We start from the raw sequence: 53,614 nt of genomic DNA, 5'->3' as shown, positions 1-53,614 counted from the left end.
GATCCCGTCTTCCATCGTGTGGAAGCCCGCATCAACCGCGCCGTACCAGCCGTTCGGATCCGCAGACGCCGCCGTCGCGGTCATCAGGCCGGCGATCGCGACGCCCGCCAAAAGGTTCAGCTTCATGTTGTCCTCTTTTCTCAACTGCACAGACCAGTGTACGGGAGCGAACGCCCTCCGCCCTGACCTGCCGAACGGCGCTGGGCCACACGAGTTCCCTTATCTCGCCTTGATTGGCTTAGCTGTGGCGCCTTTTCAACACTCCACGGCGCAGTTAGATGCCGCGACCAGGCAATGGGAGACACGGCATGAGGTTCGACGGACGGGTGGCCATCGTGACGGGCGCAGGCGGCGGACTGGGCCGCGAGCATGCGCTGGGGCTGGCGCGCCGGGGGGCCAGGGTGGTCGTCAACGACCTGGGCGGCGCCCGCGACGGCTCCGGCGGCTCGGCCACCGCGGCGGAGGGAGTCGTGGCCGAGATCGAGGCGCTGGGCGGCGAGGCCATCGCTAACCCCGCTTCCGTGACGGATTTCGACGCCGTTCAGGCCATGGTGGAGGCCGCCATGTCCAAGTGGGGCCGCGTCGACATCCTGGTGAACAACGCCGGCGTGCTGCGCGACAAGACCTTCGCCAAGATGGATCTGGAGGACTTCCGCTTCGTGGTCGACGTGCACCTGATGGGGGCCGTGAACTGCACCAAGGCGGTGTGGGAGATCATGCGGGCTCAGAACTATGGCCGCATCGCCATGACCACCTCGTCGTCCGGGCTCTATGGCAACTTCGGCCAGTCCAACTACGGCGCGGCCAAGATGGCGCTGGTGGGGCTGATGCAGACCCTGTCGATCGAGGGGGCCAAGAACGACATCCGCGTGAACTGCCTGGCGCCCACCGCCCACACCCGCATGACCGAGGACCTGGGCGCGGCCCTGCCGCTGGACCAGCTGGGGCCGGAGCTGGTGACGCCCGGCCTGCTCTATCTGGTCAGCGAGGACGCGCCGTCGCGCATGATCCTGGCGGCCGGCGCCGGGGGCTTCGAGCGGGCCTATGTCACCCTGACGCAAGGGACGCGCATCGTCGGCGAGGACGCGGCGGAACAGGTGGCGGCGAGGATCGCCGAGATCAGCGACCGGGCCGGCGAGATCGTGCCCGAGATGGGCGCGGCCCAGGGCATGATCGAGCTGCAGAAGGCCCAGGCGGCGCTGAGGGGCTGAACCGCCTAGGTTCATCACGGAGAGCACGGAGAAGGCGCGGAGGGCACGGAGGGTCGGCGCGCCTCCGGCGTTCTCGGTGAATCCTCGGTGATCTCCGTGATGACCCCTCCCAGCCGCTTGGCTGACGCGACGGCAAAGCCTTACATGCCGTCCAAAACTGGGAGAGCCCGCCATGCGTGACGCCGTCATCGTCTCAACCGCCCGCACGCCGATCGGGCGCGCCTATCGCGGCGCCTTCAACGACACCCAGGCGCAGGCGCTGGGCGCCCACGCGGTGCGGCACGCGGTGGAGCGCGCGGGCGTCGATCCGGCCGAGATCGAGGACGTGGTCATGGGCGCGGCCCTGCAGCAGGGCTCGACCGGCACCAACGTCGCGCGCCAGATCGCGCTGGCGGCGGGACTGCCGTCGACGGTGGCGGGCATGACGCTGGATCGCCAGTGCGCCTCGGGCCTGATGGCCATCGCCACCGCCGCCAAGCAGGTGATCCACGACGGCCAGCAGGTCGCGGTGGGCGGCGGGCTGGAGTCGATCTCGCTGGTGCAGAACCAGCACATGAACCTGTATCGCATGAAGGACGAGGCGCTGCTGAAGCTGTCGCCCCACATCTATATGTCGATGCTGGAGACCGCCGAGGTCGTGGCGCGTCGCTACGACATCAGCCGCGACCGCCAGGACGAGTACGCGCTTCAATCCCAGCAACGCACGGCCCAGGCCCAGGCCGAGGGGCGTCTGAACGCCGAGATCGTGCCGATGACCACAACCATGCAGGCGGTCGACAAGGCGACGGGCCAGACCTCCCTGAAGGAGGTCACGCTCTCGAAGGATGAGGGCAACCGGCCGGACACGACGCTGGAAGGCCTGCAGTCGCTGAAGCCCGTGTTCGGCGGCGGCGAGGAGATCGAGCAAGGGCGGTTCATCACCGCCGGCAACGCGTCTCAGCTGTCGGACGGCGCCTCGGCCAGCGTCATCATGGAGGCGAAGGAGGCCGAGAAGCGCGGGCTGAAGCCGCTGGGCCGCTATGTCGGCATGGCGGTGGCGGGCTGCGAGCCGGACGAGATGGGCATCGGCCCGGTGTTCGCCGTGCCGAAGCTTCTGAAGCAGCACGGCCTGACGGTCGACGACATCGGCCTGTGGGAGCTGAATGAGGCGTTCGCGGTGCAGGTGATCTACTGCCGCGACCGGCTGGGCATCCCCGACGAGCGGCTGAACGTGTCCGGCGGCGCCATCTCGATCGGCCACCCCTACGGCATGTCGGGCGCGCGCATGACCGGCCATGTCCTGATCGAGGGCAAGCGGCGCGGGGCCAGGTACGGCGTCGTCACCATGTGCGTCGGCGGCGGGATGGGGGCCGCCGGGCTGTTCGAGATCTACTGATCTAGGCCTTGCTCCGCTCCACGAGACGCGTGGTGGAGTGTCCGTCGCGCAGCGGGACGCGGACGATGCGGCCGCCCGCGGCCTTCACGACGTCCCCGCCGACGATCTGCTCCTCGGTGTAGTCGGCGCCCTTGATGAGCACGTCCGGCACGAGCGCCTGGATCAGCTCCAGCGGCGTCGGCTCGCCGAACAGGACCACCGCGTCCACGCCCCGGATCGCGCCGACGACCTCGGCCCGGGCCGTCTCGGCCTGGACCGGGCGGGTCGGCCCCTTGAGGCGGGAGACGGACTCGTCGGTGTTCAGCGCCACGATCAGGCGATCGCAGGCCGCCGCCGCCTCGCGCAGGATGGCCACGTGCCCGGGGTGGAGCAGGTCGAAGCAGCCGTTGGTGAGACCGACGGTCAGGCCCTGACGTCGCCACCCGTCGCGCAGGCGGGCCGCCTCGTCCCACGACAGCAGCCGCCCGGCCGCTTCGGGCCGGTGGTCCAGCGGCTCCATCGCCGCCTCGAGTTCGTCCAGGGTGACGACCGCCGTGCCCGCCTTGGACACCACGACGCCGGCCGCCGCGTTCGCCAGCCGCATGGCCTGGGCCGCGGGCAGACCGCCGGCGACCGCCAGCGCATAGGCCGCCAGCACCGTGTCGCCGGCCCCCGACACGTCGAACACTTCGGCCGCCTGGGTCGGCGCGGTCAGAGCCTCGCCATTCCTGGGATAGTAGGCGATGCCCTGTTCGGAACGGGTCAGCAGGATGTCGGCGCCGGTCGCCGCGCCGGCGCGCCGCGCGGCGACCTCGGCCTCGGCGTCCGTGCCGCAGGGCAGGCCCGTGGCGGCGGACAACTCGCCCCGGTTGGGCTTGATCACGTCGGCGCCCGCATAGGCGGAGAAGTCCGCCCGCTTGGGGTCGATGAGGATCGGCACGGCCAGCGCCTTGGCCGCGGCGAGGACCTCGGCCAGCACCCGGTCGCTCAGCACGCCCTTGGCGTAGTCGGAAACGGCCAGGGCCCGGGCGCCCCTCAGGCCCGCGACCGCCCGGGCGATCAGCCGATCCTCGACCTCGGGCGACAGCGGAGACAGCACCTCGCGATCGATGCGGATCATCTGGTGGGCGCCGGCCATGACGCGGGTCTTGGCGATGGTGGGACGCCCGGCGTCCGTCACGAGGTCGCAGACGACGCCCGCCGTCGAGGCGATCCGGGCCAGCCGCCGGCCTTCGGCGTCGTCGCCGACCAGCCCGACCAGGGTCGCCTTCCCGCCCAGGCTGACGATGTTCAGCGCCACGTTCGCCGCGCCGCCGGCGGACTCGCGGTCCTGGCTGTGGCGCAGCACCGGCACGGGGGCTTCGGGCGAGATCCGGCGCACGTCGCCGATGACGTAGCCGTCCAGCATGACGTCGCCGAGCACCAGGATCGGCGCGTCGATGAAGGGGAAACGGCCGGCCCAATGACACGTAAGATGATCAGACATGGGGATCGTCCCCGTCCAGCACCTCGACATAGCGCGCGACGCCGGTCGCCACATCCATGAAGGGGCGGTCGTAGCCGGCGGCGCGCAGGCGCTCCATCCTCGCCTCGGTGAAGTACTGGTAGCGATCCCTGAGGTGTTCCGGCATCGGCACGTAGCGGATGCGCGCCGGCTGGCCGGCCGCGGCGAACAGGGCCTCGGTGAGCTCAGCGAAGGACTGGGCCCGGCCCGTGCCGACGTTCAGCACCGTGTGGGCGGGACCGTTCTCCAGGCACCACAGGGCGACCGCGACCACGTCGTCCACATGGATGAAGTCCCGCAGCTGGCCGCCGTCCTCGAAGCCCGCGCGGTGGCTCTTGAACAGCTCCACGGTCCCGCCGTTCCTGGCGATCGCGTGGTTCTTGCCCACCACGGAGGTCATGGCGCCCTTGTGGGCCTCGTTCGGCCCGTAGACGTTGAAGAACTTCAGCCCGACGCAGCGCGGCGGCAGGGGCAGCCCCTTCTCCACCCGCTCGGCCAGGACCAGATCGATCTGGTGCTTGCTCCAGCCGTAGAGGTTGAGCGGGCGCAGGCGCTTGAGCGCGGCCAGGCTGAACTCGTCGTCGAAGCCGTTCGCCCCGTCGCCGTAGGTCGCCGCGGACGAGGCGTAGACCAGCGGCACGCCGGCCCGGCCGCACCAGTCCATGAGCCGCAGCGTGAACTGGAAGTTGGTCTTCATCACCCAGTCGCCGTCGGTGGCGGTGGTGGAGGAGTCCGCCCCCATGTGCAGCACGGCGGTGATCCCCAGGTCGTCGATCCGCTCGAACAGCTGCTCGGGGAAGACGAAGTCGCGGAACATCCGTTTCCTGAGGTTCATCCAGCGGCCGTCAGACCCCAGCCAGTCGCACAGCACGAGGTCGTCGCGCCCGCGCGCGTTCAGCGCCGCCGCCAGGTTCGAGCCGATGAAGCCGGCCGCGCCGGTGATCAGGATCATGAGGGTCTCGTCGTTGCGCGTCCGCCCCGCATAATCCGCCCGCGCGCCGCTGTCGAACGCGCCTCAGCGGCGGATCGCGGGCATGCCCGTCGCGGCGAAGGCCTGGGCGTGCGGAAACAGGGCCTCGGCGATGACGAAGTCGTAGAGGGTGTCGATGTCCCAGCCCCGCTCCGGCGGCATGACGAGCACCCGCGTTTCCTCGGTCAGGAAGGTGCGGTCGGCGAACAGTCGTTCGGGGCGCCCCACATAGACCGCCCCGTTCAGCACCACCGCCTCCCCCGCCCGCGGCGGGTCGAGCGTGAGGCGGCCGTCGTCGCCCAGCACCCCGTGGAAGCGCGCGGGCTTGAGCGTCGGGGACACGGTCAGCACGGCGGGCGCGCCGGTCTCGTCGCACAGCCGGATCGCCGCGTCGATGTCGGCGGCGGTGCGCAGCGGCGACGTGGGCTGAAGCAGGACGACATAGTCGGGGCCTTCGTCGGCGGCGCCGAGCGCGTGGGCGATCGCATCGATCACCGAAGCCTGGGATCCCGAGAGCTCGGCCGGGCGGTCGATGATCTCCGCAGGCGGGGTCACCCGCTCGGCCACGCGAGGATCATCGGTAGAGACCAGCACCCGGTCGATCAGCTGCGAGGCGGCCGCGGCGTCCAGCGTCCAGTCGATCATAGGCCGGCCGGCGAGTGGCCGAACGTTCTTGCCGGGAAGCCCCTCTGAGCCCGCCCGCGCCGGAACGATCGCGATGACCCGCCTGTCGCCGATCACGGCGGCCTCCCGACTCAAGGATGGGGCAGCATGGTCGCGGTCCGGGCCGCTGGTAAAGTGGCAGCAAAGTGATTCGTCCGGCCGTCGTGCCCTGGGGAGCCGCGCGAGATGAGCGACCGATCCGCCGATCCGACCCCCCTCGCGGGCCGCAAGGTGCTGGTGACCGGCGCGGGCGGCTTCATCGGCAGCCATGTGGTCGAGCGGCTGGTTGAGCTGGGCGCGAGCGTCCGGGCGTTCGTCCGCTACACCTCCCACGGCGGGGCCGGCTGGCTGGACCGCAGCCCGGTGCGAGGCGAGATCGAGGTGGTGCGCGGCGATCTGGCGGATCGCGACAGCGTCGACGCCGCGGTCGAGGGCTGCGACGTCGCCCTGCACCTGGGGGCCCTGATCGCCATCCCCTATTCGTACCAGGCGCCCGAGAGCTATGTCCGGACGAACATCGTCGGCACGCTCAACGTGTTGCAGGCGGCGCGCCGGCATGGGCTGAGCCGGGTCGTGCACGTCTCGACCAGCGAGGTCTACGGCACCGCCCAGGTCGCGCCGATGACCGAGGCCCACCCTCTGGTCGGCCAGTCCCCCTACTCCGCCAGCAAGATCGGCGCGGACAAGCTGGCGGAGAGCTTCCACCTCAGCTTCCAGACGCCGGTCGTGACGCTGCGCCCCTTCAACACCTTCGGCCCGCGCCAGAGCGCGCGGGCGGTGATCCCGGCCCTGATCACCCAGGCCCTTGCGGGGCGGACGGTGCGGCTGGGCGACCTGCGCCCCACCCGCGACTTCGTTTTCGTGGCCGATACGGTCGAGGGCTTCGTGCGGGCGGCCACGGCCCCCGGGGTGGAAGGACGTACGATCCACCTCGGCACGGGCGTCGAGACCTCCATCGCCGAGCTGATCGACAAGGTCCGCGCGGTCACGGGCTCTGACTTCGAGGTGGTCGAGGAGGCCCAGCGCCTGCGCCCGTCGGGCAGCGAGGTGATGCGCCTGATCGCCGACGCCGCCAACGCCCGAGACCAGCTGGGCTGGTCGCCGAGCGTCCCACTGGAGGAAGGCCTTCGGCGCACGGTCGCGTTCATCCGCGAGAACGCGGACCTGTACCGTCCCGAGGAGTATGCGGTGTGAGCCGGCCCGGCTTCGGTCTGGAGGCCAATCTCGCGGCGCCCGACGCGCCGCTGGTGGAGGTCATCGCCCGGCTGGACGCGGCGCGGCACAAGCTGATCGTGCTGGTGGACGCCGAGGGGCGGCTGGTCGGCACCGTCAGCGACGGCGACGTGCGCAGGGGACTGCTGCGCGGCGTGCGGCTGGAGGATCCGGCCCGTGCGGTGGCCAACCTTTCGCCCCTGACCGTTCCCGCGTCGGGCGAGGCGGCCGCCGTCAGCCGGCGGCGACTGGAGGAGCGGGGCGTCGCCTTCGCGCCGGTCGTGGCGGCGGACGGCCGGGTCGTGGGCCTGTTCCCCGAGGCGCCGGCGGCGCACGGGCCGCGCGACAACCTGGTGGTCATCATGGCGGGCGGGCGCGGCGTGCGGCTGGCGCCGCTGACCCACACCTGTCCCAAGCCGATGCTGAAGGTGGGCGGGCGGCCCCTGCTCGAGACCATCATCGAGCGGCTGCGCGCCCAGGGGTTCGGCCGCTTCCGCCTGGCGGTGAACTATCTGGCCGAGGTGATCACCGACCACTTCGGGGACGGCGCCGCGTTCGGGGTGGAGATCGGCTATCTGAGGGAGGATCAGCCGCTGGGCACGGCGGGCGCTCTGTCGCTGCTGGACGAGCCGATCGATCAGCCGTTGCTGGTCATGAACGGCGATCTGCTGACCCGCGTCGATTTCGGCGGGCTGCTGGATTTCCACGGCGACCACGGGGGCGCGGCCACCCTGTGCGTCCGCCGCGAGCGGATGCAGGCGGCGTTCGGCGTGGTGGAGACCGACGGCGATCGCTTCATGACCGGCCTCGTCGAGAAGCCGACCTATGAGTGGCTGGTGAACTGCGGGATCTACGCGCTTTCCCCGGCGGCGCTCACGATCCTGCCGCCCGGCGAGCGGTTCGACATGACCGACGCGCTGAAGCGCCTGGCCGACGACGGCCGGGGCGTCGGCGTGTTCCCGCTTCATGAGGACTGGCTGGACGTCGGCCGCCCGGCCGATCTGGAGGCGGCGCGGCGGGGCGGTCGCTGACGCTTGTGGCGACCCGCTCAACGTCGTATGCGCCACGGGGGCCGACGGACCGACCTTCAGAACTCGCCAAAGCGGGACTTTTGAAACCATGAGCATCAGGGCCCTACGCGACCAGTCCGTGATCATCGGGACCCTGATGCTGCGCGAGATCATCACGCGTTATGGTCGCCGAGGGCTGGGCTTCCTGTGGCTGGTCGCCGAGCCCCTGATCTTTACTTTCGGCGTCTTGTTCATATGGTCGATCATTCGCCCCCCGTACTCCCACGGCGTGGCCCTGGCCCCGTTCGTTCTGACGGGATACATGGGCTTGCTGTTTTTTCGACACCTCATAACTTACAGCATGGGGGCGATCACCGGAAACGCCGGACTACTCTACCACCAGACCATCAAGCTGCTGCATCTGTATTCGGCGCGATATGTACTTGAGTTTCTGGGCAGCACCTTCGCGTTCGCCATCGGCTACGCCATTCTCGTGTGGTTCGGGCAGATGGAGTTGCCGCATGACATCCTGCTGATCTACTGGGGCTGGTTCTGTCTCTTCGTGTTCGGGGTGGGCCTCGCGCTGGTGCTCAGCGCCCTCGCCCTTGAGTTCGAGGTCCTTCAGCGCCTCATCCCCGTCATGATCTATGCGATACTGCCGTTCTCCGGCGTATTCATCATGGCTGAATGGGTGCCGGAGAGCTATCGCGACATCTACCTCGCCATACCCATGCCCCACACCATCGAGATGGTGCGCGCCGGCGTGCTGGGAGAGTTCGTGGCCACGCACTACGACCCTCTGTACCCCTTCTTCTGGGGCGGCGTTCTGATAGCGTTCGGCCTGGTCCTGCTGGCTCGGGCGAAAAGCCACATCGACGCCGAATGAGACGGTTGGTCACGTCGCCCGAGTTCCTCTAGACAGAACGCACCATGTCCGACGCCCGCATCACCTACCTGGGTCCCACCGGGACCGCCCAAGACCCGGCCCCGGCCAGAAGCCGGAAGCGTTTCGGGGGCCTCGGCGGGGCGCGCCTGGCCTTCGTGCTCGTCGTCGTGGTCCCGACCCTGATCACGGCGTTCTATTATCTGGTGGTGGCCGCGCCCCGGTATGTCTCCGAAGCCCGGTTCGTCGTCAGGGCGGCGGAGCAGCCGCAGACGAACGGTCTCGGGATCGCCTTGCAGGGCGTCGGCCTGACGCAATCGCCGACCGACGCCTTCGCCCTGCACGAGTACATCACGTCGCGCGACGCGGTCGCGGACCTCGAACGGCAGATGGATCTTCGGGCCATGCTCAGCAGGCCCGGCGTGGACCCCCTGTCACGCCATCCCAGGTTCTGGGAGGGCGACAGCGCCGAAGGTCTCTACAGCGGGCTGCAACGTTTCATCACCGTGGGCTACCACACGCCGACCGGCATCAGCACCCTGCGGGTCGAAGCCTTCACGCCCGAGGACGCCCAGCGCATGGCGCAAACGCTGCTGAACGGCGGCGAGGCGCTGGTCAATCGCCTTAACGAGCGAGCGGCCGCGCGCAACGTGGCCGACGCCGAGCGAACGGTGGTCGAGGCGGAGCGCCGGCTCTCCGACATCCAGCAGCGCCTGACGGCCTTTCGAAACCGGGAAGGCATCGTGGACCCGACCGTGTCGGTGACCGAGGGGTCGGCGTTGACCGCGGAACTGGCCGGCACCATCGCATCCTTGCGCGCTGAACGTTCGCAACTTCAGTCCCAGGCCCCGCAAAGCCCCCAGCTCGCCATCATCGACGCGCGGATCGCGGCCTACGAGCGCCAGCTCGCGGCCGAGCGGGCGAAGATCACGGGCAATCAGTCCTCTCTGGCCTCCAAGATCGGCGTCTACGAAAGCCTGATGCTGGAGCGCGAACTCGCGGATCGGTCGCTCGCCACGGCCAGCACCGCCCTCGACACGGCCCGCGAGGACTCGCGCCGACAGCAGTTGTATCTGGAGCGGGTGGTGAACCCCGGATTGCCGGACAAGGCCACCGAACCGAAACGGCTGCGCGCCATACTGGCGGTGTTCCTGTCGACGTCCCTGATTTTCGCGATCGGATGGCTGGTGTGGGCCGGACTGCGAGAGCACAGACAGATCGGATGACGGATCTCAGCCCCGACGTCGGCCTGAGCGTGGTGAACCTGACCAAGTCCTACAGCCGCCACGCCAAACCGCTTTTTCAGGACCTGAGCTTCGACCTGGCGCGCAACGGCCGACTCGCTGTGCTCGGGCGGAACGGCCAGGGCAAGTCCACCTTGATCAAGATCCTCGGCGGCGCGCTCGCGCCGACCAGCGGGGACGTGAACTGGCGGATGACCGCCTCCTGGCCGATCGGCTTCGGCGGAGGATTCCAAGGCACCCTGAGCGGACTGGACAACATCCGCTTTCTCGCCCGGCTCTACAACCGGGACTTCAAGGACGTGCGGGCCCGCGTGGACGATTTCGCGGAGCTGGGAAAGAAGCTCTATCTGCCGGTCAAGCACTACTCCTCCGGCATGCGGGCCAGGCTGGCCTTCGGGCTGTCGCTCGCGATCGAGTTCGACTGCTATCTCATCGACGAACTGGTCGCCGTCGGCGACGCCCGGTTTCAGCAGAAGTGCCGCGACGAACTGTTCGGGCGACGCGCGGATCGGGCCTTCATCATGGCCTCACACGACATGTCCATGGTGACGCGCACCTGCGACCGTGCGCTGATCATCGAGAGCGGCAAGGTCAAGAGCTTCGACGAGATCCACGAGGCCGTGGACATCTACAACTGGTTGCGGGCCGCATGACGCAGACACCCAAGATCGGGGTGGTGATCATGCCGACGATCTTCGCGAGCGCCTGGCTCTCGGCCCTCGCGCACGCGGCCAAGGACGTGGGGTGGCGGGCGTTCAAGGCCGCAGCGCCCCAGCCCGCCGGCGACGCCCCCGCGATCGTCATCTTCCGGGACCTCAGCGAGATCGCGCTCCACCCGACCATCGACCGCTGGATCGTCATCGGCTCGAGCGACCTGGAGCCCCTTCTGGCCGGCGCCCTCGTCCGCAATCCGGATGCGGGACGCGCGACCCGGTCGGCGACGGCCGCCCTGGCCCTCTACGAGGTCATCGCCCCCGTCGCGGAACGCGTCATCGAGGCGGATGCGGCGTGTCTTACCGTGCCGGGGCTCGGCGACGTCCGGCGCGACCCGGAAGCCGGAGTCGAACCGCGACCGCAGATTCCGGAGGCCGCCCGCCGGGCCGTGGCCATGCTGGAACGGCCTCTGGGGAGCCGCGTCGGGGTTTGGGGCCCCGAGGTCATGAGCTTCACGCGCGGCCAGGACCCGGAGGGCGGTAGCGCGGACATCGATCTCACCGGGCGGACCCGCATCCTCGCGCACGGACCTCATCTGACCCTGCCGGCGGGAGCGTGGGAATGCGTGGTGCGTCTCGCCGTCATGCCCGACGATGAAGCGAAGTTGATGTTCGAATGGGGATCGGGCGAGGACGTGCACCGGGCGCACACCGTCATGATCCGTCCTGGCGAGTACGAGGTCGCCCTTGAGCACAGCTGGTCCAAGCCCCAGGCGGTCGAGATCCGCATCTGGGCGGAGCGGGGCCATTTTTCCGGATCGGTTCGCTTTCACGAGGCGACGGTTCGTTGGCTGGCGCAGGCGCCGGGCCAGGTTCCGACGCCCTGACGTCGTCCGTCTCGGGTCCGACCCGAGCACGCCGTCACCCTTGGGCTTGTCCCGAGGGCCTATGGCTAGGCCGGTCTGAACGGTTCTCGGGTCGAACTTGGGGGCTTCGAACGCCTCACCGTCATGCCGGAGGCCGCAATGGATCCTCGGGACAGGCCCGAGGAGACGGGTTTACAGGTACAGAACCTAGGCCAGATACAGAATCCGGTCCTCGGCGTTGTCCCGGTTGAGCAGATCCCCGCGACCGACCGGCGTCGCCTCGGAGTCGAAGCCGACGACGCGGATTTCGCCATAGATGCTCTCGAGCGCGTCCAGAAGGGCCGCCGGGTCGACGCAGCGTCCGGGATTGAACTCCAGCAGCAGGTTCGGACGGTGACGACGCAACGTCGTCATCAGACCGCGGATCGCGGCCTCCTCGGCGCCTTCGACGTCGATCTTGATGAAATCGACCCTGTCCCACGCCGAAAGCCGGTCGTCGAGGCGTTCGCACGACACTGAAAAGCGCTCTTCGCTCTCGCCCTTGTCCGTCTCGACGATGTGAGCGTTCTTGGGTTCGCCGGCCGGGGCGTAGAGCATGACGCGACGCGCATCGCCGTCGCCGGCGGCGATCTGGGCGACGTCGCTCCAACCGGAGAACCCGTTCACCGCGAGCGATCGGCTCAGAAGCTCGGTGAGACGCGGATTGGGCTCGACCGCGAGCACCCGCCCATCCGGACCGGCGAGATCGGCGAAAAGCACTGTGTAATAGCCGTGGTTGGCGCCGACATCGACCACCCGCATGCCCGGCTTGATCCGACGGGCCATGAAAACGGTCAGCCAACTTTCCCAAAGTCCGTCCAGCGCGACATGCGCGCCGAAGCCGACGTCGTCCGAGCGGACGTAGAACTTGTAGCGTCCCATCACGCGGCACAGGATGACGCGATCCCCGACGTAGACGGGCGCGGCGAGGGCGCGGGCCCGTTCCTCGAGCTCCCAGCGGTCCATCTCGACCAGGACATTACGGCCGATCAGGGGGCTCGAGCCCGCGGACAATCGGCCCAAGGCTCGGCGGGTGTTGCGCGCGATGCCGCTCACGGGCGTTGAATGGTCCGCAGGTAGGCGCCGTACCCGCTCTTGCCCAGCTGGTCGATGAGACGATTCAGGCCCGCCTCGTCGATGAATCCCTTCTGGAACGCGATCTCCTCGGGGCAGGCGATCTTGAAGCCCTGGCGCTTCTCCAGGGTGCGGACGAACTCGGCGGCCTCGATCAGGCTGTCCGGCGTGCCTGTGTCCAGCCAGGCGTAGCCCCGGCCCATGACCTCGACCGACAGCTTGCCCCGCTCCAGATAAACCCGGTTGACGTCGGTGATCTCCAGTTCTCCGCGCGCCGAGGGCTTCAGATTGGCGGCGATGTCCACCACATCGGCGTCGTAGAAGTAGAGGCCCGTGACGGCCCAGTTCGACTTCGGCTGCGCGGGCTTCTCCTCGATCGACATCGCGCGCATGTCGGCGTCGAACTCCACGACCCCGTACCGCTCGGGGTCGGCCACGTGGTAGGCGAACACGCTGGCGCCCTGCTCCCGGGCCATCGCGCTGATGAACAGGTCGGTGATGCCGTGGCCGTAGAAAATGTTGTCGCCGAGGATCAGCGCCGACGGACCGCCCGCCACGAAATCGGCCCCGATGTGATAGGCTTGGGCCAGGCCGTCGGGGCTGGGCTGGACCGCATACCGGATGTCCAGACCCCACTGGGATCCGTCGCCGAGCAGATCCTGGAATGAGGGGACGTCCCGCGGAGTTGAGATCAGCAGGATCTCCCGAATGCCCGCGAGCATCAGCGTCGACAGCGGATAGTAGATCATCGGTTTGTCGTAGATCGGCATCAGCTGCTTGGACGTCACCCGCGTCATGGGGTGAAGCCGCGTGCCCGATCCGCCGGCCAGGATGATGCCCTTCATCGTGTCTCGCCTTCCTTCAGCACGTCCCTCAGCACCTCGGCGGTGATCTCGGCCGTCGCCGCGCGCCAGTCTCGGGGCTCTATCCCATAGGCGTGGAGGATGCGACCGCAGTCCAGCCGCGAGTTGGCCGGCCGTCTGGCGGGGGTGGGATACTCCGCCGTCGTGATCGGCCGGACCTCGGCGCTCGGCCCCCCCTGCTCCGCGCTCGCGGCGAAGATGGCCTCGGCGAACTCCGCCCAGGTGGTTTCGCCCGCCCCGGCGAAATGAAACACGCCCGAGGGGGCCTCCGGCTCCGCGATCATCCGCAGCGTCACGGTCCGCAGCGCGGCCGCGATGTCCGCGGCGGCGGTCGGGCAACCCCTCTGATCGGCGACGACGTTCAGCGTGTCCCGGGTCTCTGCGAGCCGCAGCATGGTCTTGAGGAAGTTCGAGCGATCAGGGCCGACGACCCAGGCGGTGCGGAGGATGACCGAGCGAGGCTGAATCGAGCGCACCGCCAATTCGCCCGCCAGCTTGGAGGCCCCATAAACCCCGAGCGGGCCGACAGCATCCTCCTCGCGATAGGGACGATCCGCAGCGCCGTCGAACACATAGTCGGTTGAGACATGAACCAGCGGGACATCCGCAGCGCGGCACGCTTCGGCCAGGAGCGCCGGGGCGGTGGCGTTGACGGCGAAGGCCTGGGCCGGCTCGCTCTCGGCCTTGTCCACGGCCGTGTAGGCCGCCGGATTGATGACCGCGGCGAAGGCCCGACCCTCAAGGAACCGCCGGACCCCGGAGGCGTCGGAGAGGTCCAGCTCGGCGCGCGTCGGCGCGACCAGTCGGAAGGGCTCGGGCCACGCCAGCCGGGTCAGGGCCAGTCCGACCTGCCCCGCGGCCCCGGTGACGAGGATGTCGCGGGACTCAGCCACCGGCGGCCACGCCCAGCCGCTGCGTGGCGTAGCGCTTGTCCAGGATGTCCTGCCACCAGCCGGCGTTGTCGAGGTACCAATCGACGGTCCGGGCGATGCCTTCCTCGAAGGTGACGGACGGAGCCCAGCCGAGCTCGCGCTTCAGCTTGGACGCGTCGATGGCGTAGCGATGGTCATGGCCCGGACGATCGGTCACGAAGGTGATCTGTTCGGCGTAGGGGCGGCCGTCGGGGCGAGGGCGCCGTTGATCCAGCAGACCACAGATGGTGCGCACCACGTCGAGATTCTTTCGCTCCGCATCGCCGCCGACATTGTAGGTCTGGCCCGGCTCGCCCCGCTCGAACACAGCCTGGAGCGCGCGGGCGTGATCGTCGACATAGAGCCAGTCGCGCACGTTCGAGCCGTCGCCATAGACCGGCAGGGGCTCGCCCTTCAGGGCGCGGATGATGATCAGGGGGATCAGCTTCTCCGGGAAATGATAGGGGCCGTAGTTGTTCGAACAATTGGTCACCAGGACCGGCAGGCCGTAGGTGTGTCCCCAGGCGCGCACCAGATGGTCCGATCCCGCCTTGGACGCCGAATAGGGCGAGCGCGGATCATAGGCGGTGGTCTCGGTGAAGAAGCCGTCCTCGCCGAGAGAGCCGAACACCTCATCGGTCGAGATGTGATGAAAACGGAAGGCGTGGCGGCGGGCCTCGGACAGGCCACGCCAGTACCCCAGCGCCTGCTGCAACATGGTGAAGGTGCCGACCAGATTGGTCTGGATGAAGGCGCCGGGCCCGTCGATCGAGCGATCGACATGGCTTTCCGCCGCGAGGTGGGCGACCACGTCCGGCTGGAACGCCTCCAGCGCCGCGGACACGGCCTCGGCGTCGCAGACGTCGGCCTGGACAAAGCCGTAGCGGTTGCTGGTCGACACCGGCTCGAGCGAGCTGAGCACGCCCGCATAGGTGAGCTTGTCGAACACCAGCACCTCATGATCGGCGTGCTGGATAAGGCGCCGCGTCAGGGCCGAGCCGATGAAGCCGGCGCCGCCGGTGATCAGGATGCGCATGGGCTGACCTCAGACCTGAATGGGTTCGCCAAGCGGCTCCAACGGCGCGCCGTCATAGGCGAACGGACTGTCGAAGTCGCGCAGCCGGGGCAGGCGCGCGTCCTTGTCCGACAGGGTGGCCCCGTGGGGCGGCAGCGGCCAGTCGATGCCGATGTCCGGATCGTCCCAGCGGACGCCCCCGTCGCAGTCGGGCGCATAGACGTCGGACACCTTGTAGACGATCTCCACATCCGGCGTGAGCGTGACGAACGCGTGGCCGAACCCGACCGGAATATACAACTGATGGCCGTTGTCGGCGGAGAGCTCGGCCCCGACGTGACGGCCGAACGTCGGCGAGCCGGCCCGAAGATCCACGGCATAGTCCATCACCGCCCCGCGCGTGCACCGCACCAGCTTGGCCTGGGCGTGCGGGGGCCGCTGGAAATGGATGCCGCGCACGGTCCCCGGCGCGGCGGAAAAGGAATGGTTGTCCTGGATGAAGCTCGTATCGACACCCGCCGCCGCCCACCTGTCGCGAACATAGGTCTCGGAAAACCAGCCGCGCGTGTCGCCGAAGCGGCGGGGTTTGAGGTATCTGACCGGCACGACGTCCCTCCGTTGCGACGGCTTATCGCCAATCGCGGCGCCCTTGACCAGCCCTTCCAGGCTGGCGTGGCGGGCGTCCCTAAGGCATCTAGCCGGGAATGAGGCATTCGCAGGCCGATCAGCACCTTATGGGCCTTCCGGTCTTTCTGGAGTTTTGGCGACGGCTGAGGCCCAAGCCGTCAGTCCTGCGACGGGTCGCCAATGCCGCGCGCGACCGGGGGGACTGGCGGATCGCCGCCGAGGCCTATGCCCGATACCTCCGGCGGAGACCCGGCGACGGGGCCGTGCGTATCCAGATGGGCCACGCGCTGAAGGAAGCGGGCCGCTTCGAAGCCGCTGAGCGGGCGTACGAGGAGGCGGCGTGGGCGTTCCGCGACGGCGCCGAATTCGCCCTTGAGATGGCGCGCCTTGATCTGGTCCGGGGGCGACCGGCGGTCGCGGCCGGGCGGTTGGCGCACGCGATCAGGGAAAGCGGCGACGCCGCCTGCGCGGCGCAGCTCTTTTCGCCGCCGCTGGTCGAACGCGCCGCCGAGGCGATCAGAGACGCCTTTCCGCCCGAGACAGGCCCGGCCGGCCGCATCGAAGCGGTGTCGTTCGGCCGCGTCCACGGCTGGGTCGACGCCAACGCCTGCGAGATCACGCTCATCGAAGCCAACGGGCGCGCGATGACGGTGGCGGCGGACCGGCCCCGTCCCGATCTCGAAGCGCTCGGTTTCTCGGCGCTGGGCTTCGAAATCGACCTCGACGATGTCTTCGGCGAGGCGGCCTCGACCGTCGATATCCGGACCCGTCTCGGGCGGCTGATCGGTTCGCCGGTCGCCGCGGCGCCCCCGGCCGATGTCTCCGCATGGCTGTCTCGCGCCAAGCCCTCGGCCGGAGCGCGGACGCGCGAGGACCCGATGGTCTCGATCCTCGTGCCGGTGCATGATCCCGAGCCGCAATGGCTCGAGACGCTCGTGGCCTCCGTGCTCGCCCAGAGCTACGGGGACTGGGAGCTCTTGCTGGTCGACGACCGCTCGGGTTCGCGCGAGGTCGTGGAAAGCCTGGCCAGGTCGGAGCGCCTCGACCTCCGCATCCGGAGTCTCCGCAATACCCAGGAGCCGGGAAACGCCGGTGCGCTCAACACCGGCGTCGCGGCCGCTCGCGGCGAGTGGATCGCCTTTCTGGACCATGACGACGCCCTGGAGCCGGAGGCCCTGGAGGTCGCCCTGAGCGGCGCCCAGGGGCGGGTGGACCTGGTGTATACGGACGAATTGCTCACACGCGACGATATCCGCTCTGTCCGCGCGATCGCCGCGCGCGGCGGATTCTCCTATGAACATTATCTTTGCCACCCCTACTTCGTCCATCTCGTGATGGCGCGTGCGGAGCTGGTCAGGGCCGTCGGGGGACTTGACGCCCGGGCGCCCGCTTCGGCCGACGTCGACCTCAACCTGCGCCTGCTCGAACGGGCGCGTGATGTGGCCCATGTGGGATTCCCGGCCTATCGATGGCGGACACATCGCGGCAGCCTGGGCCACGCCTCCCAGGCCCTCGTCAGCGACGCCACGCGACAGGCGCTCGATCGACATCTTGCAAGACGTGGCGAGGGCGGAGTCGCGCGGCGAGGCGAGGCCTTCAACACCTTTCGCATCGACTGGCCCGACCCCGGCGGCCGGGTGCTGGTGATCATCCCCACGAGGGACCGGGCGGACCTCCTGAGGACATGTGTGGACTCGCTTCGCCGCACCTGTCCGGAGGACGCGATCGATCTTGTGATCATCAACCACATGTCCCGAGAGCCGGAAACGATCGAGCTACTCGACAGCCTCCGTCCGAACGCGCGGGTCGTCGATTGGATGGGTCCGTTCAACTACGCGGCGATGAACAATCTGGCGGTGAAGAGCTGTCAAGACCCGGCTCCCTACCTGCTGTTTCTGAACAACGACGTCGAAGCGCTGGAGCCGGGTTGGCTGGAACGCCTGCGCTCGTTGGTGGCCCGCGACGGCGTCGCGGCCGTCGGGGCCATGCTGACCTATCCGGACGGGCGCGTTCAGCACGCCGGAGTCGCCGTCGGACTCGGCGACCTGGCCGAGCACATGTTCAAGTTCGAGAGCTTCAAGCTGAACGGCGAGAGAAACCCGGGCCCCGGATGCGCCCTACTCGCGACCCGTGACGTGTCGGCCGTTACAGGGGCCTGCATGATGGTTCGCCGCGACGCGTTCGAAGCGGTCGGCGGATTTGACGAGACCTTCGCCGTGGGTTTCAACGACACCGATCTGTGCCTGCGCCTGCGCCGCGCCGGCCATCGTGTGCTGACGGATCCGCACGCCGTTCTCATGCACCACGAGTCGCTGACCCGCCGAAGCGGCGGAGACATGGTTCACCGCGCCGACACCGAACGCTTCAGGCGCGTATGGGGCCGCGAGATCGAGGCGGGCGACCCGTTCCTGAGCCCCTTGAGGAGCCGAAATCCGGCTGACGACGGATGGCCGGGCCTCCTGGCGCCGCCCAGGGTCACCGTGCTCGCCGCGCCCGGTCCAGGGCCGGCCACGGGGCACGTCAGATGACGGCGAGGCTCAGGCGATTCCTTCGGGAGCTGCGCAAACCGCGGCTGCCCTCCGAAGCCCAGTATCGCAGGGCCGTGGATGTGAGGGCCCGCGAGGCCCTGACCCGCGGCAACACCGCGCGCGACGCGGGCCGGCATCAGGAGGCGGCCGAGCACTTCGCGGTCTTCTGTCGGCTCAAGCCGGAGCGAACCGACATCCAGCTGCAGCTCGGGAACATGTGGCTTGAGACCGCCCGGTTCGAAGAGGCGGCCCTGATCTATCGGCACGTCCTGGCTCAGACGCCGACATTCGACGCATGGCTCCAGCTGGGCCGGGCCCTGCTCGGACTCGGGCTGGTCGAGCAGGCGGTGGCCGCCCTTCAGGAGGCCTGGCGATTGAAGCCGGGCGACCCGGCGGTGCGCGCCGCCGTCATCGCCGTCGGAGCGGGCGCGCTGCTGAGGGAGGACGGGGCGGACCCGAGCCACGCCTTCGAGACCTGGCGCCTCGGCGCGCGGCTGAAAGACCTGCAGGATCGCCTCAGCGAGCTCGACTCAGGGCCGGTCGGACAGCGCTCCGATTATGACGCCTATCGCCACCGGCTTGTCGCACCGGAGCCGCCACGTTCAGGGCCCTGGCCTCCGCTGGAGGTGTTGATCGATGCGGTCGGCGCTTCCCCCTATGCGCTTCAGGAGACGCTGCAAAGCGTCCGCGAACAGGTTCCCGAGCCGCTGGCCATCCACCTGTTCGCCGACGACGCCCTTCGCACCCACCCGGTCGCGACCCTCGCCGCATCGACGCCGCGTCTCAGCTTCGCTCCGCCCGTCCTCAACGCCGCGACCTCGGAAGCGCATGCGCTGCTCTGCGTGGGGGCCGGGGTCGTACTGGAAGCGGGAGCGGTCGGCTGGCTGGTCCATGCCATGCGCGATGGTGTCGAGGTGGTCTATGCCGATGCGGATCGCTCGGTGATCGACCAGCAGGGTCGGGTCGCCCACTTCGACCCGCGCTTCTGGCCCTGTGCGGACCCGCTGGATATGGAGACCTCGCCGACCGCCCCGGACCTGCTGCTGGTCCGAGGTGGGGCCGCGACCGATCTGGTCACGCGGCTCGTCCAGGGCCTGGACGGCGGCGAAGCGCGTCGAGGGGTGGCGCTCGCCGCCTTGAAAGACGGGCGCGCCGTCAATGTGCCGCTCCTGCTGAGCTCCGTCCGCGGGCTCCCGATCGGGGCCGACCAGGCCCGGCCCGACGAACCCGTCCGCACTCCGCCCGCAAGAGGCGACGGCCGCGTCGGGAAGGGGCGGGGCCGCATCCGTGTGATCATCCCGACCCGAGATCACGGTCGCATGACGCGAACGGCGGTGGAGGCCTTGCTCGGCCGAGCCCGCGAGCGCGCTCGCCTAAGCATCGTCGTCATCGACAACGGATCAACGTCCAGCGACACGCTCGATGAGCTTCGCGCGCTGGCCGAACTGGGCGTCGAGGTGAAGCGCATCGACGAGCCCTTCAACTGGGGGCGTCTCAACAACCTGGCCGTGGAGGGCGTCGACGACGGGCGCCTGATCTTCGCCAATGACGACACGGAGATGCTCACGCCCGGCTGGGACGAGCTTATTCTGGACGTCCTCTCGAAACCCGGGGTCGGCGCCGCGGGCGTGAGGTTGCTATATCCCGACCACACGCTGCAGCACGCAGGCGTGCTTCTCGGCTTCGGCGCCACGGAGGTCCTGCACGAAGGCCTCCGTGCCCCGGCGGAAGCCTCGGGGCCTGACGGGCGCTGGAAGCGCACCCGGTGCGCGGCGGCGGTCACGGGCGCCTTCCTGGCGACCACCAGCCGGGTCTTCCACGACCTGGGCGGATTCAACACGCGAGACTTCGCGATCGGCTACAGCGACATCGACTTCTGTCTGCGCGTCCGGTCCGCGGGCGGGCTGGTGGCCTATGTCGGAGAGGTGGAGGCCATCCATCACGAGTCGAAGACGCGTGGGCTGAACCACACATTGTCGAGAGCCGCCTTCGATCAGAGCGAGCTGCTGGCCTTCCGGCGACTTTGGGACGGAGCGGTTTCGGACGACCCGTCGCTGAATCCGCACATCGCAAGAACCGACGCGCATCTCGAGAGCCTGAGACCCGTCAATATCGACATGGTGGAGCGGCACCTTGAGAGGGTCGCCTCGTCGTCGCCGTGGCGACCTCGTGCTTCGATCTGACGACGGTCAGCCGCCCGAACCGATCCTGCGCAGGATGGTGGGGATGGTTTCCGTCAACCCCAGGGATCGCTTGACCCGCACGGCGACGCCGCGGGGGTCGAGGTCGGGCCGCGTCTTGCGTATCGCCTCGGCTTCAGCCCGCCACCTGCCCCACGCCCAGCGATACTGTTCCGACGCGCTGCTCAGAAACAAGCGGTCTTCCACATCAACCCGGTCCAGCGGCAGAAGGCGCTGCCCGGTCACCCTCGCCAGCGTGTTCACCGCGAAGACCAGATGCATGCCCGATTCCGCAGCTTCCGCGCGGCGCGGATCCCAGTCGCCGGACCCGTCTTCAAGTTGCGCCTGGAGCCGCTCGGCGAGCTCGAGAACGGCCGAGGCCGCCAGCACCGGCCGACGGCCGCGCGCCAAGTCCCGCGCGACGTCCGACAGACGGCCGTAGGTGAAGCCCGCTTCCGGCGGGTTCTCGAGCAGGAGCGCCCACTTCTCCTCGGGAGACAGTCGCTGCGCCAGGTGCGTCCACACGCCGTCGTGCTTGCGGTAGGTTCCTTCGTCCGTCGGCAGACCGGCCCGCCTGAGCACGTCGAGGGCTTCCGCGCGCATCTTGTCCACGACGACCGCCAGGGGCTCGACCGCGACGGCCTCAGGGTCATCGTTCAGCGGTTCCGGCTCCTCGGCCGGGCCCGCCGTCGGCGGTGACCCCTCTGACGTCAGCGGGGCGGTCTCCGCTCGCGGAGCCCCCGGCCCGCGACCAGACCCGCCGAAGAGCTGTCTGAACACCCCGCTCGCCTAGTCCTCGCCCAGCGCGCTGGCCACGCGCACATCGTAGACGATGCGTGTCAGGGCCTGGACCGTCTCGAAGAATTTGCGCATCTCGGCGAAGTCCGCGCGCGGCACATAGATCACGTCCTCGGACTGAACCAGGAAGTTGTTCGCCGTGAAGAAGCCTTCCGGATCGGCCAGGTTCAGGCGGTAGACGACGGGAACGCCGCGCGGGGTTCCCGGCGCCGAGACCCCCAGGCGGGCGGCGACCTCGGGCCTTTCAAATCGGAAAACGAGGACGGACCGCGCGTTGGCGGCGGCGTCGTTCAGCCCGCCGAGGCTGCTCAGCGCGCTCGTCAAGCTGACGTCGCCCGTCGGCATCTCCGTCAGCGTGATGGCGCCCAGCGCTCCGAAACTGCTGAACCGCCGGGGCTGGGAGACGAGGTTCACCAGATCGCCGCGTTCGAGGCGGATATTCTCGATGTCGTTCGCATAGACCGCCATGAGCGGCGCCGACGCCGAGCGACCTCGGCGGGTCACGGTGACGGTGATGTTTTCGGCCGGGCCGGACGCACCGCCGGCGTTCGCGATGACGTCGAGCAGGAGCGGCGCGTTCGGGCTGAGCGGAACCCGCCCCGGCGACGCGACCGACCCCAGCACCGTGACGCCGTTGGACGGCGACTCCGGCGCGGCGACGATCACCTGAGGACTGACGAGCCGACCGGTCAGGGCGCGACGAATCTGCTGCTCGGCTTGCTGTGGCGTCATTCCTGCCACGCGGACCGGCCCGGCGAATGCGATCGTGACGGTGCCGTCACGGTTCACGATCAATGGAGGAAGCGCCTGGGTCGCGACGGCCGGTGCGCCGGCCGCGCCGGCGGCCCCGCCTCCGAACACGGCGCCGCCAGGCTCGAAGATGGAGACCGACAGGGTGTCGCCGATCTCGATCACGTCCGTGGGGGCCTCGCTCGACATCAGCGCCAGGCTCGAGAACGCGGCGGGCGGCGAGGTGCGGATCACTTCACTGGCGGCGTAGTCCAGCTCGACGATGTCGAAGGTGCTCGCCTCGGCCGCCGCCGTCTCGATCGCGCGATTGGTGGGGCCGTCCCTCGGCAGCGTCGAGCATGCGCCGACGGCGGCGATCGCCAAGCTGAGACCAACGGTTCGAATCATGCGGCCCTTCAAACTCTCAAGCGCGACGCTCATAGCGCTCGCCGCAATGACGCGCCAGCGCGCCCGGCCCCAAACTACGCGGCGATGCCCCTTCTGGAGGCTTCGTAAAGCGCGCGCTCGGCCGTCCAGAGATCACCGTAGTCGCAGTCCCGCCATTCGTCGAACCACGGGCCGCCGTTGGTGTAGTGGATCGCCGCCGGCGCCCGATCGGCCGTCGGATACTCGCCCACAAGATAGTTCCACTCCCGATCCAGCTCGCCGATGTCGGCGTCGTCCTCGATCCACTCGAAGCGATGCAGCTGGGCGGGCGTCGCCGAGTTCACGTAGGCCGGCGTCAGTTTCCTGACGTCCGGGTGGCCGCCGTTGAACACCATGAAGGACGACCAGTTCTTGCGCGGGTAGGTCGTTTGCGCCTTCCCGTCCATCTTCACGGCATGATGGGGTTCATACACGTGCTTGACGACGTGGATCGCCTTCCCGGGCGCGAGGGAGTCGATCAGCTCGTGGATGTCGCGCGTGAACAGAAAGTCGCAATCGACGAACACCGACGGCCCCTCTGTCGCCGCGAGGTACGGCGTGAGGAAACGCGTCAGAGAGAACTCGGTCGAGGCGGTGGCGTCGAGGCCCCTCGAATACAGGCCGAGCTCGCGGACAACGGGTTGCCGCAGGGGGATGACCTGAACCGGCCGGCTCGCGTGACGCTCCAGCGAATGCCGGCAAACCTGCCAAGCGATGTCTTCGCGGGAGTCATATCCGACGATCACCTTCAGGGGCGCGTCCATCTGATCACCTCCACCTCTCTTCACATGCAACTCTCTATCAAATGATCGGTTCAGTCGCCAGCCGGCCGGCCGTCAAGCCTCGAGAATCACATGGAAGTCCTTGTGATTGGGCGTGTGCTGCAGGCTGAAGGCGCTGAAGCCCAGGTTTTCGACGGCCCAGCGCATCACGTCGGCCATGTTGCGATTGTTGTAGAAGTGGACGTGGATCGACGCGCCGTCGGCCTGAAGGCGCAGGCCGTAGCCCACGTCGCCGCGCAACGCGCCATAGCGGCGGTAGTGGGCTTCGGTCACGTCGAACCCGCCGCGTTCATCCTCAAGGAGCAGCTCCGCCAGGGGGGTCGGCTGCGCGCCGTAGTCCTTCGAGCCGTCGAGGTCGGGCACCACCATGACGATGCGCCCGCCGGGCCGCAGCCGGTCCCGCCACAGCCGCAGATGGCCCAGGGGGTTCGCCAGATGCTCGAACACATGGCTCGAGAAGATGAAGTCGAGGTCGCGCAGCTCGGCCGGCAGGGCGTGCGCCTCACCGGTGACGTAGTGCGGAAGGAGATGGTCCTGAAACGCGTGCTTGTAGTTGGCGCCGTACAGGCGGACCCAGTCCGCCGGGGCCATCTGCTCGACATAGCGCACGTCGACCCCCGGGCCCGGAAGGACCTGAGGCTTGGGGCCCGGTCCGAGCTCGACGCCCCGCCCGGTGCAGAGGGCGAGCAGTTCCGAGCGATCGAGCGTCCGGTGCGCGCCGACGAATACGTCTCCGCCCTTCGCCGTCACGGCCAGGTCCAAGTCCCCGGCGACCGGCATGAGGGGCCAGGGCAGTCGGACCGGTCGAAGCTCGTCAGCCGCGTCCAGGCTCACCTGACCGACGACGGCGTCCTGCTTCAGGAAGGAAACCTCGAGGCGCGCGCCCGGCGTGTCCGAACGCATCCGCCACCCGATCTCTTCCGCCCGGTGCCGGAACGGATTGAAGCGCGTCGCCCCCCGGATCCGAAACCCCGCGCCGTCCGGCAACGTCAGGCCGCGCCAGGACGCCTCCGGCGACCGATGCCCGGCGGGAGAGACCCCTTCGTCCAGTTCGAGGTCCCTGACGCCCTTCACGGCGAGAAAATGGAGGTTCAACTGGATCTCCCGAACAGACAGTGGGCTTTTTCGGACCGCGACATCGAGCCGACAGGATAGGGGGCGGAGACGATTGCGATAGTCCGCCACCCACCTTGATCACTCCCTACCATCCCTCCATGCTGTCGCCATAGGCAACGAGTAGCGGTATGCGATGACGTCCGAGCAGAACGACCTGGTGGTGATCGGCAACTGCCAGTCACGCCTCATCGCGGATTGCCTCGCGGCGATGCATCCGGGGCTCCGGATCGCGGCCGGCTTCTCTCGCGACATCCGCGAGGGCGCCGTCGATATCGACACCCTGGTGGGGTCGTCGCGGGTCGTCGCGGTCCAGACCGCGATGCGCCGGAAAGTGGCGGAAACGGTTCAGAAGCTCGGAGCGTCCTGCGAGGTGCTTGAGCTCCCGACGCTGTTCTTCACCGGCTACCACCCCGACTTCATCTACGCGCAGCATGGCGCCGACTTCGTCAAGTCGCCGCTCGGCAACTGCAACTCGGCGATTGTTCTGGCCGGAATGAAGGCCGGTGCGTCGGCTGGCGACATCGTCGCGATGTTCAACGCGGACACCTTCCGCACGTTGGGGTATCTCGACAACCTCGGCGTGGCCGAGTCGATGCTGATCGCCGAGAGCGAAGAGCTGGGCTGGGATCTGGAAGAGGAGGTGCTGGCCTGGCGCAAGTTCGGCTGCTCGTTCCACACGCCCAACCATCCCAAGACGATCGTCGCGGCGACGTTCGCGCGGCTGATTACGGACCGACTGTCGTGGACTCCGCGGACCCGCCACCCCGAGTTCCTCATTCCGGACACGCTGGCGAGCAACGTCGTCTGGCCGGTCTATCCCGAGATCGGCGACGCCATCGGCGTGCCGGGCGAGTATGTCTTCAAGCCCTCGGCCGGGGGACGGCAGGCCGGTCGCCCGCTGGAAACCCTGGATCTCGAGGCCTTCGTGGCGTTGAGCCTGGAGGGTTACGCGTCGCTCGATCCCGCCGGAATCGTCGCCGCACGTCTGGACGACGAGCGACTGAGCGGCCTTTTCTCGGCGCCCGCGAAACGCTCCGCCTCGTCCTCCCGGGCGCGACAACCCTACAAGGGGTTGCCGAACAATCGCTTCTGGAACCGCGTGGTCGCAGGCGTGCCGCCCCGCGACCTCGACCCGGTCGAGAAGCCCCGCACGAAGCTCCGTAGGCAGACGAAGATCGCAACCGCGGGCAGCTGCTTCGCGCAGCACATCGCCAAGGCGCTCCAGGAGAGCGGCTTCACCTATTTCGTCGCCGAGGACGGCGCGCACCTGCCCCGCGACGAGCGCATCGAGCGCCAGTACGGGGTGTTCTCCGCGCGATACGCGAACATCTATACGGCCGAACAGTTGCGACAGCTCCTCGAGGAGGCCGAGGGTCGCCGCAAGCCCGTCGAGACGGCGTGGCTTCGTCCCGATGGACGTTGGGTGGATCCGTTCCGCCCCCAGGTGGAGCCGGACGGCTACGACAGCCCCGAAGCCGTCGCGGCCGAACGCGCGACCCATCTGGGTCACGTGCGGCGGCTCATCCGGGAGCTCGAGGTCTTCGTCTTCACGCTGGGCCTGACCGAAGCCTGGGTCGACAAGCGCGACGGCAGCGTCTTTCCGGTCGCGCCGGGCGTCGCGGCGGGCGAGATGGACGACGAGAAGTACGGCTTCAGGAACTTCACCTTCGAAGAGAACGTCGAGAGCCTGTCCGCCGCGCTGGACATCCTGCACTCGGTCAATCCCCAGGCCAGGGTCATGTTCACGGTCTCGCCGGTGCCTCTGGCCGCCACCTATGAGCCCCGACACGTGCTCGTTTCGACGACCGCGAGCAAATCGATCCTTCGGGCCGTCGCCGATCATTTCGAACGCACCCGGAACGTGGAGTATTTTCCGTCCTACGAGATCATCACCGGCTCCTACAACCGGGGCGCCTATTTCGCCGACGACCTTCGCTCCGTGACTCCGGACGGCGTCAAGCACGTCATGTCGGTGTTCCTGAAGCACCATACTTCTTCGAGAGCCGCGACCTCGATGTCTCGCGAACTGGAACAGGCCAAGGGCGTCATCTGTGAAGAGGAGCTGCTGTCCTCGGCCGGTTGATCGACCCGGGCCGTCCGATGCAGGGCGTCGAGCGACGTCAGCTCGGTGGATGATCGCGCGACCAGGCGATCAACCCGGCCAAGCCCTCTTCGAAGGAGACCGAGGCCGTCCAGCCCAGCAGCCGCTCGGCCTTTCGGACGTCGGCGACCGCGTGGCGAATGTCGCCGGCCCTGAACGCACCCGTGACACGCGGCGCCTGAGACACCTCGAACGCCGAGGATATCGCGCGCGCGGCGTCGAGGATCGCGGTGGTCCGCCCCGCGCCGATGTTGATGACTTCCCCTGACGCCGACGGAGTCAGGGCCGCGGCGAGGACCGCGCGCACCACATCGTCGACATGAACGAAGTCGCGATGGATTTCACCGTCCTCATAGACGTTCAGACCGAGCCCCCGCATCGACTGTTCGCAGAAGATCGACAGGACGCCCGTGTAGGGGTTCCGCAGGGATTGTCCGGCTCCGTAGACGTTCTGGAACCTGAGAATGACGTGGTCCCAGGGCGCCGGCGTCTGCTGGAGAAGATACTCCTGCATCAGCTTGGTCGAGCCATAGACGGACCCCGGCCGGACCTCGGCCGTCTCGGGCGTCGGCATGGCCCGGAGCGCCGCTCCGTTCGCGCCGCGCACCGCGAAGTCGCCCGCGGCCATGGCGGTCGAGGCGCGCGGCGGCGGCGTGACGATCCGGCCGTCCTCCTCGTAGGCGCCCTCGCCATAGACGGCGCGCGTGCCCGCCAGGACCACGCGACGCGCCGGCGAGGCCGACGCCCGCAGCGCCTCGATCAGCCGCGCCGTCCCCCCGACGTTGACGTCGGCATAGCGCACCGGCTCGTCGGCGGACTGGCCGGTGCCGGTCTCGGCGGCGAGATGCAGGACGATCGTGGGCTGAAAGTCGGCGACGACCCGCGTCAGCGCAGCCGCGTCGCGCACGTCACCCCGGACAAGCGGAAAGTCGAAGTCCGACGGCTCGACTTCGCCATGTACCTGCGCGAGCAGATTGTCGAAGGCCATCGCCTCGGCGCCCTGCCGCAGCACCGACTTCATGACGCGGGAGCCGATGAAGCCCGCCCCGCCCGTGACGAGTACGCGCTCTCCGTTGAAATTCTGGGTCATGCGCGGGTCTTCGCCTCGTCAATGGCTTGGTGGAGGATATCGGCGACCTGGCCGGCGAGACGATCCATGCTGTAGATGTCGGCCAGCTTGGCGCGCGCCCGGGTGATCAGCGCTTCCCCCTCGGCGGCGTCGGACAACAGGTGTTCCACGGCCTGGCTCCATTCGGCCGTGTCCCCGGCCAGGAGGCCGGCGCCGTCGGCGCAGGCGTCGGCGTACACCTTGGATCTGGACGCGACGGTCGGAATGCCGCTGACCGTGTATTCGACCCACTTCGTATCGGCCTTGCACGTGTTGAAGGGCGTATCCCGGACAGGAGCGAGCCCCGCCCACCAGCCGAGTCCCGAAAGCCGCGCCAGGAAGGCGTCGTAGTCTGCCGTGGGCGGATGCGAGCGAACGCGATCTCCGAACCGGTCCAAAGCGGCGGGCGGCGCGAGCGAACCCATGATCTCGAAGCGCCATTCGGGATGACGGTCGAGCACCGCCGCGATGGCGGGTGCGATCATGTCCAGGTCCGCCGCATGGCTTCCGGTGCCCATGTAGCCGAACGTGGGCGTCGCGGTGCGTTTCGGACCGGTCAGGGCGCCGTCGTGCGCGCGATAGACGGTCCCGGCGACGACCTTGGCCCCGCCGCCGTATTCACGCAGTCGTTCCGCGAGCGCCGGAGTCGACGCATAGACGAGATCCGCCCGGTCGAGGCCGTCGCGAAGCGCGGCCAGTCGCTTCGGATCGCAGTAATCCACGACGCGGGTCTTGGCGATCTCCGGCGGGACCGACAGCAGGTCGTCGTCCAGGTGGACGATGACGGCGGCCCCTCTGGCGCGGGCCTGGTCGATCCATTGCGGCGCCGTCGACGCCGTCAGCCGGGACAGGATGACGACATCGGGAGCGGCCGCGTCCAGGGTTCGGTCGATCCTCGCCGCGTCGTCGGCCACGTGATGCCGCCGAAGATGCAGCGACCAGCCGTCGAGCGCCCCCCCATGAGCGAAGGGCGCGGAGAAACTGATCGTCTGTGTCGCGGTGATGTTGTCCGCGACCACGAGCGCGGATCGCGCCCTGACCGCCACCTCCTCGCGCGCCTCCTCCTTCAATCCACGCCGGATCAGGCTGACGAACCTTCGCCGAATCTCCGCGGGGTCGGTCAGGATTCCCGTTCGGCGCAGAAACGCGTCCTGCGCCGCCAGAAGCTCCGCGCGCTGCTCCAGCGCCCGTTCCCTGAACGCCAGCATGTCGCCGGGCAGGCTGACCAGCGGAAGCCCCGCATAGTGGCCGACGTCCATGTCGCCGTGAGGGTCCCGCCAAACCGCCGTGGGCACGCCCGCCGCGATCAGGTCGATGACCACCGACGAGGGCGGCGAGAAGGCATAGGCGAAGCGAGCAAGCGGAAGGCGATAGATCGGATCGGCGATCTTCACCGCGTTCGGCGCGGCCGCCATGTCGAAGACGCGCTTGCTCGCGGGATGCGGACGCAGGCCGACCTTCAGACCCTGGGTGTCCAGCGCCGAGGCGAAGCCGTTGAAGGCCACCATGAAGGCGTCGCGAGAGGCCTCGCCGGTCCCGAAGCGGACCGAATGAAGGTTCTCGCAGATCAGGCCCTCGACGTCGTAGTCGACCTTCCAGGCCTCGGCGGCCTGGGGCAGCAGGGAGGTCGGGCCGGTGCAGATGACCTTTCCGGCCTCGCCCGAGGCCAGGGAGGTGCAGCGCTCGGCGGGAAACCAGCCGGCCAGGACGTCGGCGGCGGAGGCGACGGTCCTGCCGAACGCGGTGTCGTGCCGCGCGTTATGCAGGAAGCCGATGCACTCAAAGCCGTGCTGGACGGTCACCTTCAGATAGCGGCCTGGCGCCGCCCTGAAGGCGGCATGGGTTTCACGGTGCGCGTTGAGAGCCGACTCGCTGCCCGCGAACACGATGCCGTCGCCCTCCGCCATCCGCGCCGCGATCTCGAACGGAGTGTCGAACTCCCGCACCGCGCCTCTGACGCTCTCGGCCAGATCGTCGATCTCGCGCAGCCAGGCCCCGGTCTTGTCGCGCTTCAGGAAGGCCGAGCTGACCATCAGCAGCTTGCGCGATCGCGTCACCTCCGCGGACAGCCGGACCAGGGGGCGCAGGACGGCCACATCCTGCAACAAATTGAAGAGGAAGAAGATATTCTTCTGCATGATCAGGCGACCGCCGCCACTGACGCCCGTCCGCCGCCGGCGGCCCGCGAGTCCGCGAGGTCCCGCGCCATCTGGAAGACGTCGAGCACCTGCGCCTTCAGAGCCCGAGGCCCGTAGTCGGCGACCAACCGCGCCTGGGCGGCGGCCACCCGGTCCAGACGCAGATCGTCGTCGCGCACCAGCGCGTCCAGCCTCGCAAACCAATCGTCCAGCGAGGTCGCGAGGTCCCCGGCCCCGTCGGCGCAGCAGTCATCGTAGACCGTGCCCGCCGATGCCACCACCGCCGCGCCGGCCGCCGTATACTCCACCCATTTCGTGTTGGCCTTCAGCCGGTTGAAGGGCAGCGGCGCGAGGGGACAGATGCCGATGTCCCATCGCCGATCCGCCAGCGCCTGGAGGAAGCTGGCGTAATCCCTCACCGGTTCGACCATCGACACCCGCTCTCCGAAGGCAGCCAGTTCATCGGGCCTGGGGATCGAACCGAACAGCTCGAAGCGAAGGTCGGGGTGGGTCTCCAGCAGCTTGACGATCACCGGCAGCACCATCCGAAGATCGTGCTCGTGGTCGAAACCCATGTAGCCGAAACGCTTCTCGGCCGTCGGGCTGGGCGCCCTCAGGGGTTCGGCGGCGCAGTAGATCGCGCCTGATATCATCGGGGTGGTCACCCCGAGTTCCTGGAAGCGGCGCCGGAGCGGGGCCGTCGAGCAGTAGACCAGGTCGCACCCGTCCAGGAGCGTGCGCACCGCGCCGGTGCGGTCCGGGTGATTATGGGCCCTGAACTTGCGCTCGCCGATCTCGGGCGGAACGTTCAGCAGGTCATCGTCCATGTGCATGACGGTCGCGGACCCGAGCCTTCGGGCCAGCCGGAGCATGTCGGCGGCGTGCGGGCCGCTGTAGCGGCTGAAGACGAGGACGTCGGGCCGGAACCGGGTGATGCGGTCGGTCACCGTCGCCAGGGAACGGTCCGTGGGCCTGCCCTTCTGCAGGAGCGGGGCGATATCCAGCTCGGTGAGCACATCCACCGACACGGCCCCCGAGGCGATTTCGGCGGCCAGCGGCTTCAGGAACGACAGCTGAAGCGTGGGCGTCACGCCGTTGGCGACCAACATGTAGCGAGGGGGGGGCGCCTCATAGACGGCCAGACCAGACGCGAGCACGAACGGGTCCGTGTCGGTCACGAAGACGGGAGAACCCGGAAACAGGCGACGGGCGAGCGCGGCGGTGGCGGCTATCTTGGCCTGATACACGGCGACCGCCGCGAAGCCGGGCGTCACAGGCCGGGTCAGGGCGGGGTCGACGTCGAGGGCCACGGGATAGGCCTTCTGACCGACCCCGTTGTTCCTGAGAAACGGCTTGAACTCCGGCGAAAGCGCCTCGGCGGCCTCAGGCGTCAGACGGGCCAGGCCGTCAACCGACCCGCCGTCGTCCCGACGCGGATCGACGTCATGCCCCTTGCCGCCCACGGTGACCGGGCTCGCGAGGGTCAGGCCGCCCAGGCTCTTGACGAATGCCTGCGCGTCGAGGCTGGGACGCCGGCCGCTGATGATCACCGGCGCTCCCCACGCGGAGGAAACGGGGACGCGGCGGGGCGCGGCCATCACTCCGGCCAGGAATTGTCGCAGCCTCGCGGCCTCGAACGCCGGATCGCCATGACGTCCCATGAGGTCGACCAGATCCACGACGGTGTCCGGCCGGAGCCGCAACGCGCCTTGGCTCAGGTCGGACGCGAGGACGTCGGCGTCCCGATAGATCAGGGGCCCGAACGCCGCGTAGAGATCGTGGCCCAGCGACAGCACCTGGCACCCGGCCGTCAACGCCGTGACGGCGCGATTGAGCGACTTCGCCTGACTGAAGGCCTGGGCGTTCACCGGCAGGACGACGGCCAGGGCCTCGCGCAACAGGGCGGCTTCGGCCTCTTCGGACCACTCTTCGAGCCGGTAAGGGATCCCCAGCCCGCCGAGCGCCTCCAACTCATTCACGCCGAAGGCGTCGAGGCTGGTCATGATGCGCAGGACCGGCCGCCCCGCCCTGGCGAAAGACCCGAGCCCCCGCCCGAAGGCGACGACGTCGCGAAGACCGACGGGGAAGTTCCGGTTCCGCCCCTGCCCGAACCAAGCCAGCGAGATCTCGCCTGTTCGGTTGAAGTGGTCGAGCTTCGTCGCAAGGGTCGTCCGCAGCGCCGGCCCGTCGAGTTCTTCGAACGGGTCGTTCAGGGTGTGGATCGGCTTCGCCGGCCAGTACCCCCCGATGACCTCCGCCATGCGCGAGGTCGAACAAAGCGCGAAGTCCGAGTACTCGCCGATCTGGGCGATCCATGATCTCAGACGGGCGAAACGGACGTCGTCGGCCTGACTGAAATAATCGTCAAAGAAATCGACCCCTACATGTTTCCCGCGATGCGAAAGCCAACGCGCCGCGATGACCCCTCTGACGTCGTTGCACTTGCTGAGGATGTAGCAGTCGGCTTCGGGCGTCGCGACGTCAGACAGCTGATCGAGCGTGATGATCTCGAACTGGTGCCCCATCGCCGCGAGTATTCGCCCTATCCTGAGGTAACGAATACGGACACCCGCGGTCGATCGAAGCTTCGCCGAATGGATGACGATCGCGATCTTCATTGAAGCTTGCGCAGCAACGTCGTCGTGCCGAGGATGCGCCCCCAGTCGGCCGGCGTCAGCGTGGCGGGGAGCCGGGGCTCCACGCGGACCGACCGCAGGTCCTCGAGGGCGACAGCGGCGGTCAGGGCCGATGTGCACAGGTTCATCCAGCCGGCCGCGGCGAACCGGACGCACAGATCGATATCCCAGTCCCGCCCCGCCGCGGCGTTCAACCCGCCGACGGCCTGCAGGGCCGATCGCTTGACCATCGCGACGCGGAAGCGTTGCGCGGTGGCGGGATAGGTCATGGGCGGAAGCGCCCGCAGGTCGGGCTCGTCGAGCAGGACATGAGGGCGATCCCGGAAGTCCACGCGCGAAGGAAAGACGCCGCCGCTGACAAAGGCGGAGCGGTCGCCCCGCCCTTCCCCCAGGTCGGCCACGATCTGACAGGCGGCCGTCGCGATGTTTCGGCCCTGGAGAAGCTGACCGAGGGTTTCAGCCGTCCGCGGGTCGTGCAGCACCGTCGCATGATCCAGAAAGAGGAGCGACGCGAAGGGGCCGGTCGACTCCAGGGCCGCGACGGCGTCCGGGACCGGGGCGCTCACCGCTTCGGCGGTGAGCTTCGCGGCGCCAAGCGCGGCGGCGAGTTCGGAGGCCGACGGTCCGCAGGCCAGAACGCGCTCGGGTCGCACGGTCTGACTGGCCAGGGAGGCGACGACGGCATGCAGATCGGTCTGCGGGGTCGCGGCCACGACCGCCAGATAGGGCGACGTCGGCGCGCTCCGGCGGCGCCCTCCGCGCAGGGCCGGGGTCGACGCCGCCGTGACACGCACGAGGCGATTGGAGCCGAGCGTGTCGACCTGCTCGCGGAAGACGATCGCAAGCAGGCGTTGTTCCGTTGAGACGCGCGAACGTTTCGAGGATCGTTCGGCGCCTGCGAGGGTCAAATCTACCACATCGGCGACCGCCGGCTGCAGATCGCCAAGCCCGTCGCTCTTCTCCGGCGGCATGATCGCCCATAGCGGCTTGTGCCGAGCGGTGTCGGCGAGGATGAAGCCCCCGCCGGAGGGGCCGTGCGCCGCGTCGACGGGCGTGCAGAGGGCGTCGATCGTCGGAACTGCGGTCGCAGGGATGATCAGGGTCGCGGCGGCCGGAGCGTCGGCGCCGGCGCCAACCGGGTCTTCGATCGACGTCCTCAGGAGGGCGGCGGCCGGATTGTTCCGTCCGCCCTGGGTGCTGAGCCGCACGCCGAGTTGGCGCCTCAGCCAACGAACGAAGGCGGGATCCGTGATGCGCTCGCCCCCCACGCCGTCGGCGAGATCGACGAGAATCCGCCCCAAGCGGTCGGATGGCCTCGCGTTCAGACGGCTGAGCGCCTGGCGCGCCCCGTAGGTCGCGGCGTCGCTTCCCTCCCCGTGGCCGGCCGCTCGCAATTCCGCATAGTGAACGCCGCCTCGCGCCAACGAAGGAAACGCCAGGATGAACAGCTCCATCAGGACGCCGTCCGCGTCCGTCACGGTGCAGAGCACGGGCGCATAGGCGTCGGCCAGAGCGGCCTCGGTCACGCCGAATCCGTCCGGCTCTATGACCTGCTCGACGAGCAGGCCGAACGTGTCCTCGCGCCGCTGATAGAGGCGCACGACGGTCGCGACGGGGCGACTGAGCACGAAGACGCGAAGGTCCGCGTCCGAGACGTAAGCGACGTCTTGCAGTCCCTGGAAGCCGTCGGGCCAGCTGAACGCCGGATCGGGGCGGACGGCGTCGCCGCCTTCGGACAGGGCCGCGAAGGTGTGCAGCACACGTTCGGCCGACGTCCTGTCGGCCTCGGTCGCGACGCGGCCGAAAAGCGCCCCCGACAGGACGACGGCGCCGGGCTCGCCTTCCGAGAAGGACTCTGCGCGTCGCCATCGAACAAGAGGGCCGGTCGCGGCTTCGGAGACCGGGGGATCGCGACGATCGACCTCCACGGCCTTGGCGGCGTCGGCCGGAGCCTCTTGACGCAAGCGGGACGCCGGCCGCTCGCGTCGCTCCGCACGCCCGTGCCGGACATAGTGAACGAGGGGATTGACGCCCGCCTCGCGGACGTCCTGATGCACGTCCAGGTACTGAACGGTGCCGAAGTCCGGTGACGGATCCGCGCCCTCCCGCCAGCCGACCGTGAGATAGTGGATCGCGGCGTCCCTGGGCGTCGCGCCGGGCGCCCAGCGAGCCGAGTACCACTGGGCGTTGAAGAACTTGCTTTCCAGAACTTCCGCGAGACCGTCCGGCGGCTCGACGACGGGCGGGCAGGGCGTCAGGCCGGAGCGTCGGCCGATCTTGAGATAATGCAGAAGCGCATCGCCGTCGAACGCGCCCGCCTGCTTGGCGTACCAATCGGGATCGAAGCCCGGCCCGGGGCGACGCCGCTCCCTGAAGCCGTGGGATCGATAGTGATCAAGCGCATCGACGCCCGCGGCGGCGACGTCGCGGTAGGTCTGGAGATACCAGTCCGGGTCGAACAGGCCCGAGCGCAGGATCAGCGTGCGGTCATCCGGAGGCGTCGGACCTCCCGGCCGGCCGCGGAGCCAGCGGGCCGCCCGGCGCTTGAGCGAGTCCGAAGGAGGCGCCGGGGGCGTCGCCCCGGAGCGGACCGGCGTCACCGCAGGCGCCGGCGACTGCTTCGCCACGGGCGTCGGCCCCGTCTCGGGTCTGGCGACCGGAGCGACGGCCGGGGCCCCCGGATCGGGCGTCAGAGGCTTGGGCTTGACGACATCTGGTTTGGCGGCGGCCGGTTTGGCCTTGACGACATCTGGTTTGGCGGCGGCCGGTTTGGCCTTGGCCGCGGCGGCCTGCTTCTCCAGCTCGGCGCAACGCCGTTCCAGTTCCTTGAGCTTCTGCCGATCCTGGCTGGACTGACGTTCCGCGCGCGCCTGACGGTCGGCGGCCAGCGCGACCTCGCGGGTGGCCGCGATCAACTCGGCGCTGCGCCGGCGAGCCTCCCGCTCCAGGCCCTCCGCACGACCCAGGTGACGCTGCAGCTCCTCCTGGAGCCGAAGAACGCGCTCCTCGAGAACGGCCGCCTTGAGGGCCGAAGGTCCTGAAACCACCGCGCCCGGATGGTCCGGATCGGGGCTAGCCCCCGCCGGCTCTTTATGAGCGTCAGCCATCCGCGTCAAACGTCCATTGATCCCCAGCGACCGAGTGCTTAACCCACGTAAAGCAAATCGCCAACAGCGGGCGGGGACGTAGGCATCTTGGGCGATCAGGTCGCTTCCGCAATCGACCGGCCGCATGCGCGGACCGGGGCGTGGGCTCTGATCCAGCAACCGACGGGAGACGGCTGGATCCTCGACCGGATCGTGAACGAGGTGGCGAAGGTCCTCGGCCCGAGGGCTTTTCGCTGGGCCGATCTGGCCAAATCGCCCCCGGCGGAGACGATCTTCTTTCCGCACTACAGCCTTTACATGACGGCGCGGGATCATCGCGGGGCCGACGTCGCCGGGCGCAGCGTGATCTGGTTCACCCATCCGGGCGACTATCCCTACAGCACCGCCGAACTCCTGCTGGCTTTCGGCGCCGCCAAGTCGGTGCTGTTCCCATGCTCCCGGTTTCGGGATCTCTGGGTGGCGCAAGGCCTCGACGTCCGAAAGACGCGCGTGATCCTGGGCGCGGCCGACCCGGCGCTCTTTCGAGGTCGGCCCCGTGCGGGGCGGGTCGTGGGCGTGAACGCCGCCTACTACCCCCGCAAGGGTTCGCGGCTCCTGCTGGAGACCGTCCGCGCGGCGCGCGATCTCCGGTTCGAACTTCTCGGCCGGGGCTGGCGCGCCTCGCCGGATTTCGACGACCTCTCACGGCTGGCGAACTTCACTTATCTCGAGACGCCGTACAGCAAGTATCCATCCCGCATGCGGCGGTGGCACGCCTTCCTATCCACCTCCCGGCTCGAAGGCGGACCCGTGCCGCTGGTCGAGGCCATGATGGCCAACGCGACGCCCGTGGCGACGGACACCGGCTTCGCGCCCGACCTGATCACCCACGGCCGGACGGGGTTCATCATCGATCCGGACGACGCCCCCGATCAGGTGGCGGACGTTCTGCGCGAAGCCGCCCGGGAACCGATCGACAGTCGCAGCGCAGTGGTCGATCTCAGTTGGACCCGTTTCGCGCGCGAAGTGGTCGAGGTCGGGGACGGGGCGGCGGCCGGCGATCAGGGGCGGCAGCGCGGCGCGCCCCCCGCCCCGCCCCGCCGGGAGAGGCCCGCCCCCGCGGCGGCGATCCCGGCCGCGTCGTTCATCGCCTATTCCTCCGGACGCGGTCCCGGCGCCGACCTGATCTGGTCGTTCGCGCGAGGCCATGGCGCGCAGGTGGCTCCGATCACGTCGCCGCCACCCGACGACCGGCGCCGCACCCCCGTCCTGTGGGGATTGCTCGACGGCGCCCTGGAACGGATCAGGGCCGCGAAGGCCGACGGCGCGCAGTTCGTCTATCTTGACCATGCCTACCTCGGCAGGGGGCACGGCCGGCGGTACCGCATGTGCCTCGACGGTTTTCATGCGGGCCCGGTTCGCGAGGCCGACGCCGTCCGGTTGGCCGACCTGAACATCACCCCGCGTCCATGGCGGTCCGGTGGTTCGGTGGTGCTGGTCTGTCCACCGACCGCCGCCGCGGCGGCGGCGAACGACACGACGCCCGACGCTTGGCTGGCTCGAACCCTCGCCCTGCTTCGCACGCACACCGACCGGCCGCTCGAAATTCGGCGCAAGCCTCGCCCGGGCCATCCGGCCGAGCCGCTGGCCAGTGCGCTGGGCCGCGCGCATGCGGTCGTCTGTCACACATCGACCATCGCCGTCGAGGCGACCATCGCCGGGGTTCCAGCCTTCGTCGATCCTGCGTCTCCGGCGGCGCCCGTCGCCGGGACCGACCTGGCGCGGATCGAATGTCCGACGCGACCGGACCGAGGCCCCTGGCTGCGGCACCTCGCCTGTATGCAGTTCAGCGTCGACGAGTTCGAAGCCGGCAGGGCATGGTCCTTGCTGATCGAGCACCTGAGCCGTCCGGAAGTGAAGCTTGCCCCCTGAAACGACCTGCTGCGCCGCTGCCGTGACGCCCCGCCTCGGCTGGAGCGCGGTTCGCCTGCTGGCGAACAGGCCCGCTTTCCAGCGACATTTGTGGACCTTGAGCGACGTCGCCTGCCCGGACGTCGAGCTTCACCGCATCGATTCCGACCCGGCGTTCCTTTCGATCTGGAAAACGGCGACGGAGATGTTCCCGGGCGGCTCGCCCGAGGCGCGCCGGCTCCGCCTTCGGACGGCCCAGACCGGAGCCGAATGCCTGGCGCTGATCCACACGGCGGCGTTGGCGGGGCCTCGGGTCGCCCTGCTCCAGTCCGGCCTCAGTTCGACGCCCTCGGCACGGCGTCCCGCGGATACGGTGATCCAGCTCAGCGACATCGACGGCGGCCTCGACCGCATCCGGGCGGGTCTGAACGCCTGCATCCGCGGCCAGGTCACGGCCGGGCAGATCGAAGACGGCCTGGGCGGCATACTCGCCGCCGCGCACTGAAGGCCGGCGGGCGACCCTTCGGCCTCGGCGCGAGCCTGAACCGAAATCGGCTCGGCTGGACGAAAGGCCGACCGGGCTCAGATCCTGGTCCGACTCGAGGCGATCAAGCTCTTGGGCGATCAGGCTCAGGTTCAGAGCAGGGAAGCGACCGCCGCGAAATGATCGGCCCATTGGGGCGGGCGCACAGGTCTGGGACGCCGACGCTCCCCACGAGACAGCTCCGTCAGCGCCGCCTTCCACGCACGCCCGTCGAGCGGATCGATCAGGGTCGCGCCCTTCAACAACTCTCGGTGCACCGGGACGTCGGAGGCCACCACCGGCGTGCCCAGAGCCAGAGCCTCCACGGCGGGAAGATTGAAACCCTCGGCGAAGGAGGGGGACACCAACGCGCGCGCGCCGGCGACCAGTCGCATCATCGTCCGATCCGGCGCACCCGAGATATGGTGGACATGGCGGGCGGCGGCGGGCCCTCGGGACAGTTGGGCCTGAACGGTCTCATGCTCCCAGCCCATCCTGCCGATCAGGAAAAGCTGGGGCGGACACGAGGTCGTCTGTTCCGCCATCGCCCGCCAGAGCGACAGAAGGAACGCGAGGTTCTTGCGTCCCTCGATCGTCCCGACATGCACGAAGTAGGGCGCATCGGCGACCAGCGGATCGGGGCGCGCGGGCGACAGGTCCACACCGAGGCGCGCGGTCACCAGATGCGGGAGCGAAGGATCGGGACGACCGAAGTGGTCCTGCAATACGCTGGACGTCGATGCTGAGTTGGTGATGACCAAGTCGGCGTAGCGCCGCACCGTTTCGATCCGTCGCTGGTGCTTTTCACGGTCGCCCGCCCTGCAGAACTCGGGGTGCGTGATGGGGATCAGATCGTGGATCATCACCACGATCCGCGCCCCCTTCTGTCGCAGCTTCTTGAAGATGGCGGGCTTCTCAAGGCCGGTGTGGGAGACGTTGATGTATACGTCGCCCTTGGCGACGGCGGCCGGCGTCATGGTCCCGAGACGAAACGCCAAGGAGCGATGCGGCTTGGCGAGGTCGCTTTGGAGGTCGAGACGAAGCGCCGCCCGCTCAGCAGGAGGGTCGCTCAGTACACGAATAATGTCAGCCTCGACCAAAGCCTCGGTGTCCGTGGCCGCCGCCGCCCATCGATGCTGCATGGCTTCCAGGCGCGGCTGAAGCCATTCACGCCTTATGGTGAAAAGCCCTTCCTTCCGCTGACAGACCCAAACGACCCGATCCGGCAGAGTCTCGAGCAACCATCGCACGTACGCCGAACAGACCCGGTCGATTCCCGTGGGCGTGCCACGGTTGAACCGGTCGACGAGTCGCGTGACGTCGAACAACACCCGCCCGGTCATGCGCCCACGCGATCCAGAACATCCCTAAGGCGCTCACGGTGCGCCTCCGGTGAGAACATCCGCGCGCGCACCGGTCCTCGAAGCGCGAGGTCCGACCGCAGGTCCTCGTCGGCGTCCATGCGCGTGATCGCCTCGCGCAGGGCCTCGACGGCGTAAGGATCGACGAGCACGCCGGCGTCTCCCACGACCTCGGGCAAGGAGCCCTCCGTCGAGGCGATGACCGGGGTGCCGAGCGCCATCGACTCCAGCGCCGGAAGACCGAACCCCTCGTAGAGGGAGGGGAACAGAGTGGCCCGGGCGCCCCGGATCAGCCGGAGCAGCAGCCCTCTGCCAAGGAAATCATACTGGATGACACGCCCGCGCCTGACGTGGTCGATCGGCGTGGCCGCGGCGGACAGAAGGGTGGCCTCGCCGCCGTCGAGCCACGCGCGACCGCCGACGACGACCAGGGGCGCCTGCACCCCGGACGTGAGATACGCTTCCAGGAGCCGCCGCACGTTCTTCTTGGGTTCCAGCGCGCCGAAGAACAGGAAATAGGACCTGGGCCGAAGATCGAAGACGCCGCCGAGCTCCCGCTCCAACGCCTCATCGTCCATGGCCAGGATGTCGTCGGGCAAGGACACCGACTGATAGGTGGTCGTGATCCGGCCCGGCTCTATGCCCAGGAGATTGATCGCATCCCTTCGGGTGGTCTCGGAAACGGCCAGGATGTGGTCGGCCCGCTTCGCGCTCTCCCTGCAGAGCTCCACATACCGGTGCTTGTCATCCGTGGTCGTGTACGGAAGCCGGATCGGGATGATGTCATGGAGCGTGAGGAGGTTGACCCGCCCGGGCGCCCATATCGGCAGGGGGCAGGTCCAGTGAGCGATGTCCGGCCCACCCCCGTCGAACTTCAGAGGCGTGAAGCGGCCGTAGGCTCTCTGTGATCGCTGGGAAAGCTCGAAGATGCGAGCGGCGGCCCAATGTCGCTGAGCAAGATGTTGAAGCTCGTCGTCCGGCGGTCGGATGACTTCGCCGGTGACGTCGACCCGAGAAGCCCTGCGACCCAACGGAGATCTCAGGGTGCGGGCCCACCGTTCGAGCTTGGGGAGCGGTTTCTGGCCCTGGGGCGCGTCCAACAGGGAGATATTGCGCAACAAGCCGTCCCCGCCGAGGTGCGCAGGGCCGTGCAGGACTCCCGGCGTCCAGCCCAGGTCGCCATACGCCTTCAGCAGATTTCGCCCATAGGTGGCGATGCCCGATCCCTTGGGGATCGAGAGATTGAACCCATCAACACAGACTTCCGGCACCGCGCGACCCTCTCCCCACCGTCAGGTCACATACCCCGCTTGAATGAGCTCCGCGATATGGATGATCGCCAGCGGGCGGCCGCTCTCGACGACGAACAGATTGCTGATCTTGTTGACCGCGAGGAGGTCGATGGCGTCGCTCATGCGTGCGTCGGGGCTGACGGTGATGGGGTGCGGGCTCATGACGTCGGCCGCGACAAGGGAGGTGACGTCCCGCGAGAAGGCGCGGCGCACGTCGCCGTCGGTGATCATGCCCGCCAGCAGTTCGTTGTCGTCGAGCACGGCCACGGCTCCCTTTCGGCCGGCGGTGATCGCCGCGACCGCCTCGCTGAAGGGGGTCTGGAGCGAAACCATCGCCGGCGGCGCGTGATTGTCGCCCATCCATTCGCGCACGGTCTGCAGCTTCATGCCCAGCGCGCCGCCCGGGTGATGCAGGCCGAAATCCTCGGCCGAGAAGCCCCGCTCGTCCATCAGCGCCATGGCCAGCGAATCGCCCAGCGCGAGCGTCATCAAGGTGGAGGTGGTCGGGGCCAGGCCGTTGGGGCAGGCCTCGGCGACCGTCGGCATCAGCAGCGTCACCTCGGACATGCGGTCCAGCAGGCTGCCCTTCCTCTGGGTGATGCCGATCACGGGAATGCCGTTGCGCTGACAGAAGGTCAGGGGATCGCGCAGTTCCCGGCTCTCGCCCGAGTTGGAGATGGCCAGCAGCGTGCAGTCCGAGCGCAGCATGCCCAGGTCGCCGTGGCTCATCTCGGCCGGGTGCACGAAGAAGGCGTTGGTGCCGGTCGAAGCGAGCGTGGCGGCGATCTTGCCGCCGATATGGCCGGACTTGCCCATCCCGGTCACCACCACATAGCCGGGCCGCGACAGGATCACCTCGCAGGCGCGCACCAGCGATCCGTTCAGGTTCCGGTCCAGCGCCTCGAGCGCCTCGATGTTCAGGCGGAGGACGTCGCGGGCGCGCTCCAGGATCGCGGCTGGGTTCATGACACCTGTTCTCCAATGTCGCGGCTTCGACCCGGGGCGCTCCGCATACACCCATAGAGTTCGGTTTGAGAACCACCTTGCACGCGAGCGGCGACTCAGCTGGTCGGGTGGGCCTTCAGCCAGGCGACGATGCGATCGGCCGCGCCGTCCGGCGTCTCAGCGGCGGCGTCGATCCGGATTTCAGGGGCGTCAGGCGCCTCATAGGGGCTGTCGATGCCGGTGAAGTTGGCCAGCTCGCCCGCGCGGGCCTTGCGATACAGGCCCTTCACGTCGCGCGCCTCCGCGACCTCAAGGGGCGCGTCCACGAACACCTCCACAAACTCGCCCGGGCCCATCAGCTCCCGCGCCAGCCGCCGCTCGGCCCGGAACGGCGAGATGAAGCTGACCAGCACGATCAGGCCGGCGTCCACCATCAGCCGGGCCACCTCGGCCACCCGACGGATGTTCTCGACCCGATCCTCGTCGGTGAAGCCGAGATCACGGTTCAGGCCATGCCGGACGTTGTCGCCGTCCAGCAGATAGGTGTGGCGTCCGTCCGCGTGCAGGCGCTTCTCGACCAGGTCGGCGATGGTCGACTTGCCGGCGCCGGACAGGCCGGTCAGCCACAGCACCCGCCCCCGCTGGCCCTTGAGCGCCGCCCGGGCCGCCTTATCGACCGAAAGGGCCTGCCAGTGGATGTTGTGCGACCGCCGCAAGGCGTACCGCAGCATGCCCGCGCCCGCCGTGCGGTTGGTCAGCCGGTCGATCAGGATGAACCCGCCGAGGTCCCGGTCCGTCTCATACGGCTCGAAGGCCACCGGCTGATCCAGTGAGATGTTGCAGACGGCGATGCCGTTGAGGTCGAGCCGCTTGGCCGGACGGGCCTCGAACGTGTTGACGTCGATCTGGTGTTTGATCTCGGTCACCGAGGCGCCGGCCGTCTTCGTCGCCAGCTTCAGCAGATAGGGCCGTCCCGGCAGCATCGCCGCCTCGTCCATCCAGACCAGCGTGCATTCGAACTGGTCGGCGACCTCGGGCGGGTTCGTCGCCGAGGCCAGCACGTCGCCGCGCGAGACGTCGATCTCGGCGTCGAGCGTCAGGGTGACGGCCTGGCCGGCCCGGGCGGCGGGCAGGTCGCCCTCGCCGCCGACGACGCGGGACACATTCGCGGTCCGGCCCGAAGGCAAGACCTTGAGCGCGTCGCCGGGCCGGACCTCGCCAGACGAGACCAGCCCGGCGAAGCCCCTGAAGTCCGACGACGGACGGTTGACCCACTGGACGGGCATGCGAAAGGCCGTCTGGCGCGCCGTGCGCGCCGGCGGGAGCGTCTCCAGCAGCGTCATCAGCGACGGGCCGGCGTACCAGGGCGATCGCGCGCTCTTCTCCAGAACATTGTCGCCGTGCAGGGCCGACAGCGGGAGGGCGTGCGCCTTGTCGATGTTCAGGGCCGTGGCGATCCCGTCGAACTCGGCCACGATGGCGTCGAACCGGTCCCTGGACCAGCCGATCAGGTCCATCTTGTTCACCGCCAGGATCACATGGCGGATGCCCAGAAGGCTGACCAGAAAAGCGTGGCGGCGGGTCTGGGTCAGCACCCCCTGGCGCGCGTCGACCAGGATCACCGCCGCGTCGGCGGTCGAGGCCCCGGTGACCATGTTGCGGGTGTACTGCTCGTGGCCCGGGCAGTCCGCGACGATGAACTTGCGCTTTTCCGTGGCGAAGAAGCGGTAGGCCACGTCGATGGTGATGCCCTGCTCCCGCTCCGCCGCCAGTCCGTCGACCAGGAGGGCGAAGTCGATGTTCTGCCCCTGCGTCCCAACCCTTCGGCTGTCCGCCTCCAGCGCCGCCAGCTGGTCTGAGAAGATCATGCGCGCGTCGTAGAGCAGCCGTCCGATCAGGGTGGACTTGCCGTCGTCGACGGAGCCGCAGGTGATGAAGCGCAGCAGATCCTTGGTGCGGTGCGCCTCCAGATAGGCCTCGACGTCGTGCGCGATCAGGTCGGTGTCCGCCATCAGAAGTAGCCCTCGCGCTTCTTCTTCTCCATTGAGGCGGCCTGGTCGTGATCGATCATGCGGCCCTGGCGCTCGGACGACGTGGTCAGCAGCATCTCCCGGATGACCTCGGTCAGGGTCGTGGCCGTGCTCTCGACGGCGCCGCTCAACGGATAGCAGCCCAGCGTGCGGAAGCGCACCGAGCGCATCTGCGGGACCTCGCCGGGGTTCAGGCGGAAGCGGTCGTCGTCGACCATGATCAGGGCGCCGTCGCGCTCGACCACCGGGCGCGGCGCGGCGAGGTAGAGCGGGACGACGGGAATGTTCTCGCGCTGAATGTATTGCCAGACGTCCAGTTCGGTCCAGTTCGACAGGGGGAAGACGCGGAAGCTCTCCCCCGGCCGCTTTCGCGTGTTGTAGAGCCGCCAGAGCTCGGGCCGCTGGTCCTTCGGGTCCCAGCGGTGATCGGCGGTCCGGAACGACAGGATCCGCTCCTTGGCGCGGGACTTCTCCTCGTCGCGCCGCGCGCCGCCGAAGGCCGCGTCGAAGCCGCCGGCGTCCAGCGCCTGCTTCAACCCTTGCGTCTTCCAGACGTCGGTGTGCAGGGCCGAACCGTGGTCGAAGGGGTTGATCCCGCGCGCCAGCGCCTCCGGATTGCGGTGCACGATCAGCTCGACCCCGTACTCGGCCGGGATGCGGTCGCGAAGGGCGTACATGTCGCGAAACTTCCACGTCGTATCGACGTGCAGAAGCGGGAACGGCGGCCGGCCCGGCGCGAAGGCCTTCCTGGCCAGGTGGAGCATCACCGCCGAGTCCTTGCCGATCGAATACAGCATGACCGGGCGCTCGGCCTCGGCCGCCACCTCACGCAGGATGTGGATGCTCTCGGCCTCCAGACGCTGAAGGTGCGTCAGGCGGTCGGCGTCGCGCGCGGCTTCGACGGGGCTCATGACCGCCGCCGATAGCGGCGAACCGGCTCGCTCGGCAAGGTTTGGCGGTCCGAGCCTGCGAACCTTCACCGTTGTCGCGCGTTAGGCCTCCGTCTGACGGGGGCGCGATCGCGCCGGATAGGAGCCATGAAGAACGACGTCGCCGACCTCGGCGCCCCGCCCGCGCGGGTGCGCCGCATCGCCCTGTTTCTGGACCTCGACGGCGTGCTGGCCGAGCTCGAGCCCCGGCCCGAGGCGGTGGGTCCGGATCCCAGACGATCACGGGTTCTGGAGGCGGCGGCCCGGCGGCTGGAGGGCAGACTGGCCGTGATCAGCGGCCGCGAGATCTCGGACCTGGACCGGATTCTCGAGACCGGCGTGCGCGCGGTCTCGGGCGTGCACGGGCTGGAGCGACGCGACGCGGCAGGCCGGCTGACGCGGGCGGAGCCGGCGCCGGGCGTGGCGGCGGCGGCGGCGGCCTTCGAGGCGTTCGCCGAAGCGCGCGAAGGCGTCCTCGTCGAGAAGAAGGGCGTGGCGACCGGTCTGCACTATCGGCTGGCGCCGGGGGCCGGCGTCGAGGCGCGGGCGCTGGCGGCCGCGCTGGCCGAACGGCACGCCCTCGTCCACCAGCCGGGGCATATGATCGAGGAGCTGAAGACGCCGGGCGCGGACAAGGGCCGGGCGCTGGAGGCCTTCATGGCCGAGCCGCCCTTCGCCGGCGCCGTCCCGGTCATGGTCGGCGATGACCTGACGGACGAATACGGCTTCGAGGCCGCGACGCGCCTGGGCGGGTTCGGCGTCCTGGTCGGGCAGCCGCGCAGCACCGCCGCGCGTTACCGCCTGAACGGCCCGACCGAGGTGCTGGACTGGATCGAACGCCTGGAGGCCGAATGAGCACGACGCCCGACCTGAACCTGTGGCCGATCGGAAACTGCTCGATCAGCGCCCTGATCGACAAGCGCGGCCGCTATGTCTGGGCCTGCGCCCCGCGAGTCGACGGCGATCCGGTCTTCTCCGCCCTGATGGACGGCGAGGCGCCCGAACACGGCTTCTGGGAGATCGAGCTCCAGGGCCTGGCCTCGATCGAGCAGGCCTATATCCGCAACACGCCGGTTCTGCGCACGGTCATGACGGCCGAGGACGGCGCGGCGCTGGAGGTGATCGACTTCGCGCCCCGCCACGCCAAGCACGGCCGCACCTATCGCCCCCTGGCCTTCGGGCGGATCGTGCGGCCCCTGAAGGGAGCGCCGCGCATCGTCGTGCGTCTGAGACCCGCGACCGGCTGGGGCGCGCGGCCGGCCGAGCGGACCTCGGGCTCAAACCATATCCGTTACCTCTGCGAGGACATCACCTTTCGCCTGACGACGGACTGCCCCGTGTCGCACGTGCTGAACGAGCGGGTGTTCCGCCTGGAGGGGCCGCTGGCCTTCTTCCTCGGGCCCGACGAGGGCTACGACCAGGAGGTCGGCCCGGGCGTCGCCGCGGCGCTGGATCGAACCGTGCGCTACTGGCAGGACTGGGTCCGCAAGCTCTACCTGCCGCTGGACTGGCAGGAGGCGGTGATCCGCGCCGCCATCACGCTGAAGCTCTGCGCCTACGAGGAGACCGGGGCCATCGTGGCGGCCCTGACCACCTCGGTGCCGGAGTTCCCCGAGAGCGGACGCAACTGGGACTATCGGTACTGCTGGATCCGCGACGCCTACTACACCGTCCGGGCGCTGAACCGGCTCGGCGCGGTGGACATCCTGGAGAACTACCTCGGCTATCTCAGGAACCTGGTCGACGACTCCGCCGGCGGGCACGTCCAGCCGGTCTATGGCGTCGGCCTCGAGCCGGGGATCGGCGAACGCATCGTCGACACGGTGAAGGGCTATCGCGGCATGAAGCCGGTGCGCGTCGGCAATCAGGCGCACGAGCATCTGCAGCACGACGTGTACGGACAGATCGTCCTGCCGCTGGTTCAGGCCTTCTACGACCAGCGCCTTCTGCGGCCCGGCACGATCGAGGATTTCGAGGCGTTGGAGCCCATCGGCGAGCGCGCGTTCCAGATGCACGACCAGACCGATGCGGGCCTGTGGGAGTTCAGGACCATCGCCCGGGTCCACACCTATTCGTCGGTGATGTGCTGGGCGGCGCTGGACCGGCTGGCCAAGGCGGCGACGCACCTGGGCCTGACCGCGCGGGCCGAGCACTGGCGCGGGCGGGCGGACATCGTGCGGGAACGGATCGAGCGCGAGACCTTCCTGCCGGACGAGGGCCGCTTCGCCGCCAGTTTCGGCGGGCGCGAGCTGGACGCGTCGCTGCTGCAGCTCACCGATCTGGGCTTCCTCGACCCGATGGACCCGCGACAGGTCGCGACCTTCGACGCCATTGAACGCGATCTGAAGAAAGGTCCCTATCTGTTCCGCTATGTCGAGCCCGACGACTTCGGCGAGCCGGAGACGGCCTTCAACTTCTGCACCTTCTGGTTCATCGAGGCGCTGCACCAGAACGGCCGCGACGCGGAGGCGCGGGCGATCTTCGAGGAGATGCTGTCTCGGCGGACGCCCGCGGGCCTGCTGAGCGAGGACATATCGATCGAGGACGGAGAGCTATGGGGCAACTATCCGCAGACCTACTCGTTGGTGGGCGTGATCAACTGCGCGATCCTTCTCAGCCGATCCTGGACGGACGTCCGGTGAGGCGGCCATGAGCAGACTGATCGTCGTCTCGAATCGCGTCTCGGCGCCGTCGGACCCGGCGGCCGGCTCCGCCGGCGGCCTGGCGATGGCTCTGTCGGCCGCGCTGAGGAAGTACGACGGCCTGTGGTTCGGCTGGTCCGGCGAAACCTGCGAGACCTTCACCGGCGAGCTGAAGACGGAGGACCGCGCGGGCGTGACCGTCGGCCTGGTCGATCTGGAGGCGCAGGACGTCGACGAATACTACAACGGCTACGCGAACAAGACGCTGTGGCCGCTGTTCCACCACCGGGTCGACCTGACCGCCTATGAGCGGTCCTATGGCGAGGGGTATGAGCGGGTGAACCGGCGCTTCGCCGAGGTGCTGGCGCCGCTGATCCAGTCCGAAGACCTGATCTGGATCCACGACTACCACATGATCCCGCTGGCCAAGGAGCTGAGGCGGCTGGGCGTCCGCAACCGCATGGGCTTCTTCCTGCACACGCCCTGGCCGGCGCGGCAGCTGTTGGTCACCCTGCCCTTCCACCGGCGGCTGGTCGAAAGCCTGTTCGACTACGACCTGATCGGCTTCCACACCGAGGAGTGGAAGGAGCTGCTGGCCGACTATGTCGTCGCCGAGGCCGGCGGCCGGCGTCTGGACGCCGAACGCCTCGAAGCCTTCGACCGCACCACGCGTCTGGGCGTCTTCCCCATAGGCATCGACGTGGAGGGCTTCATCGCCGCGCGCGAATCCACGCTGGGCCGGCGTACCTACGATCGCATGGCGGCCTCGTCGGCGTTCCGCTCCATGCTCGTGGGCGTGGACCGGCTGGACTACTCCAAGGGGCTGGAGCAGCGGCTTGAGGGCTATGAGCAGTTCCTGCGCGACAACCCGGACCGCCGGGGCCAAGTCTTCCTGCTGCAGGTCACGCCCCTGTCGCGCGACGACGTGGACACCTACCAGGACATTCGCGGACGGCTGGACGCCTTGGCGGGCCGGATCAACGGCGAGTTCGCCGACATGGACTGGCAGCCGATCCGCTATCTGAACCGCACCTACCGAAGGGATCAGCTGGCGGGCATCTATCGCGCCGCCAAGGTGGGGCTGGTGACGCCGCTGAGAGACGGCATGAACCTCGTCGCCAAGGAGTTCGTCGCCGCCCAGGACCCGGAGGATCCCGGCGTTCTGATCCTGTCGCGCTTCGCCGGGGCGGCGGCTGAACTCAAGGACGCGCTGATCGTCAATCCCTACGCCCGGGAAGAGCTGTCCGACGCCATCAAGACGGCGCTCGCCATGCCACGCGAGGAGCGGATGCGCCGCTGGGAAGGCCTGATGCAAGCGGTCCGCGCGTCGGACGTCGGCCTGTGGCGCGACCGCTTCGTCACGGCGCTTAAGGGCTGAACAACCTGTCGTTTCAGCGCCGATGGGACTATCGCCGCCCGGCGGGCTTTTGCTAAGTCCGCACCCTTTGGTGAGTTCTGAGACACTCCATGGCGCTCCACCCGGTGATCATGTGCGGCGGCTCGGGCGCTCGCCTTTGGCCCGCCTCCCGGCCGGACCGCCCCAAGCAGTTCATTCCCCTGTTGGGCCCCCGCTCCCTGTTCCAGGAGACGGCTCTGCGGGTCGCCCCCCTGGCCGGTCCAGGCGCCGAACTCGTGGTCGTCGCGGGCGTGCGCCATATGCCGATGATCCGGCGACAGCTGGCGGAGATCGGGCTGGAGGCCTTGATCCTGCTCGAGCCGGAGGCGCGCGATTCAGGCCCGGCGATGGCCGCCGCCGCCGCATGGCTGGTCGAGAAGGATCCGCTGGCCGTCGCCGCCTTCGTCGCGTCCGACCACCACATCCCGGACGCCGAAGCCTTCCGCAAAGCCATGGTCGAAGCGGCGGACATGGCCGCGGACGGCCGCCTCGTGACCTTGGGCGTCCAGCCGACGGAGCCCTCGTCGGCCTATGGCTACATCCGACCGGTCGGAACGGGTTCGTCGGCGGTCGCGGCCTTCGTCGAAAAGCCCGACACGGAGACCGCCACCCGCTGGATCACGGAGGGGTATCTGTGGAACTCCGGCAACTTCATCGTCCGCGCCGACACGCTGCTGAGCGAACTGGCGACCTACGCCCCCGAGATCGCGGCGGTCGCCGAGTCCGCCGTCAGGGAGGCGACGCCGCACCCCATCGCGCCGACCCGCATCATCCGCCTCGGCAAGTCGTTCGGCCAGGCTCCGAACCTGTCGATCGACTACGCGGTGATGGAGAACACGACGCGAGCCTGGGTGCTGCCGGTCCGTTTCACCTGGTCGGACGTGGGGGCGTGGGACGCGATCGCGCGGGCGCACGCGGCGGATGAGGGCCCGGAGCGAGCCGACGATCCCGCGCCCGGCTGCTATGTTCATGCGCCCCGAGGCGTCGCCGTCGCCACCTTGGGCGTTCGGGACATCGCCGTCGTCGTCGAGCCGGACGCCGTTCTGGTCTGCGCCCTGGACAGAACCCAGGAGGTGAAGACGATCGCCCGTCGCATGCCGCTGGCCGTCCCCGGCGCCGACCGGTCGTTCGCGAGCGCCGCGACCCGCTTCACCCACTGGCTCCGCACCAGCGCCCTCCCGCTTTGGACGACCTTGGGAGTCGAGCCGGACGGCGCTTTCGCCGACGCGTTGAGCGTGTGCGGCAGGGCGCAGGACGGGCACCGACGCGGCCGCGTGCAGGCCCGCCAGGCCTATGTCCTCGCCGCCGCCGGGTTGAGAGGCTGGCGGGGTCCTTGGCGAGCGGTGGCCACGCGTGGCCTGAACCGCTTCATCGAGACCGCCGCCCGTCCTGACGGACGCTTGGCCACCCTGACCGCGACCGGCGGCCGGGTGCTGGACGATACGGCCACGATCTACGACCAGGCCTTCACCCTCTTCGCGATGGCGACCTTTCGGCGCGCCGGCGTGGGGCCGGAGGACCTACCGGCGCGAGCCGGTCGAATCCTGACGGCGATGCAGGTTGATCGCGCCCCGTCGGGCGGCTGGCGCGAGGCGGGAACGCATCCCTTCCAGGCCAACGCCCACATGCACCTTCTCGAGGCCGCGCTCGCCTGGGAGGGTCTGGAGCCCGAGGGCCCCTGGCGCGGGGTCGCCGACGAGATCGTCGATCTCTGCCGCACGCGCTTCATCGACGCCGGCGGCGGGTTCCTGCGGGAGTTCTTCGACGAGACCTGGGCCCCGGCGGACGGCGCCGACGGTCGTCTGGTGGAGCCCGGACACCAGTTCGAGTGGGCGTGGCTGCTGGCGCGATGGGGCGCGCGCAGGTCCGACGCCGGCGCGCTCGACGTCGCTCGACGTCTTTTCCAGGTCGGATCGCTCGGCGTCGATCATGCGCGCGGGGTGGTCGTGGATGCGCTGGACGACAGCCTGCGGGTGACGTCGTCCCGCGCCCGTCTGTGGCCGCAGACCGAGCGACTGAAGGCGGCCCTGATCCTCGGCTCGATGATCGAGGCGGATCAGGCCGCCTACGCCGCCGAGGCCGAGGCGGCGCTTCGGGGGCTGAGCGGCTATCTGCTGCCGAACGGCGTCTGGCGCGACAAGCTGAACCCGGACGGCTCCTTCGTGGAGGAGCCCGCGCCCGCGAGCTCCTTCTACCACATCTTCGCCGGATACGAGCAGCTGGCCGCCTCGGCCGAGGACCTGCCGGAGTTGCGCGACGCGGACCTCGCGCTGGGTTAGCGCGGCGCGAAAGCCCGCGTCACCCGCCGCCGACTCCGGGCCCGTCCACGAACGGCTTTCGTCGCAGCGCGGCGAGATCGGTCCGGGCCAGGATCTCCGCGATCCGCCGCCCGGCCCCGCCGTCGGCCGGCGCGTCCCGCCGCAGGGACGTCCTGAAACGGGGATCAAGCGCCTTCGCCAGCGCCGCGGCGACAGCCTGCGCGCTCGCCGGGCAGTCGATCACGCCGGGGGGCCTCAGCCGGCCCTTCTGCCGGTCGCCGACGTTGACCGAGGGCACGCCCAGCGCCGGCGCCTCGATCACGCCCGCCGACGAGTTGCCGACGAGGGCGTCGGCGCTCGCCAGCACGACGGCCCAGCGTTCACGGCCCAGCGACGCGAACAGATGGGCCCTGGCCGGATGGGCGGCGGCGAAGCGTTCCAGCTCCGACTGCACCGCCTCCCGGCCTTCGTCCGCGTTCGGCCCGGTCAGGATCAGGCGCCGCCCCCCCGCCGCCCGCAGGACGCCGTCGAGCACCGCCCGGGCGGCGTCGCCCGGGTTCGTCCCCGAGAGGGTCTCGGGATGCCAGGCCACCAGCACATGGCCCGGCGCCAGATCGATCCCGAGCAGGCGCTCCGCGTCCTGACGGGTCGCGGCCGCCGCGCCGAACAGGTCGTCGAGGCCGGTGGAGCCGACGACATGCACCCGTTCCGCAGGCTCGCCCATCCGCACCAGCCGCCGCGCATAGTCCGGATGGGCGGTGAAGTGCAGGTCCGCCAGCTTCGTGATCGCGTGACGGATGCGGTCGTCCACGGCCCCTTCGGTGACATGCCCGCCCTCGAGATGGATCAGCGGGACGCCCAGGCACACGGCGGCCCCGGCCGCGCCCAGAAGCTCGGTCCGGTCTCCCAGGACCATCAGCGCCGCCGGTCGCAGCCGGACCAGCGCCTCGGCGACGGCGGACAGGGTGGCCGCGGCGGCCTCGGCCACGGCCGCGCCGGTATCGTCCCCGGGCGCGGTCGCCAGCCTCGCGCCGATCGGTTCGCCGTCGGCCTCGATCTCGGCCACGGTGCCGCCCAGGCGCGCCTCCAGATGGGCGCCGGCGACCAGCCAGACGATCTCGAAGGTCCCGGCCTCGCGCAGGGCCCGGGCGACCGGCCTGAGCAGACCGTACTCCGCGCGGGTGGCGGTGAAGATCGCGATGCGCGGCCTCATGCGTCCAGCTCCGAGCGCGAGATGATCTCGCCGGCGGCGTAGGCGCGTCGGCAGGGGCGGCCGTCCAGACGCCACAGATCGGCGGGGGCCAGGCCCTCACCCGCGCGCCGCACCGCGACGGCGTCGGGCGTCAGCGGGGCGCCGGCCTCGAGATCGCGCGCGGCCACGAGGGTGCGCCGCGCCACCGCGCGGTTGCCCAGCTCGACCGCCGCCGGACGCTTGTCGCCGTCGCCGAGCGCGGACTCCACGGCGCGGAGCCGGCGCACCATGGCGGCGAAGTCGGCGGGCTCCATCGAAGCGCGGTGATCCGGTCCCGGCAGGTCCCGCGACAGGGTGATGTGCTTCTCGATCACGCGGGCTCCGAGGGCCGCCGCCGCGAGCGCGGTCTCGTCGCCCGCGGTATGGTCGGAGTAGCCGGGGATGACGCCCTCGGCCGCGAAGGCCTGGATGACCCGCAGGTTCGCGGTGGCGACGGGGGCCGGATACTGGGTCGTGCACTGAAAGACGACCGTTCGCGCACGGATGTCCGAAGCCTCCGGTGCGCGCCCGGCCTCCCGCAGCGCGGACAGGGTCGGACGGGTGGTCCGCTCGGCCAGGGCCCCGAAGACGACCGCGTCCAGCGCGTCGCGAACCTCCTCCATGTCGGCCATGCCGGTGGAGAGCATCAGCGGCGGCCCCAGCCGCGCCAGGTCGACGATCATCGGCAGGTTGGTCAGCTCGCCCGATCCAACCTTGATCCGCCCCATACCGAGCTCCTCCACCAGGAAGCGGGCCGAGCCGATGTCGAAGGGGGTCGACAGGATCTCCAGGCCGAGCGCCCCGGCCCGGCGCCACAGTCGCCGCAGCGCCGCGCGCGACAGGGTCAGACGCTCGAGCATCGCCAGCTGGCCCTCCCGCTCGCCGGCGTGGGCCTGATACTCGGCGTTCGGCGCGCCGGGCGCGGCGATCTCGGCGGGCTCGAAGGTCTGGAACTTGACGGCGTCGGCGCCGGCCTCGGCGGCCGCCTCGACCAGCCGGGCGGCGAGATCCTCGTCGCCGTTGTGATTGACGCCGGCTTCGGCGATGATGGTGGTGCCGGCGGCCGCGGTTCTCATGGCCGCAGATTCGCAGACCTGTAGCCTCCGGGCAACGGTGGCCGTGCTGTGTCGGGGACCTGCGAGAGGCCCCTAGGCGCGCTGCGGCAACGCTGGTAGAGATCAATCAGGCGGCGTGACCGCCGCTATCTGAATTTGTTTGCGGAGGGCTCTGACCCATGCGGTTGAAGAATATGCTTCTCGCTTCCGGTACGGCGGCCGCCCTGGCCCTGACCGCGACGGCGGCGTCTGCGGATCCGAACGGCTGGTACGGCGCGGTTGATGCGGGCTTCCACACGATGGAAGACGGGATC

40 protein-coding genes are annotated in these 53,614 nt (G+C 69.3%); 17 read left to right on the top strand and 23 right to left on the bottom strand.

Going from position 1 to position 53,614, the window contains the following annotated elements:
- The first annotated feature begins 308 nt into the window (after positions 1 to 308).
- Together ACFFGE_RS00940 and ACFFGE_RS00935 are read left to right on the top strand one after the other, a co-directional pair.
- Positions 309 to 1,211 (top strand): SDR family NAD(P)-dependent oxidoreductase, encoded by a 903-nt coding sequence (locus tag ACFFGE_RS00940; RefSeq protein ID WP_376833404.1) that lies wholly within the window; start codon positions 309 to 311, stop codon positions 1,209 to 1,211.
- 172 nt (positions 1,212 to 1,383) lie between these two features.
- Positions 1,384 to 2,586, top strand: a complete 1,203-nt coding sequence (locus ACFFGE_RS00935; protein WP_376833402.1) for an acetyl-CoA C-acyltransferase — start codon at positions 1,384 to 1,386, stop codon at positions 2,584 to 2,586.
- Position 2,587: 1 nt separating this feature from the next.
- On the opposite strand, the gene rfaE1 is transcribed toward ACFFGE_RS00935, so the two are convergent.
- The 3 genes from rfaE1 to ACFFGE_RS00920 all read right to left on the bottom strand — a co-directional run bounded on the left by rfaE1 (position 2,588) and on the right by ACFFGE_RS00920 (position 5,780).
- Complete coding sequence (gene rfaE1 / locus ACFFGE_RS00930) at positions 2,588 to 4,051, bottom strand: D-glycero-beta-D-manno-heptose-7-phosphate kinase (protein ID WP_376833400.1); 1,464 nt, start codon at positions 4,049 to 4,051, stop codon at positions 2,588 to 2,590.
- Entirely contained in the window at positions 4,044 to 5,021 is a 978-nt protein-coding gene (rfaD, locus tag ACFFGE_RS00925; protein WP_376833398.1) for an ADP-glyceromanno-heptose 6-epimerase, read from the bottom strand. The genes rfaE1 and rfaD overlap by 8 nt, the downstream gene beginning before the upstream one ends.
- 63 nt (positions 5,022 to 5,084) lie before the next feature.
- Positions 5,085 to 5,780: an acylneuraminate cytidylyltransferase family protein gene (locus ACFFGE_RS00920; protein ID WP_376833396.1), complete on the bottom strand. Its 696-nt coding sequence runs from the start codon at positions 5,778 to 5,780 to the stop codon at positions 5,085 to 5,087.
- A gap of 108 nt (positions 5,781 to 5,888) precedes the next feature.
- Between ACFFGE_RS00920 and ACFFGE_RS00915 the strand changes: the two genes are divergently transcribed.
- From ACFFGE_RS00915 to ACFFGE_RS00890, 6 genes are all read left to right on the top strand, one after another.
- Entirely contained in the window at positions 5,889 to 6,896 is a 1,008-nt protein-coding gene (locus ACFFGE_RS00915) for an SDR family NAD(P)-dependent oxidoreductase (RefSeq protein WP_376833395.1), read from the top strand.
- A complete protein-coding gene (locus ACFFGE_RS00910; RefSeq protein WP_376833393.1) occupies positions 6,893 to 7,945 on the top strand; it encodes a nucleotidyltransferase family protein in 1,053 nt (350 codons plus the stop codon). The genes ACFFGE_RS00915 and ACFFGE_RS00910 overlap by 4 nt, the downstream gene beginning before the upstream one ends.
- 88 nt (positions 7,946 to 8,033) lie before the next feature.
- On the top strand, positions 8,034 to 8,810 hold the full coding sequence (locus tag ACFFGE_RS00905; protein WP_376833391.1) for an ABC transporter permease: 777 nt from the start codon (positions 8,034 to 8,036) through the stop codon (positions 8,808 to 8,810).
- Between the two features lie 44 nt (positions 8,811 to 8,854).
- Positions 8,855 to 10,033: a KpsE/RkpR family capsule polysaccharide export protein gene (locus ACFFGE_RS00900; RefSeq protein WP_376833389.1), complete on the top strand. Its 1,179-nt coding sequence runs from the start codon at positions 8,855 to 8,857 to the stop codon at positions 10,031 to 10,033.
- A complete protein-coding gene (locus ACFFGE_RS00895; protein WP_376833387.1) occupies positions 10,030 to 10,704 on the top strand; it encodes an ABC transporter ATP-binding protein in 675 nt (224 codons plus the stop codon). The genes ACFFGE_RS00900 and ACFFGE_RS00895 overlap by 4 nt, the downstream gene beginning before the upstream one ends.
- Positions 10,701 to 11,591: a hypothetical protein gene (locus tag ACFFGE_RS00890; protein WP_376833385.1), complete on the top strand. Its 891-nt coding sequence runs from the start codon at positions 10,701 to 10,703 to the stop codon at positions 11,589 to 11,591. Before ACFFGE_RS00895 ends, ACFFGE_RS00890 begins: the two co-directional genes overlap by 4 nt.
- A gap of 186 nt (positions 11,592 to 11,777) precedes the next feature.
- Here the strand turns inward: ACFFGE_RS00890 and ACFFGE_RS00885 are convergent, their stop codons facing one another.
- The 5 genes from ACFFGE_RS00885 to rfbC are packed head-to-tail and all read right to left on the bottom strand — an operon-like array spanning position 11,778 to position 16,078.
- Positions 11,778 to 12,665, bottom strand: coding sequence for an FkbM family methyltransferase (locus ACFFGE_RS00885; RefSeq protein WP_376833383.1), 888 nt, complete (start codon positions 12,663 to 12,665; stop codon positions 11,778 to 11,780).
- Complete coding sequence (gene rfbA / locus ACFFGE_RS00880) at positions 12,662 to 13,528, bottom strand: glucose-1-phosphate thymidylyltransferase RfbA (RefSeq protein WP_376833381.1); 867 nt, start codon at positions 13,526 to 13,528, stop codon at positions 12,662 to 12,664. Before rfbA ends, ACFFGE_RS00885 begins: the two co-directional genes overlap by 4 nt.
- Positions 13,525 to 14,439 (bottom strand): dTDP-4-dehydrorhamnose reductase, encoded by a 915-nt coding sequence (gene rfbD / locus ACFFGE_RS00875; RefSeq protein WP_376833379.1) that lies wholly within the window; start codon positions 14,437 to 14,439, stop codon positions 13,525 to 13,527. Before rfbD ends, rfbA begins: the two co-directional genes overlap by 4 nt.
- Positions 14,432 to 15,493, bottom strand: coding sequence for a dTDP-glucose 4,6-dehydratase (rfbB, locus tag ACFFGE_RS00870; RefSeq protein ID WP_376833377.1), 1,062 nt, complete (start codon positions 15,491 to 15,493; stop codon positions 14,432 to 14,434). Before rfbB ends, rfbD begins: the two co-directional genes overlap by 8 nt.
- 9 nt (positions 15,494 to 15,502) lie before the next feature.
- Complete coding sequence (gene rfbC, locus ACFFGE_RS00865) at positions 15,503 to 16,078, bottom strand: dTDP-4-dehydrorhamnose 3,5-epimerase (protein WP_376833375.1); 576 nt, start codon at positions 16,076 to 16,078, stop codon at positions 15,503 to 15,505.
- A 284-nt stretch (positions 16,079 to 16,362) separates the two neighbouring features.
- Between rfbC and ACFFGE_RS00860 the strand changes: the two genes are divergently transcribed.
- Both ACFFGE_RS00860 and ACFFGE_RS00855 read left to right on the top strand, forming a co-directional pair.
- Positions 16,363 to 18,627, top strand: a complete 2,265-nt coding sequence (locus ACFFGE_RS00860; RefSeq protein WP_376833373.1) for a glycosyltransferase family 2 protein — start codon at positions 16,363 to 16,365, stop codon at positions 18,625 to 18,627.
- Positions 18,628 to 18,701: 74 nt separating this feature from the next.
- Positions 18,702 to 20,810 (top strand): glycosyltransferase, encoded by a 2,109-nt coding sequence (locus ACFFGE_RS00855; protein WP_376833371.1) that lies wholly within the window; start codon positions 18,702 to 18,704, stop codon positions 20,808 to 20,810.
- 6 nt (positions 20,811 to 20,816) lie between these two features.
- Here the strand turns inward: ACFFGE_RS00855 and ACFFGE_RS00850 are convergent, their stop codons facing one another.
- The 4 genes from ACFFGE_RS00850 to ACFFGE_RS00835 form a co-directional block, all read right to left on the bottom strand.
- Complete coding sequence (locus ACFFGE_RS00850) at positions 20,817 to 21,419, bottom strand: hypothetical protein (RefSeq protein ID WP_376833369.1); 603 nt, start codon at positions 21,417 to 21,419, stop codon at positions 20,817 to 20,819.
- 177 nt (positions 21,420 to 21,596) lie between these two features.
- Positions 21,597 to 22,742 carry a polysaccharide biosynthesis/export family protein gene (locus ACFFGE_RS00845; RefSeq protein ID WP_376833367.1) on the bottom strand — a complete coding sequence of 382 codons (1,146 nt, stop codon included), beginning with the start codon at positions 22,740 to 22,742 and terminating at the stop codon, positions 21,597 to 21,599.
- Between the two features lie 74 nt (positions 22,743 to 22,816).
- Positions 22,817 to 23,524, bottom strand: a complete 708-nt coding sequence (locus tag ACFFGE_RS00840; RefSeq protein WP_376833365.1) for a hypothetical protein — start codon at positions 23,522 to 23,524, stop codon at positions 22,817 to 22,819.
- Positions 23,525 to 23,596: 72 nt separating this feature from the next.
- Entirely contained in the window at positions 23,597 to 24,637 is a 1,041-nt protein-coding gene (locus ACFFGE_RS00835; RefSeq protein WP_376833363.1) for a methyltransferase domain-containing protein, read from the bottom strand.
- Positions 24,638 to 24,791: 154 nt separating this feature from the next.
- Between ACFFGE_RS00835 and ACFFGE_RS00830 the strand changes: the two genes are divergently transcribed.
- A complete protein-coding gene (locus tag ACFFGE_RS00830) occupies positions 24,792 to 26,741 on the top strand; it encodes a GSCFA domain-containing protein (RefSeq protein WP_376833361.1) in 1,950 nt (649 codons plus the stop codon).
- Positions 26,742 to 26,778: 37 nt separating this feature from the next.
- On the opposite strand, the gene ACFFGE_RS00825 is transcribed toward ACFFGE_RS00830, so the two are convergent.
- From ACFFGE_RS00825 to ACFFGE_RS00810, 4 genes are all read right to left on the bottom strand, one after another.
- Positions 26,779 to 27,849 (bottom strand): NAD-dependent epimerase/dehydratase family protein, encoded by a 1,071-nt coding sequence (locus tag ACFFGE_RS00825; RefSeq protein WP_376833359.1) that lies wholly within the window; start codon positions 27,847 to 27,849, stop codon positions 26,779 to 26,781.
- Positions 27,846 to 30,005, bottom strand: a complete 2,160-nt coding sequence (locus ACFFGE_RS00820) for a glycosyltransferase family protein (protein ID WP_376833357.1) — start codon at positions 30,003 to 30,005, stop codon at positions 27,846 to 27,848. Before ACFFGE_RS00820 ends, ACFFGE_RS00825 begins: the two co-directional genes overlap by 4 nt.
- A 2-nt stretch (positions 30,006 to 30,007) precedes the next feature.
- Positions 30,008 to 32,530 (bottom strand): glycosyltransferase family protein, encoded by a 2,523-nt coding sequence (locus ACFFGE_RS00815; protein ID WP_376833355.1) that lies wholly within the window; start codon positions 32,528 to 32,530, stop codon positions 30,008 to 30,010.
- An 89-nt stretch (positions 32,531 to 32,619) separates the two neighbouring features.
- Positions 32,620 to 35,748 carry a hypothetical protein gene (locus ACFFGE_RS00810; protein ID WP_376833353.1) on the bottom strand — a complete coding sequence of 1,043 codons (3,129 nt, stop codon included), beginning with the start codon at positions 35,746 to 35,748 and terminating at the stop codon, positions 32,620 to 32,622.
- Positions 35,749 to 35,835: 87 nt separating this feature from the next.
- Here ACFFGE_RS00810 and ACFFGE_RS00805 point away from each other — a divergent pair, with 87 nt between their 5' ends.
- Together ACFFGE_RS00805 and ACFFGE_RS00800 are read left to right on the top strand one after the other, a co-directional pair.
- Entirely contained in the window at positions 35,836 to 37,659 is a 1,824-nt protein-coding gene (locus ACFFGE_RS00805; RefSeq protein ID WP_376833351.1) for a glycosyltransferase, read from the top strand.
- 97 nt (positions 37,660 to 37,756) lie between these two features.
- A complete protein-coding gene (locus tag ACFFGE_RS00800) occupies positions 37,757 to 38,143 on the top strand; it encodes a hypothetical protein (protein ID WP_376833350.1) in 387 nt (128 codons plus the stop codon).
- A 131-nt stretch (positions 38,144 to 38,274) separates the two neighbouring features.
- Here the strand turns inward: ACFFGE_RS00800 and ACFFGE_RS00795 are convergent, their stop codons facing one another.
- The 5 genes from ACFFGE_RS00795 to cysD all read right to left on the bottom strand — a co-directional run bounded on the left by ACFFGE_RS00795 (position 38,275) and on the right by cysD (position 44,700).
- On the bottom strand, positions 38,275 to 39,504 hold the full coding sequence (locus tag ACFFGE_RS00795; RefSeq protein WP_376833348.1) for a glycosyltransferase family 4 protein: 1,230 nt from the start codon (positions 39,502 to 39,504) through the stop codon (positions 38,275 to 38,277).
- On the bottom strand, positions 39,501 to 40,793 hold the full coding sequence (locus ACFFGE_RS00790) for a glycosyltransferase family 4 protein (protein ID WP_376833346.1): 1,293 nt from the start codon (positions 40,791 to 40,793) through the stop codon (positions 39,501 to 39,503). Before ACFFGE_RS00790 ends, ACFFGE_RS00795 begins: the two co-directional genes overlap by 4 nt.
- Positions 40,794 to 40,814: 21 nt before the next feature.
- On the bottom strand, positions 40,815 to 41,780 hold the full coding sequence (locus ACFFGE_RS00785) for a KpsF/GutQ family sugar-phosphate isomerase (RefSeq protein ID WP_376833345.1): 966 nt from the start codon (positions 41,778 to 41,780) through the stop codon (positions 40,815 to 40,817).
- A gap of 95 nt (positions 41,781 to 41,875) precedes the next feature.
- Entirely contained in the window at positions 41,876 to 43,771 is a 1,896-nt protein-coding gene (gene cysN / locus ACFFGE_RS00780) for a sulfate adenylyltransferase subunit CysN (RefSeq protein ID WP_376833343.1), read from the bottom strand.
- Entirely contained in the window at positions 43,771 to 44,700 is a 930-nt protein-coding gene (gene cysD, locus ACFFGE_RS00775; RefSeq protein WP_376833342.1) for a sulfate adenylyltransferase subunit CysD, read from the bottom strand. Before cysD ends, cysN begins: the two co-directional genes overlap by 1 nt.
- Before the next feature lie 126 nt (positions 44,701 to 44,826).
- On the opposite strand from cysD, the gene otsB reads away from it, so the two are divergent.
- The 4 genes from otsB (at position 44,827) to ACFFGE_RS00755 (ending at position 51,035) form a co-directional block, all read left to right on the top strand.
- The gene (gene otsB, locus ACFFGE_RS00770) at positions 44,827 to 45,573 is read left to right on the top strand and encodes a trehalose-phosphatase (protein WP_376833341.1); all 747 of its coding nucleotides are present in this window, start codon (positions 44,827 to 44,829) and stop codon (positions 45,571 to 45,573) included.
- Positions 45,570 to 47,360: a glycoside hydrolase family 15 protein gene (locus ACFFGE_RS00765; protein WP_376833339.1), complete on the top strand. Its 1,791-nt coding sequence runs from the start codon at positions 45,570 to 45,572 to the stop codon at positions 47,358 to 47,360. The genes otsB and ACFFGE_RS00765 overlap by 4 nt, the downstream gene beginning before the upstream one ends.
- Positions 47,361 to 47,367: 7 nt before the next feature.
- Positions 47,368 to 48,738, top strand: a complete 1,371-nt coding sequence (locus ACFFGE_RS00760; protein WP_376833338.1) for an alpha,alpha-trehalose-phosphate synthase (UDP-forming) — start codon at positions 47,368 to 47,370, stop codon at positions 48,736 to 48,738.
- Positions 48,739 to 48,827: 89 nt separating this feature from the next.
- Positions 48,828 to 51,035, top strand: coding sequence for an AGE family epimerase/isomerase (locus ACFFGE_RS00755; protein WP_376833336.1), 2,208 nt, complete (start codon positions 48,828 to 48,830; stop codon positions 51,033 to 51,035).
- A gap of 19 nt (positions 51,036 to 51,054) precedes the next feature.
- Here the strand turns inward: ACFFGE_RS00755 and neuC are convergent, their stop codons facing one another.
- Together neuC and ACFFGE_RS00745 are read right to left on the bottom strand one after the other, a co-directional pair.
- Positions 51,055 to 52,227: a UDP-N-acetylglucosamine 2-epimerase gene (neuC, locus tag ACFFGE_RS00750; protein WP_376833334.1), complete on the bottom strand. Its 1,173-nt coding sequence runs from the start codon at positions 52,225 to 52,227 to the stop codon at positions 51,055 to 51,057.
- Complete coding sequence (locus tag ACFFGE_RS00745; protein ID WP_376833332.1) at positions 52,224 to 53,321, bottom strand: N-acetylneuraminate synthase family protein; 1,098 nt, start codon at positions 53,319 to 53,321, stop codon at positions 52,224 to 52,226. Before ACFFGE_RS00745 ends, neuC begins: the two co-directional genes overlap by 4 nt.
- Positions 53,322 to 53,614: the final 293 nt, after the last annotated feature.

The organism is Brevundimonas balnearis (assembly GCF_042434805.1).
GTDB classification, from domain to species: domain Bacteria; phylum Pseudomonadota; class Alphaproteobacteria; order Caulobacterales; family Caulobacteraceae; genus Brevundimonas; species Brevundimonas balnearis.
Note: the sequence above shows the minus strand (reverse complement) of the source record. Positions and strands in the feature narration are given on the sequence as shown.

What these genes read in the sequence shown, in the direction of transcription:
- ACFFGE_RS00940 (WP_376833404.1), top strand. Translation starts at nt 309, where the DNA reads ATGAGGTTCGACGGACGGGTGGCCATCGTGACGGGCGCAGGCGGCGGA.
- ACFFGE_RS00935 (WP_376833402.1), top strand. Translation starts at nt 1,384, where the DNA reads ATGCGTGACGCCGTCATCGTCTCAACCGCCCGCACGCCGATCGGGCGC.
- rfaE1 (WP_376833400.1), bottom strand. Translation starts at nt 4,051, where the DNA reads ATGTCTGATCATCTTACGTGTCATTGGGCCGGCCGTTTCCCCTTCATC.
- rfaD (WP_376833398.1), bottom strand. Translation starts at nt 5,021, where the DNA reads ATGATCCTGATCACCGGCGCGGCCGGCTTCATCGGCTCGAACCTGGCG.
- ACFFGE_RS00915 (WP_376833395.1), top strand. Translation starts at nt 5,889, where the DNA reads ATGAGCGACCGATCCGCCGATCCGACCCCCCTCGCGGGCCGCAAGGTG.
- ACFFGE_RS00905 (WP_376833391.1), top strand. Translation starts at nt 8,034, where the DNA reads ATGAGCATCAGGGCCCTACGCGACCAGTCCGTGATCATCGGGACCCTG.
- ACFFGE_RS00900 (WP_376833389.1), top strand. Translation starts at nt 8,855, where the DNA reads ATGTCCGACGCCCGCATCACCTACCTGGGTCCCACCGGGACCGCCCAA.
- ACFFGE_RS00895 (WP_376833387.1), top strand. Translation starts at nt 10,030, where the DNA reads ATGACGGATCTCAGCCCCGACGTCGGCCTGAGCGTGGTGAACCTGACC.
- ACFFGE_RS00890 (WP_376833385.1), top strand. Translation starts at nt 10,701, where the DNA reads ATGACGCAGACACCCAAGATCGGGGTGGTGATCATGCCGACGATCTTC.
- rfbA (WP_376833381.1), bottom strand. Translation starts at nt 13,528, where the DNA reads ATGAAGGGCATCATCCTGGCCGGCGGATCGGGCACGCGGCTTCACCCC.
- rfbB (WP_376833377.1), bottom strand. Translation starts at nt 15,493, where the DNA reads ATGCGCATCCTGATCACCGGCGGCGCCGGCTTCATCGGCTCGGCCCTG.
- ACFFGE_RS00845 (WP_376833367.1), bottom strand. Translation starts at nt 22,742, where the DNA reads ATGATTCGAACCGTTGGTCTCAGCTTGGCGATCGCCGCCGTCGGCGCA.
- ACFFGE_RS00840 (WP_376833365.1), bottom strand. Translation starts at nt 23,524, where the DNA reads ATGGACGCGCCCCTGAAGGTGATCGTCGGATATGACTCCCGCGAAGAC.
- ACFFGE_RS00830 (WP_376833361.1), top strand. Translation starts at nt 24,792, where the DNA reads ATGACGTCCGAGCAGAACGACCTGGTGGTGATCGGCAACTGCCAGTCA.
- ACFFGE_RS00825 (WP_376833359.1), bottom strand. Translation starts at nt 27,849, where the DNA reads ATGACCCAGAATTTCAACGGAGAGCGCGTACTCGTCACGGGCGGGGCG.
- ACFFGE_RS00820 (WP_376833357.1), bottom strand. Translation starts at nt 30,005, where the DNA reads ATGCAGAAGAATATCTTCTTCCTCTTCAATTTGTTGCAGGATGTGGCC.
- ACFFGE_RS00815 (WP_376833355.1), bottom strand. Translation starts at nt 32,530, where the DNA reads ATGGGGCACCAGTTCGAGATCATCACGCTCGATCAGCTGTCTGACGTC.
- ACFFGE_RS00810 (WP_376833353.1), bottom strand. Translation starts at nt 35,748, where the DNA reads ATGGCTGACGCTCATAAAGAGCCGGCGGGGGCTAGCCCCGATCCGGAC.
- ACFFGE_RS00795 (WP_376833348.1), bottom strand. Translation starts at nt 39,504, where the DNA reads ATGACCGGGCGGGTGTTGTTCGACGTCACGCGACTCGTCGACCGGTTC.
- ACFFGE_RS00785 (WP_376833345.1), bottom strand. Translation starts at nt 41,780, where the DNA reads ATGAACCCAGCCGCGATCCTGGAGCGCGCCCGCGACGTCCTCCGCCTG.
- cysN (WP_376833343.1), bottom strand. Translation starts at nt 43,771, where the DNA reads ATGGCGGACACCGACCTGATCGCGCACGACGTCGAGGCCTATCTGGAG.
- cysD (WP_376833342.1), bottom strand. Translation starts at nt 44,700, where the DNA reads ATGAGCCCCGTCGAAGCCGCGCGCGACGCCGACCGCCTGACGCACCTT.
- otsB (WP_376833341.1), top strand. Translation starts at nt 44,827, where the DNA reads ATGAAGAACGACGTCGCCGACCTCGGCGCCCCGCCCGCGCGGGTGCGC.
- ACFFGE_RS00765 (WP_376833339.1), top strand. Translation starts at nt 45,570, where the DNA reads ATGAGCACGACGCCCGACCTGAACCTGTGGCCGATCGGAAACTGCTCG.
- ACFFGE_RS00760 (WP_376833338.1), top strand. Translation starts at nt 47,368, where the DNA reads ATGAGCAGACTGATCGTCGTCTCGAATCGCGTCTCGGCGCCGTCGGAC.
- ACFFGE_RS00755 (WP_376833336.1), top strand. Translation starts at nt 48,828, where the DNA reads ATGGCGCTCCACCCGGTGATCATGTGCGGCGGCTCGGGCGCTCGCCTT.
- neuC (WP_376833334.1), bottom strand. Translation starts at nt 52,227, where the DNA reads ATGAGGCCGCGCATCGCGATCTTCACCGCCACCCGCGCGGAGTACGGT.
- ACFFGE_RS00745 (WP_376833332.1), bottom strand. Translation starts at nt 53,321, where the DNA reads ATGAGAACCGCGGCCGCCGGCACCACCATCATCGCCGAAGCCGGCGTC.